The following is a 56,711-nucleotide window of genomic DNA, read 5'->3' as shown; positions in this document are numbered from 1 at the left end:
TTGTTAGGTGATCTATTTGAGCAACTGATTGATTGATCATATTGATACCTTCACTTTGCTCTTTGATAGATTCACTCATCTCATTTATTGATTGAGCTAATACATTTGTATTTGCTTCTATCTCACCTAGAGATTTTTGAGTACGTTCAGCTAGTTTTCTAACTTCATCAGCAACAACTGCAAATCCTCTGCCATGCTCTCCAGCTCTGGCTGCTTCAATTGCAGCATTAAGTGCTAGAAGATTTGTTTGATCTGCTATATCTCTAATGATAGTTATGATGTTTTTAATTTCATCACTTTGTCTTATGACATCAGCTGTCTTTTGAGAGATGGCATTCATTGAGCTAGACATTTGCTCAACTGCAGCTGCGGATTCTTGTAAGCTATTTGCTTGAGTGTTTGCTGAGCTTGCTACTTTTGATACTGATTCAGCTAGAAGTTTAGCTTTTTCTTCTAGTACTTGTGCTTGGTTTAGATTGTCATTTAGCATTTTAGATATTTCAATGCCAAGTGAGTTTATGCCACTTGCTATCTTACCATCATCATCAAGTCTTTTTGTAAAGTCTTGGTTTTTATAGGTGTTTAGTAGATCAAGTACATCTTTGCCGTTACTTGAGATTGCATTTTTAAGAGCAAGTTGTAGATCTTTAAATGTGCTTTTTAGTTGATTTAGAGCTGGGTTATTAGTATCTGCTTCTAAGCTTGCTTCATAGTTGCCATCTTTTATCTCATTTACAAAGGTGTTGGCTTTTTGGATGAAGATACTTTGATCTTTCATGCCATCTTCAATGGCCTTTGTATTTTTGTTTATTAGCTCTGCCATTTGACCAAATTCATCTTTAGATGTTATCTCTATAGGCTGGGCTTTGTTTGTCTTATGATTTAGTAGATCAAAGAAAGATAGTAGGCCTGTTTTTAGTTTGAGGATAATTTTTAGGAGGTAAGACGACATTAGAAGTGAAACTATCACAGAGATGATGATCGCTGCTAAGATAACGCCGATAGCTGAGTAAAATAGCGTATGCAAATCTTTTAAAAGCACATCCTCGTCCATCTCACCAAATAGGTACCAATCAAGGCTTGGGATATATTTTGAGCCAATTATCAAATTTCTCGTGCCGTTAAAGTGACGAATGACGCCGCCATTTTTATTCATCAAGACATCAAATTTCTCTTTGCCAAGGACGTCTTTTACATTTACTTTGCCGACCCTGTCGCTCTTTTCTATCTTTACGATGCCACTTGAATCAACCATTAGGAATTTACTGCCCTCACCCATGGTTTTTGAAGTGACTAAATTTACGATGTCATCAAGGTTCATGCCTATAGCACTGACGCCATAAAATTTGCCGTCTTTTTCAACCTTGCTATTTACATAAAGCGTTAGTGAGCCAGTAGCTTCTGATACTTGGATGTTTAGAGAATTTACCTCTTTGCCATTTTTAACGTCAAAGTACCAGCTATCACGTGGATTGTCCTTGCTAAGCTGTTTTAAAATTTTGTCATTTGTGTAGTAGTTTAGAGTTTTATCAGAGACAAACATCGCCGTTGAGAGGTTAAACGCCTTCATAAGGTCGGTGTTATAGTTAAAAAGCGTTGCTAATCCGTCCTTTGGCTCGCCCTCGTCGATCCACTTGAGAAGATAGTCGTTTTTAGTCATCTGATAAGAGGTGTTGATGATCTTGTCTATGGCATAGCCGATCTCACCTGCAACGTTAGAGACAGCTAGTGGTAGCTCATCTTTCACAACTTTTTCTGTATATAGGTTGCGAGCTATGTTGTAACTAATGAGGCTAACGCCGATTAGTAGCAGCACGATCACAGCTGTCAAAATAACAGAAATTTTAATCCTTAAAGACTTCATAAATCACTCCTTGATCAATATTTGCGTAATTATTCAACTTTTTATATAAAAGTAAAATTAATTTAAATAAATATGAAATTTTGTTTTAACAATGTCACTTTATGGGGTTATAATGACACAAATTTAAATCACTCCCTGCCATAAAGTGCTAAAAATTTCTAAGCAATTTTTCAAACTGCACACCATATTTTGTGCGATTATCATCTTTTAGCGTGATCTTGATGCTCTCAAGCACAAAATTTGCTGCCTTTTTGATAGCATTTTGCATGCTTTCGCCATTTATGAGTGAGCCAAAAAGCACTGAAGCGAATATATCTCCGGTGCCACTTGCGTGAAAGGGCAAATACTCGTGAAAATACTCCACTTTTTCTTTCGTTTTTGCATCGTAAGCTATGATGCCGCACTCGTTTTGCCTATACCTAATGCCCTTTAAAACGATCTTTTGCACGCCAAAACTAGCCAAACTCTCAAGCAGCTCCAAAATGTAATCCTCGCCATATCCCTCGCTTAAAAATGACTTTTCACACATAAAACTTGCCTCGGTTATGTTTGGCGTGATGACGTGTGCCTTTGTGCAAAGCTCTCTCATCTTTGCGACAAATTTCTCATCAAAGCCGTGATAGAGCTTGCCATTATCGCCCATGCAAGGATCCACAAGCCTTAGCAAAGAGCCGCTATCAAACTCAGCAAAGACCTTTTCTATAAGCTCAAGCTGCCTAAAACTACCTAAAAATCCAGTGTAAATTCCATCAAAGCTGATACCCTCTTTGTGCCAAACCTGCGTTATAGCGTCAAATTCGTCAGTTAGATCACGAAAAGTGAAATTTTTAAAGCCAGTGTGAGTTGAGAGCAGTGCCGTTGGCAAGATGCACGCCTCGATGCCTTTGGCGCTGATTATGGGAAGTGCGACGGTGAGCGAGCATTTGCCCACGCATGAGATATCTTGTATAGTTAAAATTCGCTTCATCTATCATCTCAATTTATAAAATTTAACGCCAGCAACGTCAGTTTGATAAACCACACCGTCTTGCAAAAGGCTGTTTAAAATTTGCTTTGAGTGCTCTGAGAAATTTTCTTCGACATTTGCCGTAGTTTGCGGACGGCGCTCTAGCATGGCTAAAATTTCACTCTTACTAAATTCATACTTTTGCTCTATCTTGTGAGCCCTAGCTATGGTGACTGGCACGCCATTTATCTTGCTTGCAAGCTCTTCAAGCCTACTAGCATCAACGCCTTTTACGTTGTAAGCTGGCGGGCGATCTATCGTACCCACATCCACTCGGTGCGGAGCTATCTCATTTATAGCCTCATTAAGCGCTATAAATTCCTCTTCTTTGTCGTTAAATCCGGCCACGACCAAAATTTCAAGTACAAGCTCACCCTTAAAGTCCTTGCGAAATTTAGCCATTGCCTCTATAAGCTCACTAACTTCTATGCCACTTTTGTTGCGGTCTATCTTTTTAAATGTGCTTTGCACAGCGCTATCAAGGCTAAATTTAACTATATCAAGCCCCTGCAAGGCTTCACAAATTTTTTGATCTCTCGCGCCTGAGCCGTTGCTTAGGATAAGAGTTTTTGCCCTACCCTTTAGCTCATTTACTTTTACTACCAGCTCTTTTAAGTGCGGATAAAGAGTTGGCTCGCCATTTGCTGTAAGCGTGATGACATCGATGTTTTGATGAACTTTTAAGGCTTCTTTTAAAGCGCTTATGATTTCATTAACGCTTGGCGGATTTTCTATCTCTTCAACCGGCTTTGCGCCCTTTAGCTCGCAATAAACACAGTCAAAATTGCATGATTTTTGCTTTGGGCTTAGATCGATGCCAAGGCTCATGCCAAAACGGCGCGAATTTATCGGTCCAAAGACTGGTGTGCTATCTTGCACTTTTTCTTTGAACCTCTTTTATAAAATATTTTGCATTTTCAACTGGCACATCTGGCAAGATCCCATGACCAAGGTTGAAAATATGCGGTGCGCCTTTCATCGTGCTTAAAATTTTATCCACGCCCTCATCGATCGCCTTTTTGCTATATAGCCTTGTTGGCTCCATATTGCCCTGAAGGACGTATCTTGGGCTAAGTTTTTCTTTTGCTAGCTCGATCGGCGTGCTCCAATCAACGCCAAAAACGTCAAATTTACCTGAAATTTTATCCAGATAGCCGCTTATACCTTTTGGAAAAACGATGATCGGGATCTCTGGAAACTCAGCCTTGACGCTATCAACTATTTTGTTTATGTAGTTAAATCCAAACTCAAAATATGCCTGCTCTTCAAGTGCAGCCGCCCAGCTGTCAAAAATTTGCACCGCATTGACACCTGCTTTTATCTGCTCTTTGACGTAAAGGATGAGCGCTTGCGTCACTTTTTCTAAAATTTGATGTAAAAATTCTGGATTTTCATAGAGCATCTTTTTGCAGACCGCATAGTTTTTGCTGCCACCACCCTCTATCATATATGTAGCTATCGTCCATGGCGCACCACAAAAGCCAATGAGCGCCTTATCTTTGGCTAAATTTTCTCTTGTAAGCTTGATCGTATCATAGACGTATGCTAAGCCTTTAACCGATCTTTCGATACTAAGCGCATCAAGTGCGGCCTCATCACGCAAAGGCTTTGTAAAAACTGGCCCCTCGCCCTTTTCAAAGCGCAGATCCATGCCCATTTCAAGAGGTACGACAAGGATATCGCTAAACAAAATCGCCGCATCAACACCTAGGATTTCAACTGGCTGAAGCGTGACCTCGCTAGCCTTTTTATAGTCTTTGCAAAGTGACAAAAAATCCCCTGCTTTAGCTCTTACAGCCATATATTCTGGCAGATATCTACCAGCTTGGCGCATCATCCAAACAGGCGTATATGTGGTCGGTTTTTTAAGGCAAGCGTCTATGAAAATCATCAAATTTCCTTTAAATTTTTAAATGGATATTATCCAAAAATAGCTAAAGAAAAGATGTAGGAGAAATTTTAAGCGTAAAAACGCTTAAAATTTTAGTGATCTCCCTTGTGAAGGAAGTAAAGTCCAAGGCAAAGCGCTAGGATAGAAGCCGCAAGATAGGCCATCTCAAGCGGAGTTGTGAAGTTTGCATGAAGCACTCTTTGGAAGAAATTTACGATTAAGACCATGACGATCACTTTGCCAAGCTTGTCTTTTAGCTCATCAAGTGAATGCACTTCAAGCACTTTGCTTTGCTTTGACTGCTTTAACTGTGTGATCTCTGAGATGAAAAGCTCGTAAATTCCGAAGCTAAATATATAAAGAACAAGCGCCATCAAGTATAGATCGATCGCTCCAACTATCTCACCAACGACCTCTGAGTGGAAATTTTCAACGTGAAAATCTGCAGCGAAGAAATATTTATAAACCTCTAAAAGCACCTTGCCGACATCATAACTTGCGATGATGAAAAGCACGATCGCACCTAAAAGTCCAAAGACTATTGGAAAAAGCGTGAAACTGTTGCTTGCAAGCAAAATTCTCTCGAATATTTTACGCAATAAAAACCCTTTTTGTGAAATTTAAAAAGGGGGTATTTTATAGTTTTTTCCTTAAAATTTAGGTGCAAAATCGCAATTAATTTTAGCGCAAACTACTCCTGCATCGTGATCCATTTTTGCGCGATCCTCACGGCATTTGTCGCAGCTCCGACGCGGATCTGATCGGCACTGCATCTTAATTACAGCTTATTTAAATTTTAGTAGCTAGTATGTAGAAATTTAGCGGCGAGATTTCATTGTAATTTTTGTTTATTTGGCTTTAAATTTAGGCTCGCCACAAGCAGGATTTTAAGTCTTTTGGGCTAGAAATTTAACCCAAAAGATAAATATCAATTAGCCAAAATGGATAAATTTAGTAGGCTAGAGATCCAGCCTGCAATGGTTACTAAAACAAGCTATTTACGCTTTCGTTGTGATAAACACGGCGTATCACTTCGCCAAAGAGTGAAGCTGTGCTTAGCACTTTTATACAAGGGAGTTCTTCTTTTAACGGGATCGTATCAGTCACCACTAGCTCGTCTAAAAAGCCAAGTTTTAGCCTATCATAGGCTGGTCCGCTAAGCACTGGGTGCGTGCAAAACGCCATTACGCTAGTTGCGCCACGCTCTTTGAAAATCTCAGCCGCTTTTACGATGGTGCCAGCGGTGTCAATCATATCATCGACCAAGATCACATCTTTGCCCTTAACATCGCCGATCACGTTCATCACTTCGCTCTCGTTTGCTTTCTCGCGGCGTTTATCAACGATGACCATATCTAATAAATTTAGATTTTTTGCCAAGGCTCTAGCACGAGCCACACCGCCTACATCTGGGCTTGCAACGACTGGATTTGGTAAATTTTTAGCTTTTACATAGTCGTTAAAAATGATGCTACCATAAAGGTTATCTACTGGGATATCGAAAAATCCTTGAATTTGTCCTGCGTGAAGGTCCATAGTAACGACCCTGTCGATGCCTGCTGTTTGCATCATATTTGCCACAAGTTTTGCAGTGATAGGAACTCTAGGAGCTGCTTTTCTGTCTTGTCTAGCATAGCCAAAATACGGCACGATCGCTGTTATAGAGCTTGCACTGCTGCGCTTTAAAGCGTCAGTTAAGATAAGAAGCTCCATTAAATTTATATTTGCTGGGGCACATGTTGGCTGGATGACAAAAACATCTTTCCCACGCACGCTTTCGCCGATCTGCACGCTGATCTCACCATCGCTAAATCTTTTAATGCTAGCTTCACTCAGTGGAAGCGACAAATATTGCGAAATTTTCTTCGAAAGCTCGATGTTTGCGGTGCCTGAGAAAATTTTATAGCCTCTCATAATAGTAACCTTTTTTAGTGATTTTTATGTTGTGATTTTATCAAAATGAGCTTTAAATTTAAATTTATCTACCAACTATTTTTAGTCAAATTTTCTACTCCAAAAGCCAAAATTTACACCAAATTTTTAAACCATTTTACATTTGTAAATTTATGAGGACTAAGATAACAAACATGTTTAAGATATGTAGAATTTACGACTTTATTAAAAGCGACGACGAGAAATTTAAAGGTGTCTTTATCGATAGACTTTATCCTAGGGGCGTGAAAAAAGAGATATTTTCTAGCTTTATCTGGCTAAAATCAGTCACTCCATCAAACGAGCTAAGGTCATGGTTTCATGAAGATAAAGAGGCTAGGTTTGATGAGTTTTGCAAAAGATTTAGACAAGAGCTAAATGGCAAAGAGGAGCAAGAGGGGCTAAAAGAGCTTAAAAAGCTAGAAAAAGAGTATAAAAACGTGGCGCTTCTGACCGCTGTCAAAGAGCCAGAATTTAGCCACGTTAAGGTGATAAAAGAGGCGCTTAGTTCTTTATAAAGCCACTTGCGATGACGCGATCACCCTCATACATCACGCAAAGCTGACCTTGAGCCACGCCAAGTGCGTTTTGATTTAGCGTTAGTTTTGCGGTTTTGCTAGCTTTATCAACCTCAGCAAAAGCCTCAAGTTTAGGGCTTCTATATCTTATCTTGGTTTCGCACTCAAATTTATCTTCATCTATAAATAAATTTACATTTTCAAGCTCGACCACCTTTTGAGCAAGGTCGTCCTTCGTGCCGACAACGATCTCGTTTTTTTCGGCATTTATCTTGATGACAAAGTGTGGCTCGTGAGCGCCAAAAACCTCAAAGCCACGGCGTTTGCCGATAGTATAGTGCATGTAGCCTTGGTGGCGGCCGATAATATTGCCGTCTTTACCCACCACATTGCCTGGTAAATTTGTGTTGTAGTGCTTGTTTAAAACCTCGATGTAGGTATTTTCCACAAAGCAAATTTCACTGCTTTCTGCCTGCGTAGCGAACTCTTCAAGCACTTTTACGCCTCTTGCTAGCTCTTTTATATCTTTTTTAAATTTATCTCCAAGCGGGAAAATGATATCTTTTAGCACCTCTTTTGGCACCTGAGCTAAAAAGTAGCTTTGATCTTTGCTAGGGTCTTTTGCGCAGGTTATAAAACCATCAACCACCTGCACGTAATGCCCAGTAGCAAGCTTCTCGCAGCCATTTGCCTTTGCAAAGTCAAGCAATGCACCAAGCTTTATAAATTTATTACACAAGGCGCAAGGATTGGGCGTCTTACCCTCTTTGTAGAGCCTGACAAATGGGTCATAGACATATTCGTTAAATTTATCCTGCAGATCGAGTATATGCACCTTGATGCCAAGATACTCGCCCACTTTTTTGACTTTTCTGATGTTTTCTTCGTGATATCCTGGCTTTTGATGAAGCATCATGTAGCAGCCTTGCACCTCATGTCCAGCCTCTTGCAGAAATTTAGCCGTCATCGTGCTATCTACACCGCCGCTCATTGCAACCATTATTTTCATATTTTTACCTTTTTTAAATTTAAAGGCGATATTTTATATCTTATTTTTAAATAGCCAAAATTTCGCTTACGATAAGCTCCAGATCATCGGTGATTTTATATAAGCTTAAATCTTCTTCATTTATCGTTTTTTGAGGGATCAGCGTCTTTCGTATAAACTCATCAAGCCCTTGCCAAAACTCGCATCCGTAAAGAAAAATTTTCACTTTTTTGCTACCAACATGAGCAAGCACTAAAATTTCAAATAGCTCATCAAGCGTGCCAAAGCCGCCAGGAAAGACGACAAATGCGATAGAGCTGTCAGTTAGGGCAAATTTTCTTGGGCTTAAATTTGAAAAGAGATATTTTGCGGTGACGTATGGATTTGTATTTTGCTCAAACGGAAGCCTCACGTTTAGTGCAACACTAGGGGACTTTGCGCTGTCAAATGCACCCTTATTTGCCGCTCTCATTATGCCATCTCCTCCGCCAGTTAAGATGGCAAAACCTAGCTCATTTAGCTTGTAAGCTAGCTCGTATGCCTTTTTGCAGTAGAAATTTTCTTCATCAAATCTAGCCGAGCCAAAGAAGGTTACATTTTTGTTTTTATACTTTAAAACGCTTGGAAATTTTAAGAGATCATTTACTAATTCATTCATTATTTTAACTGCTGAAGCCTCTCGCGTTTTGAGCCTATCTGTGTGATCTGGATGCCAAAGTTTCCGTCTATTATGACAACTTCGCCAAGAGCTATCACCTTATCTCCTATCAAAATTTCAAGCGGGTCGTTTGCTAGCTGATTTAGCTCGATGACTGAGCCTATATCCATAGTGAGCACATCTTTTAAGAGCATCCTTTTTGAGCCGATACGAACACGCATTGGTAGCCTTACGTCCATGATAAGGCCGATATTTCTCATCTCTTCTGCGCTAAATTCGCCCTTTAGTGCATGAGGAGCGGCTGCAGCTTTTGCAGCATCTACTGGCTCACTTTTAGCAGGCTCGAAAAATCTCATAAGCGTATGATCGCAGACAAAAGCCACATGCTCATTTAGATCCTCGATCTTTATGTTAAACAAAAAAAGCTTTTCAAAAACGCTAAAATCAAGCGATGAGTTTTCATCTAAGAAATTTACATTTATCACCTCAAAGCTGATCTTTGGCATGCCTTTTTGTGCTCCAAGAGAGGTGCTAAATGCGCTAAAAAGGTTTGAAAATATCTCTTTTGCAGCGTCAAGCTCGTCGCTACCGAGGTTTTCATTCTTTGAAATTTCCTCTTCGCCCATCATCCACTCGCTAACTGCACTTATGAGCACCGGCGTGCAGGCGATCTCAGCTTTTGCATTGATGTCGCCACTTAATGTCACGCTAGCCATGACAACTGGCGGTTTTATGCCATTTTGCGCTGGCGCGTCAAATTCGTTTCTCTCGCCGATCTCTGGCGCTCTGCCAGTTAGCCCTTCGATGGTCGCTTTTAGTTCATTTGAAAAGATGTTAAAAAATTCATTCGTCATTATCTTCGCTCTCTTCTTCATTGTTGTGTTCGTTGGCCTCGTCGTATGCCATTAGTTTTGCTTTTCGCTCTTCTTCGTATTTTTCTAGGATGTGTTTGATCTCGTCTTTGTCAGAGCGGATTAGCTGCTCGATCTTGATAGACTTTCTAAATCTATGAAGCCCAACTTCAGCCAAAAATACCTCTTTTTTGTCGATGCAAACGATCGCCTTATCATCAGCGCCTCTATCAAGCCTTAAGATATCGCCCTCTTTTAAATTTAAAAACTCATTTACGCTAACGATTGATTTACCAAGTATCGCCTCATAAAGCACCTCGGCACGACCTATTAGAGTTTTTAGCTCTTTGTTTCTACTCTTTTTAGCGCTAGTTTCGCCAAGCATGATGTCTCTGTTTGCAAGGCGCGAAAGGATCGGCTCTAGGTAGATGACTGGATAGCATAAATTTATCATGCCGCTTGAGCCACCAACGATGATCTCCATGACGACCATGATGACGATCTCGTTTTGAGATACGATCTGAACGACGTTTGGACTACTCTCTTTTGCCTCGACGTTTGGATACATATCAGTTATCATCGACCAGCTCTCTTTTAGGCGCTGCATGATCATCCTAAGCACCGCATCGAGTAAATTTACCTCGATGTCAGTTAGCTCTCTGTTTGCCTCGAAATTTTCGCCAGTTCCGCCAAGCAAGCGGTCTATCATAGGAAATGCTATGCTTGGGTTTATCTCTAAGATGCAGTTTCCATCAAGTGGCTTGATAGAAAAGACGTTAAAGCTAGTTGGGCTTGGCAAACTCATCAAAAACTCGCCGTATGTCATCTGATCTACGCTGTGAAGCCTAAGCTCGACGATACTTCTCATGACACTTGAAATTTGACTAGCTAAATTTCTAGCAAGCTTGTCGTGGATACCTTTTATCGCACGGAGCTGCTCTTTACTGACGCGGTTTGGACGCTTGAAGTCATAGATAATGATCTGCTTTTGCTCGCCTTGTGGGCTCTCTTCTATCTCGATATTGCTCGTATCGCCGTCTTCATCGACGACTTCAAGTAGCGCGTCTATCTCTTCTTGACTTAAAATATCAGCCATTAAACCCCCAAGCTGCGTCTGATGCGATCAAGCAAACGTTTATGAATTTGCGAAATTCTACTCTCGCTGATGTTCATTATCTCGCTGATCTCTTTTAAATTTAGCTCTTCGTAGTAGTAAAGCTGAACGATCATCTGATCACGCTCATCAAAGTCTTTTAGCGCACTTTCGATCTTTAAGATAAGATCCTCTTTTTCTACGCTTTTTTCAACATCGCTTTGACCGATTAGCTCCATTTGCTCGTCTATTGGCAAAATGGTGATGATGCCACTAACACCCCTTGCCTCTCTTATCTTTTCGATATCTTCATTTAGCTTTTCGGCCAGATACTCGTCGCTTGGCTCTTCTTCGTGTGTGTTAAAGTAGTTATCTATCTCGGTATTTATGCTCTTTACTAGCTTTCTATCGCTTCTACTAACGACATCAAGCGCTCTTAGGTAGTCAAGCATCGAGCCATAAATTCTCTTTTTGCCATATCCCCAAAATGAGTCGTTTTGCTCTTTATCATACTTCCTGCTAAGCTTTATCATCTCTTCAACGCCAACGCTTATAAGGTCGTTTACGTCGATACTTGAAGGCAAGCGCTCCTTTAGCCTAAACGCCATCGCGCGCAGAGCTGGCATATATTTTAAGACGATCTCGTCTTGCTCTTTTTTAATGGTGCTTTTATAAGCGTTAAGCTGCTTTTGCTTTAGTTCGTACATTTTGCTTACCAGAGTCTAAATTTTCGGTGGTTACTTTTAGCATGATATTTTCCATCCGTTTTTCCCTAACGTTTAGCTCAGAGATGAGATAGTCTGCGATCTCCTCATGTCTTTGCTTGTCAAAAAATTTCTTCAAAGTCCTTTTTACATCGACATAGTTCATTATCACTATGTGAATTATAAGGTAGAAAAATAAGGTAATAACTAGCGTATAAACGAGCATTTCGATAGGCTCGCTTACCTTTAGCAAGGTAAAAACTATGCCTATGAAAAATCCACAAACCGTAAAAAATGCTATAAAATTTTCTGCACGCAAAGCTCAATCTCCATTAAAATTGTTCTATCAAACGCTTAAAGAAGCCCCCGAAGCTCCTGCTTTGCTCATCCTTAAGCACTTTTCGTTCCAACCTATAAAGCAAATTCGAAGCTATCTGCTTAATCTGCACGCTAGCAGAGCCGTAAGCTTCGTCATCTGTAAAGAGCGTCCTTTGCTTTATGCTCCTTGCCACGCTCTTATCAGAAGCCACGTAGCCAATTAGCTCTAAATTTAAATTTGGTCCGATATTTGCATTTGCCACTCGCTTTACATTTTCATAAATTCTAGTGGCCTCAGCCTCGTTTTTTACCATATTTAAAAGTAAAAGCTCGTTATTTTTAAACCTTGAAACGATCTTTATGACCGCGTATGCATCGGTTATCGCCGCAGGGTCAGGCACGGTTACCACGACAACCTCGTCAGCTGCCTCTAAAAAGAGCTGCGTACTGCCACCTATGCCAGCACCGGTATCAATGATCAAAAAGTCAAGCTGATCAAGCTCGCTCGCCTCATCTAAAAATCTCTCAAATAAAAATTGATTATTAAATTTCAAAATTTCATCGCCGCTCTCACCAGGGATGAGGATGAGATTTTTATTTATAGGTATCAAGATATCTTTTAAGCTGCACTCGCCCTTTAGCACGTGAAGTAAGTTTTTGCCCATTTTAACGTTTAAGATAACATCAAGGTTTGCAAGGCCGATATCAGCGTCAAAAAGCCCTACTTTATAGCCATTTTGCGACAAGACATTTGCTAAATTTGCACTTATCGTGCTCTTGCCAACGCCGCCTTTGCCGCTTGTAATCGCTATAAAATGCGTATTTTTAGCCTTATTTTGAGACTGGACTAAATTTTGTAGTTTTTGCGCTTGGTTATTCATCGCTAGCCTTTTGCTTTGTAAAGCCGTCAAACACGCACTCTACTAAAAATTCGCTCCTTGCCTCCACAAGATCATCAGGCACCTCTTGACCCACGCTAAAGTAGCTAACTGGCGTATTTGTCTCATATATCAGTGAAAAGACGTTGCCAAAAATTTTGGTCTCGTCAAATTTGGTGATTATCAGCGTATCGATCTCTAAAAATGAAAATCCATTATAAATTTCTATCAGATCCTCGACCTTTGAGCCAGCCGAAAGGACTAAATTTACATCGATCTTTGCACCACTATGCTTTAGAAATTTATCAAGTCTTTCAAGCTTTTCTTTGTCATACTGCGAATTTCCAGTGGTGTCGATTAAGATCACGTCGCAGTAGCTAAGCTGCTTTATGGCGTTTTGAAAGTCCTCGACCTCTATGACATCAAGGATCGGCAACTTCATCATCTTAGCGTATTGAAATAGCTGCTCGACCGCTCCGATACGGTACGTATCAAGCGTGATGATGCCCGTTTTATAGCGCTTTTCGTTACCGTATGCAAAACGAGCCGCAAGCTTTGCAAGAGTTGTCGTCTTGCCAACTCCAGTTGGACCAACTAGCATCATTATGCGCTGTTTTTTATCACTTATCTCTTTTCTGCAAGGCAGCATATTTCGCAAAAGCGAGTAAAAATATCTTTTTACCGCGGTTGGGTTGCTTTTCATCGAAACTGGCAAATTTTCAAGCGTCGTTTGCATGATCGCTTCTAAATGCTCCTCTTTCATGCCACTTTGTTTTGCGAGCTTGTAGATAGTAGCAAACTCTGGCGGGATCGAGAGATTGTTGCGATTTGGGGCTTTTTCGTCCCAGATCATGTCAGTTATCAGCCCTATTTTCTCGCTTAGCACGCTTACTTGCTTTGCCACGTCGTCTATTTTTTTATTCATGCCATTTGTATTTGGCTCTTTTATCTCGTTCATATCGACATTTGCGATCGCGCTTATCTCTTTTGCGACGTCTGAGATATTTAAAAGCACGCTCTCATTTGGATCGTAAGGCTCAGGCGACGTCGTCTTTGCTTCAAATTTAGCAGGCTCCTCTTTTATCTCAAATTTTGGCTTTGGTGGCTCGTAGTTTTTGCTAAATTTAGAGTAGGCATTTTCATAGTTTATTGCTTTTACATTTGGCTTTGGTGGCTGTTTTACCTCGTCCTCTTCGACGCTTACTAAAATTTCATAAAGCGGCTTTTTGTTTATCGTTTTGGCTTGAATTTGCTTTGTGGTAACGAGTATGGCCTTCTCGCCGCACGTTTCTTGAGCCTTTTTCAAAGCTTCGATAGTGCTCTCGCCTGTAAAAGTATGAAATTTTGTAGCCATTTATATCCTTTAACCTCTCATAAGCCCTAGTGGCACGATCACGCTAAGCCTCTTACTAGCCCCTGGGTGCGGGACGATAAGGCGTGGCGTCTTATAGACTTTTTTACTAAAATACAAAATATCCAGATCAAGCGTGCGTGGCGCATTTTTAAACGTCCTTACGCGCTTAAATTTACTCTCATAATGCCCCAAAATTTTTAGCAAATTTCTAGGGCTCATAGATGTTTGTAAATTTATAACAGCGTTACTAAAATCATCCTGCGCTTCGTAGCCAAACGCCGCATTTATAAGGATCGGCGAGACTTCAACCACGTGAAAACGCCTATCTTCACTAATCGCTCTTATAAATTTATCAAACCTCTTTGCGCTATCGCCGATGTTGCCACCCATGCCAACTAGCGCCTCATACTTAAACTCATCTCTTTTTTGAAAAAAACTAGGGCAAAAACGGCTTTTTACGATCTTTCTTGCTCCAGCTAGCCTCATAAAATTTCGCACCCACCTTCTCTTGCGACCACCACGTCCTCGATGCGCACGCCAAATTCATTTTCTAGATAAATTCCAGGCTCCACACTAAAGACCATGCCCTCTTTTATGAGCGTTTCGCTCCTTGCTGAGATGACTGGAAGCTCGTGTATATCGACACCCACGCCGTGTCCTGTCGAATGAAAAAAGGCCTTTTCATATCCAGCCTTTGCTATCACGCTTCTTGCTGCAAGGTCTATATCGCACGCCCTGACGCCAGCTCTTGCGACCTTTATCGCAGCAGCCTGAGCCTCTTTTACGATCTCGTAAATTTCTTGCATCTTAGCGTTTTTAAATTTTTGCTCCTTTGAAAAGTTAAAATTTTCATCAAAGCAAGCAGTTCTGGTGCGATCAGAACAGTAGCGCTTAAATTTAACCCCAGCGTCAAGTAGCAGCAAATCGCCCTTTTTTAAAATTTTATCCCCAGGCAGCGCATGCGCCTTTGCGGCATTTTCGTTTATAGCTACGATCGGATCGAAGCTAAGACCTAGCTCGTTTTTTTGCCTAAAGATGAGCGAGGCGTTAAAGTGAAGCTCTTTTTCGCTCATCCCTTCGCCATTTTCACGCACAAATTTAGCAAATTCATCAAAGCATTTCGCTCCAAATTCGCTAGCCTTTTTTAAAATTTTTATCTCATCTTCGCTCTTGCAAATTCTCTTTAGTCTAGAGAAATTTGCCTTTGGCTTGAAATTTATCTTAAAGCCCTTGCTAAGCGCGTTATACTCGCTTAGACTTAGCTCATCAGGGTTAAAAACGAGGCTACTTGGCTTCATCTTTCTTAAAAATGCCCTAACCTCGTTTATTAAATTTCTCTGCGCTAAAAGAACGACCACGCCTGCATTTACGCAGCTTTTTGCCTCGAAATAATACCTCGCGTCTGTAAAAAAGTATTTCACACCATCAACGCATAGCAAAAACTCATTGTCGCAGCTGTAGCCGCACTCATAAAATACGGCGTTTTCGTCCTTTAAGATGAAATTCATTGTGCTTTTTGATTTGCTCTTACAGCTTTGATTTGCTCAAAAATTTGAAGCATGCCTATCATCGCTAAGTGATAGCCAACTGGTCCAAAGCCCACGATCTGGCCTGCTGCAACTGGTGCGATGAGGCTTTTGTGGCGGAATTCTTCTCTTCTATAAACGTTGCTGATATGCACCTCGATAACTGGCAGCGCAACCGCACTTAGCGCATCGCGGATAGCGATAGAGGTGTGAGTGTAAGCAGCTGGATTTATGATGATGCCGTCAGCATCGCCCAAGCACTCTTGGATCTTATCGACTAGCTCGCCCTCAAGGTTGCTTTGAAAAAACTCGATCTCAACGTCATTTTGATCGGCAACGATCTTCATTTGAGAGTGGATATCCTCCATCTTCATAACGCCGTAAATTCCTGGCTCTCTAGCGCCAAGCATATTGATATTTGGGCCTTGGATAACCATTATTTTTAGCTTCTTATCCATGTCACTCCTTTTTGATTAAATAGCCCAAATTATACATTTTCGTTCCTAAATTTTCGCTACAATAACAAAAATTTAAGGCTAGAAATGGAAATTTTAAAAGCAAAAAAGATCATCACTGGCGGAGAAAATCCAAAAATTTTAAGAAATTCTTGTGTTGTCATAGAGAGTGATAAAATTTTAGAAATTACAAGCGAAAAAGAGGCGCAAAAGAAATTTAAAGAGGCCAAAATTTGCGACTTTGGTGAGAGCGTGATCGCCCCAGCTTTTATAAATTCACACGTTCATTTGGAGTTTAGCTCAAACGTTAGCACTCTAAAATATGGCGACTTTATAAAATGGCTTGGCTCTATCGTCGATAAAGGCGGCGAGCTAGCTAAAATGGACGCTAAAAAAGCGATGAATGAAGCCATAAATTCGCTGTTAAAAAGCGGAGTTTGTGCCATTGGCGAGATATCTAGCTTTGGCTCGGAGCTTGAAATTTTAGCCGCTAGTCCGCTAAAAGTCGTGCTTTTTAGTGAAATTTTAGGCTCAAATGAGCAGATGAGTGAGCAAAATTTGCAAAATTTCTTAGCCAAATTTGAAAAAACAAAAGGCTACAAAAGCCAAAATTTCACCCCAGCCATCTCGCTGCACTCGCCCTACTCTGTGCACCCAAAGCTCGCCAAAGCTGCCCTTGAGATAGCTAAAAAGGATGGTCTTCTTGTAAGCACGCACTTTTTAGAGAGCAAGGCTGAAAAGCAGTGGCTAGAGCACGGCAGCGGTGGCTTTAAAAAGCATCTTTTAAGATTTAGCCAAGATCCAAAGCCAATGTATGACGCAAATGGCTACTTTGAGATGTTTCGTGAGATAAATACCCTCTTTACACACTGCGTTTATGTGAGCGATTTTACTAAATTTAAGCCTCATCACAGCGTGACGCACTGCGCCGTTTCAAACAGGCTACTTGGCAAAAAGGCGCTAAATTTAAAAGAAATTTTCAAAAATAACGTCAGTCTAAACATCGGCACAGACGGCCTTAGCTCAAATATCAGCCTAAATTTCTGGCATGAACTAAGAGCCGCCCTATTTACCCACGCTAGCCTTGATCTAAACGAGCTTGCCACTAGGCTTTTTGTCGCTGCAACGCATGGGGGCGCAAAGGCACTTAGGACAAATAACGGCGAGATAAAAGCAGGACGCGCGGCTGATCTTGCCGTCTATAACGACCTAGAGTGCGATGATAGCGAGCTAATACTTCAGCTCATACTTCATACAAACGAGGCTAAAAAACTATATATCGGAGGCAAAATTTGCAAATTTTAAGGCTTATTTTTAGAGGATTTTTGGGAATTTTTAAATTTATCAATAACTACTTTAAGGCGCTCATATTTTTACTCATCTTATTTTTTATTTTCGCTCCAGATGGCAAGATGAAAGAGCCAAATTTAGCCCGCATAGACATCACCGGCACGATAATGGACACAAGCGAAATTTTAGATGCGCTAGAAAAAGCAAGGAGTGATAGCAACATCAAAGGCGTGCTACTCTACATCGACAGCCCAGGAGGCGCGCTAAGCCCTAGCGTGGAGCTAGCCATGGCGGTCAAGCGGCTAAAAGAGAGCAAAAAAGTGCTCGCATACGCAGCTGGCAACATGGCAAGCGGCAGCTACTACGCTGGCGTAAATGCTGATACTATCGTCGCAAACCCGGGCGCTTTCATAGGCTCGATCGGCGTCATCATGCAAGGGGCAAACATCGAAAATTTAGCCAAAAATTTAGGCGTGAGTGAGCAGGTGGTAAAGGCTGGCGAGTTTAAAGAGGCTGGCACCTTTATGAGGAGCTGGAGCAAGCAGGAGCGTGAGAGCTTGCAAGGGCTCGTAAATGACGCTTACATGCTCTTTGTAAGCGACGTGGCAGAGGCTAGAAATTTAGACATCAACAAAAAAGACGAGTGGGCAAACGCAAGGGTCTTTTTGGCGCACAATGCCCTAAAAATGGGGCTAATAGACAGCCTTGGCAGCTACATAGACGCTCAAAATGAGCTAGCAAAAATAAGCCTCGTAGATGAGCCCGTCTGGCAAGAAAAACCGCAGCTCGAAAAGATAATGGAGAAATTTACAAAGCAAGGCATAAACTCACTTTTTAATGCATTTTTCGAGACAAAGCTTAGATAATGAAAAACCAGCCAAGTTAAATTTAACTGGCTGGCAGAGCTTTTTATGTCTAGCTTATTTTAAAATCCCCTCGCTATCCACTAAAATATCTTGCCCTGCTATTTTTATCAAAAAAGTAGTTTCATTTATCCTTTGAAGCACCTCAAATTTACCATAAATGCTATTTTTGACAACGACATTAAAGTTTTCATCCAAAAGTCCAAATTTATCACCTAGTAGTAATCAATAGAAAAAGTCGCTAGCAAAATCAAAATTCATTTTACATATCATTTTTCTTTTTATAGGTCATGATTATTTTGATTTATGCTATTTAAAAAGTGAGTAAATTTGAGAGAAATTTAAAATAGATGGTGGAAGCGAGGGGGATCGAACCCCTGTCCAAAAACAAAATCCGTACAGCCTCTACACGCTTAGCAAAAGTGAAAATTTCATCTAAAAAGGCTCACTTTCCAAAACCAAAATTTAGACTAAGACTAAAATTTCAGCTAGCAAGCAGTCACTTTGCTGGCCTACTCTAGCTAAATTACTCGCTTACATCCTAGCTAGAATAAGATAAAGCGAGGCTCAACTGAACTTACGCAGCTTTAGCGTAGGCAGGAGCGAAATTAACGTTGTTTGCGTTTAAATTTAATTTGAGCTTTTTACGCTTTGCTCAAAGCGACGTGCCACCGTACACACTCTGCTCCTGTCGAAGCCAAGTCGCTCCCATAAAAAATGAAATGGTTTAGTTGGATTGTTTAGTCAAGCTTTGCAGGTACGTCAATGATCTTTGGCTCAAGGACGCTAAAATACTCTAGGTCTTTCTCGACGTCGCCTTTGTATTTATGAAACTGATCGCTAATGAGTAGCAACCAATCTATAAATTTATCATTTGCTGGACCTTTTAAGCTTCTAGCCTCTTGAGTGACCTCTTCAGCTAAAGTAGTGAGCTTTAAGATCTGGTCAAGATGCATAAAACCTGCTGCTGATTTGATATTGTGAAAGATCCTAGAAAGCTCTAAAATGCTCTCTTTATACTTGTCAGCTCTTCCTAAATTTATTATCAAAGGCTCTAGCAAATCGCACATCAAAGTGTAGTGAGAGAGAAACTCCTCAACTATATCATAAGAATAATCGACTTCAAGCCTTTTTAATATACCCATTTTCATGTCCTTAAGAAATTGGCGTAATTGTAGCAAAATTTTGATAAAATTGTTAGCATTATCACAAAATTTACCGGACTTAGCCATGAAAGATGAAACAATCGCAAAGAAAAAACTCACTATAAATGATATAAAAAACAAAAAAGGCGTCGAGCCTATCGTGATGATAACCGCCTACGATGCGCTATTTGCGAAGATTTTTGATGATTACGCTGATATTATCCTTGTTGGCGATAGCTTAAACATGAGCTTTAACATGCAAGAGAGCACGCTAAGTGCCGATATGAGCACCATGCTTTATCACACAAAGGCCGTTTGCGCCGGGGCTAAAAAGACTTTTATCCTAGCTGATATGCCATTTGGCAGCTATACAAATGAAAAACAAGCGATCAAAAATGCGATGAAATTTTTTAAGCAGACAAATGCCGATGCGGTGAAGCTTGAAGTTGGCATGCATCAGGTAAATTTAGTAAAACGCCTCTGCGAAGAGGGTATAAACGTGATGGCTCACATCGGACTAAAGCCGCAGTTTTTTAAATTTGAGGGCGGATATAAGATAAAAGGTAGAAGCGAGCTTGAGGCAAAAAGGCTAGTTGATGAGGCTTTGGCATTTGAGCAAGCTGGTGCGTTTGGCATACTGCTTGAGGGCACACTTAGCAAGGTAGCAAGCGAGATAACAAGGCAGGTTCGTGTGCCAGTTGTGGGCATAGGCTCTGGGGCGGATGTCGATGGGCAGGTGCTTGTTTGGTCTGATATGTTGGGATTTTTCGAGGACTTTAAACCTAAATTTGTTAAGCGCTATCTTGACGGAGCCGCTCTTGTGCGAAAAGGCGTGCAAAGCTACGCTAACGAAGTAAAAAACAAAATTTTCCCAAGCGAAGAGTTTTCGTATCAGGGTTAAATTTATACTCCAAATTTAAAAGTAGCCCATAAAAACTCTGCAAAAAGCTCTATCAACACCAAAGCGCTAGAGCATACTTTTTAAATTTAAAAAAGCTCTTCTGATTCAAGATAGTTTTGCGAGATATTTCGCTCTTTTTCGTCGGCATTTACATGAAGGACGTAGTAGCCTATCTGCGTGTTGCTAGCATCAAGTAGCGGCACAACACAAAAATAGTGTGTCTTATATACGTAAAATTCATACTTTTTAAGGTCTATGTCACGCAAAATTCCAACTATATTTAAATTTGCACTGCTTAAATTTTCGATGTAATAATCACTCAAAATTTGATCACTTGGCACACTTTTATGTGCTGGCATCTTATCTTTTGATAGGAGCACAAAGAGGTCGATGCCTTGCGTTTTATAGAAATTTCCAAGCGAGTCGTAGTTTAGTAAAACCTCGATGCTACCGATGTTTTTACCCTCATGCATCACATTTGAAACAGCCCTTATATGCACTCCAGCATACCACGCCTCGATGCCAACCATGGGCCTATCTTGACGCCTTGACTCTTGGACTAAAAACCTACCGTTAGCGATCATATCGCCATATCTGTTTAGATCCCAGCTTCTTACATAGCTTTTTAGATCCTTGTCGTAAAGATGAAGCTTGATGTTGTTATACATCGATGCTGCGCCAAGAGTTTTGGTCAAATTTTCGATATTTTTTACGCATTCGTCGCGGTCTTGACCTAGCAAACACATCTGTATAGACTCATTTTGAGCAAGCAAGATCGAGATCGCCATTGATGAAAATTTCTCATCATCGATGCTTTTGTTTAGCTGCTTTACGTGGTAGTCAAAAAAGACGCGCATATTGTTTTGCTTTTTTTCAGCCATGTATGAGCTATAAAGAAAGTAAAATAGGCTACCAAGCAGCGCAAAAACGACTAAAACGATATAGATATTAAAATATTTTTTGTATTTACTCAAAATTATGCCTTAGTTTTTTTTCTAAAAATTTAGCAAACTCATCAAATTTAGGCAGCGAAAGCTCGCTTTTTCTCTTTTCATTAGCCCAAACGCTATCTGGAAAAAATGCATCGTTTTCAAATCTCGCAATGACGTGAATATGCACGTGTGGCACGTAGTTTCCAAAGCTTGCGATGTTTATCTTAGTCGGTTTATAAAACTCAAGCATAGCCTTTTCAGCCACCAGCATCGCCTCAAAAAGCCTAGCTCTACTCGCTTCGTCACAATCACTTAGCTCGCGGTAGGGCTTAGCTGTAAAAATTTTCACCCACGGAAGCTCGTTCTCTTCGCGCTCAACTCTTATAAATTTATCTTCATATATCATATTTTGCCCCTATTTTATACGAAATTTCTCTCTCGCAAAATCGTGTAAAGCTTGATGGTTGAGATAAAAAATGTCACGATCGCAGGTCCGAGGATCACGCCCCAGAAGCCAAACGTCGTTATACCAGCGATCATCGCAAAAAAGATGAGTAGCTCGTTTATCTTTGTTGGTATCTTGACTAATTTTGAGTTTATAAATTTAATGACAAGCGGCTTTAGCAGCGTATCAGCGCCAAATGAGATCACGATGATGGTGTAAAGTGCAATCGTGATAGCGGCTGCTGTGTTGCCATTTGCAAACTCATAAATACTAATAGGCGCCCACGCCAAAAAGCCGCCAACGACTGGGATGAGTGAGGCGAAGCTAAAAAAGATGCCAGTTAGCACGCCGTCATAGCCGTAAAAACTGGTGATAATGGCAAATAAAAAGCCCTGGATGATCATATTTGCGATGGTTGAGTAAAAAACGACGCCCATCACGTTGCCAACCTCGCTTAGTATCGACTCAGTATCCTCTTTTTTAAGCGGAAGCGCCTCTTTTAGGTAGTTTATAAGCTCGTTGCCGTAAAGGTTGCAAAAGAAGAAAAAGACCAGAATGATGATCATATCAACGCCAAATTTAAGGCTTAGCTTGCCTAAATTTGCAAGATTAGCAGCGACTTGCGAAAATAGCATCTTAATATCAAGTCCGCCTATAAATTCCTTGATCTTTGGCTCTAAGAAATTTATCGACTCTGGCAGGCTAAAGTCGTAGTTTTTGATAAATTCAATGGTCTTTGTGACGTTGTTTATATCAAAGCCAGCTGCGTATTTTGCGATCTCTACGACTGCGTAAAGAAGTGGCGCGATAAATAAACAAAGAAGCGCAAATGTCGTAAGACCTGACGAGAGCGTTTTGCGGTTTTTAGTAAGCGTTAAAAATGCGATCTGCACGTTTGCAACAGCCACCGCGAGCAGCGCTGCGATAAAAATGTCAAGTAAAAATGGTTTAAAAAGATAGACCACCAAAGCCAAAGCACAAAACGCAAAAATTCCAAAAAACAGCCTATTATTCATCTCGCTCCCTTAAAATGGGGTAATTATAGCAGATTTATCAAAGCTACTCATTTGCTTGATAAATTTACTAAAACGCTTTGGCTCCAAATTTGCAAAGAGTGGGCTTTTGGCATTTTAGCGTGGCACTGATGCTTAGCAAATTCAGATAAATTTATGCCTTACGTAAATTTTCTAGCTCAAAAGCTTCTATAAATTCAGCCTTTTACGTGCACTGAAAATTTGCTCCGACAACCTCGCACTCATCGCAAATTTGCATATAGATCGTTCCCTCGCCGTCTATCAAGCCACCAAAAGGAATTTGCGCTAGATATTTCATCGTTTTACCGCATTTTGGGCATGCTAGATGCTCGGTGTCTTGCAGCCACTGCGGATATCCGCCAAGTAAAATTTCACTATCTATCATATGCGAGTAGTGAGCGCAAACCTCGCTGGCGAGCTCGAAATTTTGCCCATCAAGCACCGCCACGGCCTCTCTTACATAGTCCTCACTCTCGCCCTCGCCTACCACTTCTGTTTGAACACTTTTGCCGTCATTTTGGCAAAAGTACTGCACAAAGCCCACGCATGTCGGGCAAAATTTAAGCACAGCGTCGTTTTTAAGCTCTAAGCCAAGTCGCTTTAGGCTCTCTTTTTTGATTGTAAATTCCAGCATCTCGCCGTTACAAAATTTACATTTTTCATCATTTGCAGCTTTAAATTTAACGCTTGCCTCTGTGCTTTGGCATGGCTCGCAGGTAAAGCACCTATCAAAAACTAGGCTTCTTCTCTTGCCGCTGCTATCAAAGCTCCAGCCTGCAACCTGCGCGTATCCATCCATATCAACGTGAAGCTTTGCTTTCCAAGGCTTTGGCGCATTATAAAGCTTAAAAAATAGCTCCCTCACCACCTCATCGCCCTGCCACGCAAGCGCGCAAAGAATGTGATTTGTTTTTACGGTGTTTTCGGCGCCATTTAGGCTATTTATAAGCTCGTCTCTCACGTCATTTGGAGCGTTTTTGTAAATTTCAAATGGATAGTACTCGCCCTGCTTGGTCACTTCTCTTATGATCTGCTCGTCGCAAATGCCGTGTAGGTAGAAAATATAGACAAGATCGCTGTAAATTTCACCATATTTGCCTATCTCGTCTGTATGTGCTAAGACATTTTTTAGCTTTTGTTTGATCTCGTCTTTGTTTAAATTTTCATAAAACTCCAGCTTCTCTTTTTGTCTGCACCAGTAGCAGATCCCGTCAAAGTAAATCGTCCTTTGCTTGCACTTAGGACAAAGATGTGGCTCGCTCATTTTTGCTCCAAATTTAAATTTCGCTACTCAAAAAGCCCTTTTTCGATGTCGATCTTGACGTTAAAGGTCTCAAAACACTTCGCACTAGCGATCCTGCCCTTTGCGGTGCGCTCGATAAAGCCATTTGCAAGCAGATATGGCTCGATGACGTCCTCCACCGTGCCCTCATCCTCGCTAAGTGCCGCTGCGATCGTGCTAAGCCCCATAGGACGGCGCCTTGCTTGCATCAAAATTTCTAAATACCTAATATCCATCTCGTCAAATCCAAGCGAATTTACACCAAGTGCGTTAAGTCCCTCTTTCGCACGCTCGTGGCTGATGATTTGCTCGTCATTTACCTCGGCAAAGTCGCGAATTCGCTTTAATAGCCTAAGCGCGATCCTTGGCGTGGCACGTGAGCGTTTAGCGATCTCAAGCGAGGCGTTTTTATCGCACTCTTTGCCAAGCTTGGCAGAGGCTATCTGCACGATACGACTTAGCTCGCTGCTTGTGTAAAACTGCAGCCTAAAGTCCATCCCAAAGCGGTCCCTTAAAGGCGCTGAGATCATGCCAGCACGCGTCGTTGCGCCAATAAGCGTAAATTTTGGCAGGTCTATCTTGATGGTCTGAGCAGCTGGCCCTGAGCCTATAATGATATCAAGCCTAAAATCCTCCATCGCAGGATAGAGCACCTCCTCGATAGCTGGGCTTAGGCGGTGGATCTCGTCGATAAAAAGCACGTCACCCTCTTGTAAATTTGTAAGGATCGCAGCAAGATCGCCACTCTTTTCTATCATGGGAGCCGCAGTCATTTTGATACTTACGCCCATTTCGTTTGCGATGATGTGAGCTAAGGTCGTCTTACCAAGCCCTGGAGGGCCGTAAAATAGCACGTGATCTAGGCACTCGTTTCGCTTTTTGGCTGCTTTTATAAAGACGTCTAAATTTTGTTTTATCTTTTCTTGTCCGATGTAGTCTTCAAATTTTGTCGGTCTAAGCGAGACTTCAAAGTCATTTTCAAAGCTTACTTTTTCGATTTCAACGATTCTATCCAAAGTTTTTCCTTCTAAATTTAAGGCTTCATTTTACGCTTTTATGCTTAATCTAAGCTCGTTTAAATTTATAGTAAAAGGTGCTGCCTTCATTATAAACGCTATCGACGCCATATAAAATGTCATGTTTTTGGCAAATTTCGCTGACGATATTTAGCCCAAGTCCAAAGCCGCCTTGGATTTCATCCTCTCTGACGTAGCGCTTCCAGACCCTTTTGACGTCCTTTATCCCCTTGCCAAAGTCCTGCACGCTAAGATTTATGCGCTCATCTTCAAGCTCTAAATTTACTATTATCTCGCTCTCTTTTGGGCTGTATTTTATGGCGTTTGTGATGGTGTTATCGATGATGCGCTGAGCTTCGACCTTGCTTAGCATAGTAAATGCCTCGCTTGCTAAATTTGTCTTTACCACGATGTGCTTGACATCAGCCACGCTTGAGAGAAATTTCACTCGCTCTTTAACGTATTCGCCTAAATTTAGCCTCTCAAGTGGAAATTTGATGTAGCCTCGCTTTATGAAGTATTCGACATCTTCGTAGGTTATTTGCATCTGTTTTAGAGCGTTTTTGATGCGAGTTATATACTTGTTTTCAAGCCCTAGCATCTCAAGGTTCATACCAGCCACGCCAAGTGGAGTCTTTAGCTCGTGCATAGCGTCGTTAAAAAAGTTGTTCATATACTTTTGAAACTCTTTGTAAGGCTTGACGCTGCTTAGATATAAAAAATAGACGATAAAAAGCACCGCCACAAGGATGACAAGCAGCATGATAGCCGTTAAAAAGATGTTCTTTTTGTTATCAAGCTCCTTTTCTACGACGATGTAGTAAGGGGTCTTATCTTTTATAAAAAAGCTCTTGTAAAAGAGATAGCCACCCTCTTCTAGCGTTACAAATTTAAAGCTGCTTGGCTCTTTGCTAAGCGTTGAGATGACTGGTTTAAAATTTACGTCATAAATCGCAAATTTATACTTTAATGAGCTAGCTATATTTTCGTTTTTGAGAAATGCATTTTTGATGATGGTTTCATGCTTCATAGCGCCAAAGAGAGCCTTTGAGCTGCTATTTTTCTGACTTAAATTTAAGATCACAAAGCTTTGAAAGCAAAAGAGCGACATTATGACAAATGTCGCTATGATCTGGATCTTAAAGCTCTTGTGCATCTATCTTGTAGCCTATGCGCCTCTTTGAGATGATAAAGTTATTGTTTGTCTTGTTTCTTATCTTTAAAACGTGCATCCTTATATCAGCGCCCTCGATCTCTTTGTCGTTCCAGACAAGATCTCTAAGCTCCTCCATGCTGACGTAAGAATTTAAGTGTGAGACCAAACACTCGACCAAAGCGACCTCTTTTGCGCTAAGATCAACCATCTTGCCATCTTTAAGTAGCACACGTTTATTTAGGTTGAAGCTAAACTCGTCATTTATCTTTACTATGTTTTTATCGTCAGTGCCATAGTACTTTCTCATAAGCTCAGCAACTCTAAATTTTAGCTCAGCTAGCTCAAATGGCTTTTTTAGATACTCGTTACAGCCAAGCTCGTAGCCAATCGCCATATCATCTATATCAACTAAAGATGTCGTTATCATGATAGGGGCGTTTGGATTTAGACTTCTTATATACTTGATGACCTCGTGACCATTTACTCCGGGCACTTTTATGTCAAGTATAAAAAGGTGATAGAAATTTTTTTCTATCAAGTCGCAAGCCTCTTGACCGTCGCTCACCGCTGTAACTTCATAACCAAGCGTCTGCAAAAACTCACAGACGCTCTCTTGAAACCCCAAATCATCTTCTAAAAGCAAAATCTTCAAAATGCTCTCCTAAAAAACAAACTTTAATAAGATTTTTATCTATTGTAATACTTAATAGGTAAATTTCAAATTAAAATTCTTTTTTAAGTATTAAATAAAAATTTGTCCTGCATAGACTATGTAATATCTTAGCAAAAAGACACCGCAAATGACTAAAATAGCGTTAAGCACGGCAAATTCGCGTTTGAAATCATGTACCTTTAAAACGCTTAAGTCCAAGATGATAGGCACAGCCATGCCAAGACCTATGACGCCGATATAAAACATCAGCCCAAGAGAATTTGCGCTAAGTGCGTTTGCTACGCTCTGCGCACCACTTGCACTTGCACCTTTTACAACCATAAAAAGAGCAACTATTAGCAAAAACTCGACTATTATCGCAAAAAAGTCAAATTTTAATAAAAAGTGTGCAGTTTGATTTTGCTCTCTTGTTTCATCTTTTAGCACTCCAATAAGCAGCGTAAATGCACCAGCACAGCTTAAGCCAGAGACTAAGAATAATAGTGGCAAAACTGGCGTGTTCCAAAGTGCGATCTTGTGAGCTGCGCTTAGCAAAAAGCCTGTATATGCACCAACGCCGATGCCTAAGATGAAAAGTAAAACTCCAAGCAAACCTGAAAGCTTGCTAGCTAAATTTGCAAGCGCGTCAAAAAGAGAAATTTTAAGCATTGCGATCTCGTTTTTAAATGTACCAAGCGCGTATATAACGCTAAGAGGCGTATAAACTAGAAGCAGCGCAACGCCTATTGACATGACTGAGTCAAAGTTGTAAAGCAAAAGTATCCAGTAAAAGCTAAGCGGTTTGCCAAGATCAAGCACTAAAAGAGCAAGTCCAAGAATGATCGCTAATGGAGCGATAAGAGCAGCTGCTTTAAAGTAATAATTCTCTTTGCCATATTTTTTTGAAATAAGCACAGCAACGATGCTAGCACCCGCACTAAGTCCTGCTAAAAATAGATAAACGGCTATCGGCCAACCCCAGTAAATTTCAGAGTATTGAGCTAGGCTTCCTGACATGTTATTCATGGTGTGCTCCTTTTGTATTTGCGATCATCGCAAGTGAAGGTTTTGTATTTAGCTCCGCTTTTGGCAAATAGTATTTGCTCTCTTTTAATTTCTTTGAAATTTTAGAATTTTCATCATTTACATCGCCAAAAGTTAGGGCATTTGTAGGGCAGACGCTAACGCAAGCTGGCTCTTTACCCTCTTCTAGCCTGCTCTCATAGCAAAATGTACATTTGCCTATCTCGCCATCTGGCATGACGTAGCGAGCGTCGTATGGACAGGCTAGGATGCAGTACTTACAGCTAACGCAAATTCTATGATCAAGCAGCGTCACGCCATCAGCAGTTTTAAAGCTAGCTCCAGTTGGGCAAACCTCAACACAAGGGGCATCTTCGCACATAACGCAGCTTTGACGTAAAAAGTCAGTCTTTAAATTTGGAAATGTCCCACTCATCTTTGCATGCACCTGTAAGCGGTAAAGTCCCCTTGGCACGTTGTTTGCACTTCTGCAAGCTACCGAGCAGCCTTGACAGCCGATGCATAAATTTTCATCATGTATCATCATATATTTTTTCATTTTCTATCCTTACGCTTTACTTATGCTAACGCCAACATTTGTAACCATAGTCGCAGCCACCGGACCCTCAGCTGGATCAAGAAGCACGCTTGTGTTAAGCCCTACGTGATCTATGCTCTTAAGACCTGGCGTGATGTGTCCAAAGCCGTGATAGATAAAGAGCGTATCTTCTCTAATGCCCTCGGTCACCATAAGCTTGCCCTTTTGCTCGCCAAATTTATTTTTGACTAAGACCGTGTCGCCGTCACGTAAATTTTGCTTTTTAGCTGTGTTTGGATTGATCCAGATAGGGCTATCGCTCATAAGGTCATTTAAAAATGGCACTGTCTGAGTGTGACCGTTGGTATGGATAGGTGTTTTGCCGCAAGTTAGGCAAAGCTCGTGTCCGTCAAATGTGTCCATATCTTTGTCATTTAGCGCGCCATATCCTGCAAACTGTGCCTCGACATCAGGCAAAAATAGCTCTATCTTGCCACTTTTTGTTTTAAGCTTAGCCATATCGTCCATTAGGCCATTTTCACCTACAAATTTAGATGCTACTGGATATTTAGCGATAAATTTATCGATCATGCCTTTTTCTCTAAACAAAATTCCTGGCTCATCCCAAGTGATAAAGCCATCTTTTTCAAGAGCGGCAAGTAAATTTACATCTCCACCAGCTTGTTGCATTCTAAACTCGCGTATGTCGTTCCAAGTGTAAAGCTCATCTATCTTCATGCGGCGTGCTAGCTCCCTAAAGATAAACGCCCCATCTTTCGTGTCGCCAACTGGATCAACGACTTTATTTCTTATCATATAAGCTGGCTTTAGACCTGACTTGTCCTCTATGCCCTCGTCACGCTCTAGGTAGCTACTCTCAGGCAAGATGACATCAGCAAAGGTCGCCATATCGTTTAGATAGACATCGCTCACTACGATGAGCTCAAGCTTCTTCATCGCCTCTATGCTCTTCATCGTCTCAGCTACGTTTATGAGGTGGTTAAAGCGGATGTTAAACCACCCTTTTATGGCGTAAGGCTTCTCGTTTAAGATAGCGTTATCTATATCCATCAAAACGCCATGTTTTCTGCTTACAAATTTATGCGCTCCAGCCTCGCCAGCAAAGTCTAGTCTAGTGACTTTTGGCACTTTAAATTTCTCATCTGGATTTTTAAGAACTGGAAATTTATCCTCGCCGACTAGTTTGTTAAAGGTTTTTGCATTTTTGCCACCAAAAAGACCGCCCTTGACCTCCCAGTTGCCCATCATCGCATTTGCAACCATGATGGCTTTTGTCCTCATGTATTCAGCTCTTGTGGTAGTTGTCTTATGCCCAAAATCAAAAATAACTCTTGGAGCAGCTTTATAAATTTCATCAGCGATGCGTCTAACATCACTTGCTTTTATGCCTGTGATGCTTTCTTGCCACTCAGGTGTTTTGCCCTCGACGCTCTTTACGATCTCATCAAAGCCGGTTGTAAATTTCTCAATAAATTCTTTATCATAAGTGCCATTTTGTATCCAAGTGTTGATAAGCGCTAGCACAAAAGCAAGGTCAGTGCCAGGTTTGACTGGTAGCCACTCATCAGCTTTTGCAGCTACAACGCTAAATCTTGGATCAAGCACAAGTAGCTTTGTATCCTTGCTAGCTGCAAATTTAGCAAGCTTTTTTGCATCAGCTATGACGATACCCTCAAAGAGGTTGTGACCAAAATTTACAACGTATTTTGCATTTGCAAAGTCTCTTTTTAGCTTAGCAATGCCATACATCTGCTCGCAGACCATTTGATAGGTGATCGGACAGCATGAAAAGTGTGAAAAGCAGTTTGGCGAGCCATAAGCTGAGGCAAAATTTACCATTAGCTTGTGCGTTTGCGAGCTTTTACAGGTAAAGACAAAGCTTTCAGGGCCATACTTTTGCTTGATATCAAGCATCTTTGAGGCGACATAGTCAAGCGCCTCGTCCCAGCTAACCTCACGCCATTTATTTTCGCCTCGCTCGCCAGCTCTGATTAATGGCTTTTTGATCCTATTTTCATCATAGAGCTGGCTAAGTCCTGAGCCACCTCTTGCACAAAGAGAGGTTGCCGTGCCGCCAGCTTTTGGATTGCCACTTAAAAAGCGAACTTTGCCATCAACGACTTTTGCTTCGATAGGACACCTTGAAGAGCACATCTCACAAAAGCTATGAACGTGCTTTTCGCCTCCATTTGCAGCACCTTGCAAAGCACCACCTGACAGAGATGATGCAGCTGCGCTAACTCCTGCACTGAATTTTAAAAATTCTCTTCTATTTAAGCTCATCTTTCTCCCTTTAAAAGAAATTTTACTTTTTGTTATTTTATTATTTAAAGTTGAAACTAAAATTAAATTTTATTTAATAATTTTTTTTAGTTTTTATTTTTTATGATATGTGAGATTAAATATCAAAATAGAGTAGATTTTAAAAATAATGAATTAAGATGGATTAAATTTTAGCGCGATTTTTGCGTGATTTATAAAAATGAAAAAATTAAATTTAAAAAGAGATATTATTTAAGAATTTGATATAAAAAATTGAAAATTTAAAGCGTATTAAAAAAGCCGAGAGAAGATCTCGGCTTAAGTTTTATATAAGAACTGGAGCTACTATAAATCCAAGGATAACTGATAATGCAACCATTATAGTTCCTGGGATGAAGAATGAGTGGTTAAATACAAATTTACCAACTCTTGTAGTTCCTGTATCGTCCATCGCTATCGCACCTAGTGTTGTAGGATATGTTGGCAATACAAATAGACCAGAAACTGCAGCAAATGAAGCTACAAGGATCCAAATTTGACCTGAATTTTCAGGGCTAGTCATACCAAGAGCAGCAGCAACAGCAGGCATCATAACCTTTGTTGTAGCAGCTTGAGAGTATAGTAAGCAGCTTAAGAAATAAAGCGCAACAGCTAAGATAAATGGATACTGAGTAACGAAGTCTTTTGCAACCTCTTTGATAGCGTCAAGGTGTCCATTAACAAATGTTGTACCAAGCCATGCGATACCAACAACGCAGATGCACGCATTCATACCGCTTTGGAAAGTGCTAGTTGATAGAAGTTTGCCTGTCTCAACCTTGCAAGCTACTGCTATTGTAAAGCCGATAGTTAGCATAAAGCTAATGATAGCTGCATCTCTTGAAAGGATAGGTTTTTCTACTAAATTTAAGCTCTTTGAAATGCATAGCGCATAACAAACAACGATCAAAACACCAACTGCAAAGATAGCGACTGATCTTTTTGCGTATGGTTTTGGCTCGTGATACTCGACATCCTTAACCTCTGCAACCAAACCTTTTGCAAGTCTTTCTTGATAGATAGGATCTTTTGAAAGGTCAAGATCGTAAAATTTGTTGATAATAAACGCAGTGATAATCATCGCTACAAATGTAGTTGATATACAAATAAATAGCAACACTGGATAGCTAACACCTAGCTTCTCGCATAGACCGCTCATAGCAACAAATGCAGCTGAGATCGGGCTTGCAGTGATCGCTACTTGAGAAGAGACAACTGAAAGCGCAAGTGGAGCTGAAGGTTTGATGTTTTGAGTTTTTGCAACCTCAACGATAACAGGGATCATAGAAAACGCAGTGTGTCCAGTTCCTGCAAGGATAGTTAAAAAGTAAGTAACTATCGGAGCAAGAAAGTTGATTTGTTTTGGATTCTTGCGTAAAATTTTTGTTGCTACTTGAACTAAATAGTCAAGTCCGCCAGCAACTTGCAAAGCTGTGATCGCTGAGATAACTGAAGCGATGATCAAGATAACATCCATAGGGATGTCTTTCATATCGACTTTCATACCAAGTAAAGCAAGCACAACAACGCCTAGACCACCTGCGTAGCCAACGCCCATACCACCTAGTTTGACACCAAGATAGATGCCGCCAAATAGGACTATAATCTGTAAGATCAGCATTATATCCATCGAAAACTCCTTTATTAAATTTTATTACTAAAATCACCACTTAAGCGTGCCAGAATTCTGGCACGCTTTTAATAATACTTTGCTTAAATTTTTACTTAACCATGCTCGGATTTAGCATATTTTTAGGCTCTAAAATCTTATCAATCTCCTCTTTGCTTAGATAGCCTCTCTCTAGGCAGATATCGCCAACTGCTTTACCAGTTTGAAGGGCTTCTTTAGCGATGCTTGCTGATTTTTCGTAACCGATATATGGGTTAAAAGCTGTTACGATACCAACTGAGCCAAGAACTGATTTTAAGCAAGCCTCAGGGTTTGCTGTAAGTTTTTTGATAGCTTTTTCAGCTAGTGTTTTCATAGCATTTTCAAGGATGAATATAGAGTTAAATAGCGCATAAGCTATGCCTGGCTCAAACGCATTTAGCTCAAATTCGCCTCTTTCAGAGCAAAGCATAATAGTTACGTCGTTGCCGATAACCTCATAGCACGCTTCTCCAACAACCTCAGCGATAACTGGATTTACCTTACCTGGCATGATTGAGCTGCCTGGTTGCATTTGAGGTAAATTTATCTCACCAATTCCGCATCTTGGGCCTGAGTTCATTAGCCTTAAGTCATTTGCGATTTTTGAAAGTCTAACAGCTGCGGTTTTAAGCGCACCACTTACATGCACGAAGTCTGCAGTATCTTGCGTAGCTGCGATGAAGTCATCAGCCTTTTTAAAATCAACTCCAGTGATCTCTTTTAGTTTTTTAACAACTACATTTTTATACTCTGGGTGGCAGTTGATGCCTGTGCCTATCGCAGTTGCACCCATGTTTAGATGTGTCATTGACTCACGAGCAGCTGTGATCTTTTCGATGTCACTTTTGATGTAGCTTGCAAATGCGTTAAAAGTGTTGCCAAGTGTTGTAGGGACGGCATCTTCAAGCTCTGTTCTACCCATTTTAATGATATCTTTAAATTCTTTTGCTTTTTTCTCAAGCTCATCTTTTAGTAAATTCATAGCAGCAAGCAAGTCAGTAAGTTTTGCATAAGTTGCTACTTTAATAGAGCTTGGATAAGTATCATTTGTGCTTTGTCCAAGGTTTGTGTGATCATTTGGATGGATGTATTGATACTCGCCTTTTTTGTGGCCAAGGCTCTCAAGTGCAATGTTTGTGATGACCTCGTTTGAGTTCATATTTGTACTTGTTCCTGCGCCACCTTGAACCATATCAACGACAAATTGATCTAAAAACTCGCCAGCTATTACTCTATCAGCAGCTTTCGCCAAAGCATCAGCTATCTTTGGATCTAAAACGCCAACCTCTTTATTTGCAAGTGCAGCAGCTTTTTTGATCTGTGCAAACGCCTTTACGAAGTATGGATACTCTTTTAATGTCCTACCGCTCATGTGAAAATTCTCAGTAGCCCTAAATGTTTGGATACCATAGTAAAATTCGTCAGAAATTTCCAACTCGCCAATAAAATCATGTTCTCTTCTGGTTGCCATAACAGCTTCTCCTTAGTAAAAATTTGTTACCGAGTGAAATTATATAGGTATTTGAGATTTTAAATATTAATGACTACTTATTTTTTTTAAGCTTTAAGTTTTTGACTTGATATGGCGCTCTTTGAAAGAAAATTATATTTCATATTTAAGCTAATTTTTAGGAATTTGCTTGTCTAAATTGTTATATTACTAATAATATCACTTTTTTATCATATAAAAAGGGTCAAATTAGCTCAGATTTGTCCTACACTTTAAGTTTAAAAGCCATTTTTGAGAAAATTTAATATAAAATAAATATAAATTTACAAAATTTATAACAGCCAGGCTAAAATTTAATAGTTAAAAAATTTTTAAAATAACATTTTGTTTAGCAGTAAGTAAGGTAAAAAATTAAATTTTATTAAATTTGCTATCATCTTTTAAAACAGCTCCTAAAAAGGCAACCACAAGAATAATAATTGATTAAAAATTTATCATTTGTCCTTATTTATTTTAAATATAACTTAAACTAAGTTTTTATTAAGCGTAAAAAATACTTATCTTATACATTAATATATTTTGCAAAAATAAGTCAAAAAACATAATTATTTTAATGTAAATGCTATCGGAAAACGAAGATATCGAGCTTCTTTTGGCTTTGGAAACTCAGAGCTTGCTTTTTTGACATTTTCTAAAGCACCATTGTCAAGCGACTCAAAGCCTGAACTTTTAGTAACCTTTAGCTCGTCTATGCTGCCGTCTGTTTTAAGCAAAAATCTAACTTCAACAACGCCTTGATGCTTCATCCTTCTAGCGTTATTTGGGTAGTTTTTATGCTTTTTCACAGCCGCTATGACCTTGCTAAAGTCCTCATCGCTTTGCGCGTTTGATAAATTTAGCTCTTGGGCTACTTTTTGAGCTGGAGCTGCGGCGATAGACTTGTTATTTGCTGGTAAATTTGAATTTACAACAGGTGCTGGGGTCGCGGTAGGAGCTGGCGCAGTGATAGCAGGTTTTGGCTCCACCTTTGGCTCGATTTTTGGCTCAGGGCGAGGCTCAGGCTTTGGCAGTGGTTTTTTCTCCACTTTTTTAGGTTCAGCTTTAGGCTTTTCTATCTTTTTTGGCTCTGGTTTTGGCAGTGGTTTTGGATTGACCTTTGGCTCCGGCTTAGGTTCAGGTTTTGGCGGCTCTGGCGGTGGTGGTGGAGCTGGAGGTGTTGGCTCTGGTATCATCACTTGTTCGCTTATCTGCGGAGCCGAAGTTTGCGGCACTGGAGTGAATGAATTTAGAGCTATTTTTATAGGTTTTTGCTCGTCTATCTTTATCTCACTAAAGTTATGTGAAAGCAAAAAATAAGCCGCTGCTACATGCACTATCGCCGATAATGCTAAGCCACTATAGTTTGAAATTTTACTCAGAGACTGTTTGGATTGCAAAGTTTTCGTGTCCCTTTTCTTTTAGTATATCTATGACCTTCACAAAGCTCTCAAATTTAGCGTTTTTGTCGCTTTTTAGTTCGATTAAGGTTTTTATATCCACAGCATTTAGCTTATCTTTTAGCTCATCTTCTGAAATTTCTGCGTCATCTATAAAAAATTTATTATCTTTATCGATAACGACGCTCACTTTTTTCTCATCCTCTTTATCCTGCTGTGCGCTTTTGGCGCTTGGTAGATCGACTGCGATCTTGCCCTGGGCGATGAAGGTCGAGATGCTTAGCACGATAGCTAGCAAAACGAGCATGATATCGATAAATGGGACGATATTTAGCCCATCTTTTTTATTTAGACGCATTTTGAGCCTTGTATCTGTTTATCATGACATCGACTTTTCTAACAAAGCCATTGTAGATCATGAGCGTCGGGATCGCCACAAGTAGGCCAAATGCGGTCGCTTTTAGCGCCAAAGATAGGCCGATCATGATACTTTTTGTATCGATGCCGCCAGCCATACCCATGTCGTAAAATGTGATCATAATGCCAGCAACTGTACCAAGAAGCCCGATATATGGGGCATTTGAGTAGATGATGTAAAGCGTGGTTAAATTTTTTGTCAGCGCCTCATCGAGCTCTTTGATGTTTTTGTAGCCATTTATATCAACACGTGAGTAAAAAATGATACGCTCGATCGTATACCAAAGCACAAAAAAGCTCATAACGCCCAAAATACCGATGATTATATAGTCAATGTTGTGTTTTAAAAGTTCCATAATGCCTCTTATTTTTAAAATTTGAGTGTGATTATAACTATATTGATAATTAATGTCAAATATATTGTAAAAATGTAACCTAAAAATATTTTACTAAGAAAAGAAATTTAAATAAATAGATCTAAAGATTAGCGCAAATCTGCGTTATTAACTATATTAATACGATAGATAAGCGCTAACTTTTATAATTTGATAATTGTTTTTAATGTAAATATATGGTTAAAATTCTAGCTCTTTAACCACACGTGCATTTAGTGCCATTTGCATGTGGTGTAAAAATACATTTTGATAAAAATCACCACTATGCCCTGGTGCGTCGTAGGTTTGGACTAAATTTACAGGCACGATGATCTCTCTTTTTAAATTTTGCTCATTTGCGCTAAGTCTTAGGTGAGAGACAAGCTGATATATGCACATATCGGTGCAGTCGCCCATGATGACAAAGCTATTAAATTTACTTATAAATTTATTAAACTCCTGCGAATAAGCGATGCTAAGTGAGTTTTTGTAAAAAATTTTCATCTCATCAAAAAAGTCTAAATTTCGTAGCTCATCAACTGCCTGTGCTTCATTTTGCCCTTTTATAGCGTGCGCTGGGAAGCTCGCAAACTCAGCTGAATTTGGCTCGTGAGCATCTTGGATTAGGATGTAGTTTTTAAGGTTAAATTTATCCCTTGCGACCTTAAAAGTATCTGCTATATGGCTTGCTAGCTCACCCACACGCTTGCTAGCTAGTGCGCCTTCACAACAAAAGCCATTTATCATATCAACGCTTATAAAGACCACTTTTTCGCTGCCATTTTTAAAAATTTCACTAAATTTAAGCGCTTTTAGGCCATTTTGCCACGCATTTAGCTCATTTAAAATTTCTCTCATTACTTCTCCTTTATAGGTAAATTTATACAAAATGTCTTTGGCTCAAGGGTTATCTCTATGCTGCCCTTGTGCGCTTCTATTATCTGCAGACAAAGGTGCAGTCCTAGGCCATTGCCCTTTAGTTTGCTCGTCTTAAATGGCTCAAAGACGATGTTTTCATTTTTTATAGAAACTCCGCTGTCATAGACTATAAATTTATGTTCATTTGGCGTCTTTTCGTAGCTTAGCCTCACTACACCTTCGTCGTTTTCGTCCTCTTCGATAGCGTCTATGGCGTTAAATAAAATGTTTTGAAAGACCATCGCGATGAGGTCAAAGTCGCCACTATAAAGGGCGTCAGGGAAATTTAGCTCAAAATTTATCTCTTTTGAATATTCATAAAATTTAAGCGCCTCCTCGCACTCGCTTTTGATATCTAAAAAGTTAAATTCCTTTGGCGTGATGCTAAGCCCTTTTGTAAAAAGAAGTGTGGCTTTGATGATGCGCTCAACACGCCAGATCCCCTTTTGTATCTGCTCGACGATAGGCAAAATTTTTGGCTCAGCCCTTTTTAAAAGCGTCGAGTTTAAAAGCGAGATAGAGCCTATGGGGTTTCTTATTTCGTGAGCTAGGTGCGCTGCTACTTGACCCATCGAGGCTAGGCGCTCGGTGCGTTTTTCCTGCGTTATGTCGGTAGCTGAGATGATCTTTTTATCATCTTTGACCACCTTTTTTACAAGATAAATTTGCGAGCCAAAGTTTAGCTCGCCCTCATCTTTTGGGACGAAATTTAGCGCTTTGCCAAGCTTTTGCGCCTCTGAGTTTTGCAAGAAAATTTCATCATTTTCATCAAGCACCCAAATGGCATTTGGCAAAATTTCCACGATATCTTTTATAAAACCTTGCAAGCTCATATAAGAAGCGGTCAAATTTTTATACTCACGCTCTATCAGATAGGTCTGCTCTATTAGGCTTTTTAGGCCATTTTGTATATCGATATCACTCACAGCAACTCCTCATAATCTTTTATCTCGTAAAGCCTAAGCCGCTCATCTTTTAAGCCCAAAAGCTCGTTGCTAAAGCCACTTTTTGAAAAAAGTGCGATGATATCAGGCTTTATGCCTAGCCTTTCGCACTTGTGAAGCACTAAATTTAAGACATTTTTGCAAATTTTTCGCTCTTTGTACTTTGCTTCGCCAACTATTATCTTGCCATTTATGCTAAAAAGCATGTCTAACTCTATATTTTTGCTCCAAAACGAGCTTAGTAAAATGCCGTTAAATCCAAGCTTTTTAGCCATTAGCTCGCCGCTTAAAAGCTCAAAGCCAAGGCTCGCGTACTCGTCAAATTCTCTTTTTATAAGCTCTAAAATTTCCTCACTCCTGCCCTCTTTTAAAAGGCTTAAATTTGGCTCGATAAATCTAAACCAAAACCTTGAAAAATGGCTGTTAAAGTGAATTTTATCCTCTATCTTATAAGCTCGCTCGCTCTTTTTTAAAATTTGACGTTTATTTTTTACCCGTGGCTTTTCTTGGCTCTTTTCAAGCACTAAAAAATCCTTACTAAAAAGCTTTGCATAGACCCTATTTGTCATGCTTTGGGGCAAAATTTTATTTACGCTAAATTTCTTCCTGTCGCTTCTAGCAAGCTTAATGAGAGCCATTTTGATGGCCTCGTCGCTGTCCTCGTCAAAGTAAAACCTAGCCATCAAATTTTTATAATCATCTAAAATTTCAGCCCTAATCGCCTCAAAAACATCGTAGTATGAGCCCTTTAATAAAAAGTCATCAAAAACAAGATGAAATTTTATAACTTCAGCAATACCAAGGTGCTTCATCCGCTCAAATGTCGATTTTATGGCTAAAATTTCGTATCCTTTGTGTGGCGGATTGTAGCATATTTTTAGAAAATTTTAATTATAATCACGCAAAAACTAAAAGGCTAAAGTTGGTAAATTTAGAGCACATTAGAAGAGATATTATTTTAAAAAAAGGGATACACTATTTCGACTACACCGCCTCAGGACTTGCGTATAAGCCTATCGAGGACGAGGTCGCTGATATCTTAAAAACCTACGCCAACACTCACTCGCTAACATCCTCAAATGCCTATAAAACGCAGCTTTTGTATGATAGCGCTAGAAGCGAACTAAAGCGATTTTTAGGGCTTGATGATAGCTTTTATCTCATAGCTACAGGATATGGCGCCACTGGTGCGATCAAGAAATTTCAAGAGCTTTTGGGGCTTTACGTGCCCCCAGCTGCTAAAAGAAGGTTTGATCTAAAGCCAAACAACGACTCGCCGCTAGTCATCCTTGGCCCTTATGAGCACCACTCAAATGAGATCAGCTTTAAAGAGGCACTTTGCGAGGTTGAGCGTATAAGGCTTGCAAAAGACGGCAGCATCGACCTATCTCACTTGGAGCAAATTTTAAAGATAAATCAAGGACGTGAGATCATCGCTAGCTTTAGCGCAGCCTCAAACGTCACAGGCGTCATAAGCGACTATAAGCAAATTTACACGATGGTTAAGAAATTTGGCGGCATCGTGGCATTTGACGTGGCGAGCCTTAGTGCCTATGCAAATTTAGACTGCGACTACTTTGACGCGCTCTTTATCTCGCCACACAAGCTTCTTGGCGGAGTTGGTAGCTGTGGGCTACTGGCAATCAAAAAAGTGCTAGCAAATGACGATGTGCCAAGCTTTGCAGGTGGTGGCACGGTAAGCTATGTGAGTAAAAATTACCATATATTTTTAAAGGATCAAGAGGCACTTGAAGAGGCTGGCACACCGCCTATTTTGGGGCTTATACGGGCAAATTTAGCTTACAAGCTAAGAGAAGAGATAGGGCTTGCGACTATCTACGAAAACGAGAGCGAGCTTAGCGAATACTTTTGTCAAAGGTTAAGAGAAATTCCAGAGCTAGTTAGCTACTGCCCGGCAAATTTAAAGCGCCTTGCGATATTTTCATTTAATGTAAAAAACGTAGCTCCATACGAGCTTTCAAAAATTTTAAGCAAAGAGTATGGCATACAAACGCGCGCTGGCTGCTCGTGCGCAGGCTCATACGGACACGATCTTTTGGGGCTAAAAGAGGATCCAAATTTCACCCACAAGCCAGGCTGGGTGAGGGTTAGCCTGCACTATACACATACCTTTGAGGATATTGATTATTTGGTAAGTGCGATCAAGAAAAGTATCGAGAAATACGCACTTTCATGGCAGGTCAAAGACCCTTTTGACGTAAAAGAGATAAGTGGGTGTGTGGGTGAGTAAAAAAAATGTTTTGATAGTTGCTGGAAGCGACAGCGTCGGCGGTGCAGGCGTTCAGGCGGATATAAAAAGTTGCGAGGCATTTGGCTGTTTTAGCGCAAGCGTCATCACAGCCGTGACCGCGCAAAATACAAATGGCGTTAGCAGCGTGCTTGCGATGCCAGCAAAGATGGTGAAAGCTCAGTTTGAGATGGTGCTAGCCGAGCTTGATATAGACGCTGTGAAGGTTGGCATGCTCTTTAACGAGGAGATAATAGCCGTTGTAAGCGCGTTTTTAAAGGATTTAAGAGCTAAAAATGTGCCAGTTGTGATTGATCCTGTTTGCGTGGCAAAATCAGGCGCAAAACTGCTAGAAGATGGTGCGATCGAGGCGCTAAAAGAGCTTTTAAAGCTCGCAAGTGTCGCCACGCCAAATGTAGATGAGGCTAGGATTTTGGGGATTGACTTTGCAAATTTGCCTTGCGATATGGTGCTAAAGCGAACGAAGGTTGATGAAATTTGCGAGGATACGCTCTATCTAAAAAATGGTGGCGTCATGAAATTTAGCGAGGAGCTTTTTGAGCCTAGAGTGATGCACGGGGCTGGTTGTAGCTTCTCAAGCTCGCTAGCGGCCATTTTAGCGCAGCAAAGTGATCTAGTAAACGCCATAAAAATGGCTAAAAAATTTGTGGCAAATGGGATAAAAAATGCTCATAAAAGTAAATTTGGCGCAAGACTTATAGACCATAAAGAGGGGCTTGATGGCTGAAATTTACGCTATTAGCGATGATATTTTAATGCCTGAAAATTTGGCTTTGGAGTACGTAAGAGAGATTTTGGAGTGTGGGGTTAAATTTTTTCAGTTTAGGTCAAAAAAAGCGGTCAAAAACGAGAATCTTGCAAGTGAAATTTTAAATTTATGCGAGAAATTTGGCGCGAAATTTATCGTAAATGACGATGTCAAATTTGCTAAAAAGATAGGCGCAAAGGCTGTTCATCTAGGCAAAGACGATGAGGGCATAAAAGAGGCGTTTGAGATTTTAGGCAAGGACGCATATGTTGGCATTAGCTGCTATAACGATATAAATTTAGCCATAAATGCCGCTAAAAATGGTGCTAGCTACGTTGCTTTTGGCTCTGTTTTTACAAGTCCTACAAAGCCAAATGCTCCAAAATGTGGGCTTGAAGTGGCTAAAGAAGCAAAGCAAATTTTAAACCCACCTGTTTGTGTGATAGGTGGCATAAATGAGACAAATATCGGCTCACTCTCTCTTGCCAAACCCGATCTCATCGCCGTCATCTCAGCGATCTATAAAGATGGCAACATTAAAGAAAATATCAAAAATTTACAAAATATAATCGAGCTAAATTTCTAAGCCTAAGCTAGTTTTAGCAAAAATTCCTTTTAAAATTTAGCAAAACACATATCGCATAGGTAAAATTAAATTATAAATCTATGTTTTGCAAATTTAAAACTCTCACTGCTAGCAAGAATCGACCACTAGAATTATTCATTTATAAAATTTATTTTTTCTTAATTTTTCTAAAATTATTTTAATAAATTATATTTATATAATTTATTTTAACAAAATCATAATAATTTAAACTTTAGTTTGGTACTATTTTGTCAAATTTACAAAAAGGTAAAATGATGAAAAAGGCTCTATTTCTAGGATTTAGCGCACTTTTATTATTAGTGGGCTGCAAGGAAAGCAACATAGGTATTGTTAAAAACTATATTTTAAAAGGTAACAAATCAATAACAATAGGCTCAGCGATAGATAGCTTTAAAGGCTGTACAAGCACCCAGTGGCAAGACATCAGTAGTGACGATAAAAAAGTGGTTAAAGTAAGCTGCGTGGTAGGGAAAAATGTGCTTGAAGATGAGTTTGAAAGAAAAAATAGCGGCTACATAAAAGCTCTAAATAATGCAAAAGCTGCACAGCAAAAAAGAGTTGATAACAGCCTTGAGCTAGCACTTGATAGCGCAAATAGTATATTAAAAAGTGGTAAAAGCATAGATAAAGAGACTATTTTATCCATCGCGAACAAGCACTGCAAATTTGATCCGACGAAAGAAAGTGCTGGCTACCTAGCCTCTGTTAGCTGTGACCTTGAGTTTAAAAATGAGCTCGCTCAAAATTTGGATATCAAACAAAAATGGGTCTTTGACAACGTCGTAGCCCAAAGCAAATATGCCACCTACTACTCGCAAAAAGAGCCTGAAGTGATCTATTTTGGTGAAAATGTTAGAAAAGTAAATGAGAGAGTTATTGAGCTTACTTTCACGATAAATAGCGATAAAAGTGTGAGTATCTCAAAGGTCACGAAAATAGATGATGGCAATACGAAAGATATAAACCGCGGTTTGGTTGCGATGTTTTATGCAAGATAAATTTTGCTACTAAAATAAATATCTTTAAGTTTAAAAGTATTACATTTTAAAAGCATGCTCTAGCTCATTTGGATAAGAGCAAATTCGCTAATTTGCAAGCTAAAGCTGTATTTTACTTGCAACCAAAACTCGGTGCTTTTTTGATACTATTTTTGTATCTGTGCGAAGTTTTCTTATATCTTTTTGCTTGAGCGCCATCCTCATTTTTTGATAGCTTCATAAGTAAAAATTTAATAAAATCCCAAAATATCAATGAAAAGAGTCTTTATGGATGAGTTTTTAAAACAGGCTTGGCGTGCAAATAAAATTTATACAAATGCTGCTGCTAGCGTGCCATTTTACCCAGATCTGCTAGCTCTTCTTATAGTTTGCGACGAGAGAAATTTAGATCAGTTTATGGCGCTTGATGAGTTTAGGCTGGTGCTAAAAAGGCTTAAGGTTGAGCTTGATATATTTAGCATACAAAGTGCGCAGCTTGCGACTCTTAAAGCTTTAAACGAGGCTAAAATTTCAAGTGATGAGATAGTAAAATACCTAGAAATATTACGTGATGAAAAGATCATAGATGATGAGAAATTTGCCTTTTTAGAAAAGATCATAAGCAAAAACAAAGGCGCTAATGAGGCTAAAATTTCTCATACCAAGCCAAAAGATCACTTCCATAAAAACCTAGACTTTTTAAATGAGATAAACGAAAAAGCAAGCTTACTTGATAGCGATAAAACATTTTTAGAGGCACTTGCGGCAGCCAAAAAAAGATCAAACGAAACGCTTTTTAACATAGCTGCAAGTGGCGTCATAAACTCTGGCAAATCAACCCTTTTAAACGCTCTTTTAAATAAATCCATCCTTGGCGCTTCAAACGTGCCAGAGACGATAAATTTAACCATTTTAAAGCACGATAAAAATAGCCATGCAAAGGTAAATTTTTACACCTTAGATGAGCTTTTAGCACTTGGCGTACCAAGCGAAAATTTACCAAGCAAAAGCGTAGATATCGGCATAGATGAGATAAAAAACTACACCTCTTCAAGCTCAAAAACAGCAAATCTCGTAAAAAGCGTCGAGCTTTATGACGATTTGGAGCTTTTAAAGGACAATGTCTGCATCATCGACACGCCAGGCATCGATGACGCGGTGGTTTTAAGAGAGCAGATCACTACAAATTTTATGAGAGAGTGCGACCTTTTGGCTCACCTCATGAACGCCTCACAAAGTGCCACGCAAAAGGATGCGCTATTTTTGAAAAAATGCCTTGAAAAATCGCATATCGTAAGGCTTGCCGTGGTGCTAACTCACGCTGATGAGCTAAGTGCCAAAGAGCTAAGCGAGACGCTAAACTACACTAAAAAAGCGATCGGCGAGCAGATAAATGGCGTGGAGATTGATTATTTTGCGCTTAGTGCAAAAAGCTACTTAGAAGGCTCTGCAAATAGCGGCGTAGAGGAGTTTAAAGACTATCTTTACGAGGTGCTCTTTGGCAAAAACTCTAAAAAATCAGCCCTTATCTTAAGCTCGTATCAAAAGGAGCTAAAAAATATCCTAAATAGCAAGCTTGAAGCCACTAAGGCTGAAATTTTGTCGCTCAAAGCTTATGAAGTGGAGCTTAAAAAGCTTCAAAATGAGCAGGCAAGCGTTAAGAACGCACTTAGTGAAAATTTTTCTAAACTTGAAAGTCTAACTCAAAATGAGCTTGCAAAACTTGAAAGTAGCAACACCAAAAACATCTATAAAATGGGGCTTGAGACGCTTTTGCAAAATCTAAACGACAAGGCAAAAAGTGAGATAGCCTACTGCAAAAGTAAAAAGCAAAGCTTAAATTTAGAGCGCCTAGAGCAAATAGCAAAAACGACGCTTCGTGACGGTGTGATAGCGCTTATGAGAGAGGCTAGAAACGAAACTTTGGTGCAAACAAGATCATGCGAGCAAAATATCGCTTTAAATTTTGATGATTATGTGATGAGCAAAGACGAGGTTTTTAACATCAATGACTTTTTAGAGCAAATGGGCGTAAAGCTTGAATTTAAGGAGCTTTTAGCTGCATTTAGAGCTAAAATTTCAAGTGACGCAAGTGAAGCACTTTTAGGCTTAAAAGAGGGCTTGCTAAAAGATAAAAATATCTCTCAATTTTGTGAAATTTTAACTGACCATGAAAAAAATCGCCTTTTAAACCTCATAAAAACCTATGAAAGCGCTCAAAAAGCCACGCTTGATAAGAGGCTAAAAGAGCTAGATCGTGAGCTAGAAAAGCTTAGCTCGCAAAATCAAAACTCACTTTTAAAACTAAAAGAACAAAACGCCTTGCAAGATGAAATTTGCTCGCTTTTAGGGGAGCTAGAAAATGTTTAATGAGTTCATAAATGCCTATAAGGCGAGATATTTTAAGGTTTTTACAAGCGACTTTATGGGCGAGCTAGCAAGGCTGGTAAATGAGCTAAATGATCCAAGCCTGCACGCAAGCGATGAGATAAAAGAGAGCCTAAATTTACTAATCGACACTCTAAATGAGCCGCCTCTCATCGCCGTCATCGGGCAGTTTTCAAGTGGCAAATCAACATTTTTAAACGCTCTGCTTGGGCAAAACATCTTGCCATCAGGTCTAACGCCTGTCACGGCAAAGGCTGTGCGGCTAAAATTTGCAAAGATGCCACTTCTTAGCGTGAAATTTACAAATGGCAGCGAGAGTTTGCTAGCTAGCAGTGAGCTTGCAGAGCTAAACGCCATGAGCGAGCAGATAAAGAGCATGACACTTTATGCGCCAAGCGAAATTTTAAAAGAGGTAAATTTCATCGACACGCCCGGCCTAAACTCACTACGAGATGCCGACACAAAAGAGACCAAAAACACACTAAAAAAGGTCTGTGGCGCGATCTGGCTAAGCCTCGCAAACAACGCAGCAAAGGCTAGCGAGCTTGAAAGCGTAGAAGAAATTTTAAAGACAAACGACCTAAAGGCGCTTTGTTTAATAAACCAAAAGGATAAGCTAAGCAAGGACGAGCTTGAAAGCTTGCTAAAGCACGCTAGGCAAACTTATGGCGAGCTTTTTGACGATATCATCGCCATCTCATCAAAGCAAGCACTCAATGGCATCACAAATGAAAACAAGAGCGAGCTAGAAAGCTCAAATTTTGCTAAAGCACTAAGCGCGGTAAAAGAGGCGTTTTTAAACGCGAACTTTAAAGAAAATTTCATAAAAGCAAGGGCGAAAAAGATAGTAAATTTTTTGATTAGCGAGCAAGAAAATCGCCTAAAAGTTTATAGCGCAGCTGGTGAAATTTTGGATAAATTTAATGCCACGCTTGAAGAAAAACTGGAGGCTATAAAAGAGGAGTTTAAGCCTAAAATCGCCCTACGATACAGCGATATGAGCGAGGCTATCAAGCTTGCAAGTGATGAAGTTTTTAAGCTGCTTAAGCCATTTTCTAGGACAAAATTTAACCCAGCAAAGACGCTTTTAAACAAAGAAATTTATAAGCGAGAAAATTTTGAAATGATAAGCCTTGATACGGACGAAGTCTTTTCAAAGCTCATCTATGAAGATTTCATCTTTTCTAAATTTTTTAAACGCTATAAAAGAGATCTAAAAGAGCTTGAAAATGAGATCATATCGGCTTTTGATGAGCTTTATAAAAGCTTAGAAGATGAGCTTTTCGTTTATAAATCTCGCTATGAGAGCTTTAATCCATTTGATGAGTTTGCCTCAAACTACGAGACAAAATCGATAAATACCTATGCTGGCAGGACCTATGAGAATTTCTTAAGAGAGTATGAAAATGCCAAATTTAAGGCAACGCAAAAGATATCGCTCTTTTTTGAAAAGCTTGACGTAAAGGTTGCGTCAAACTACGAAAATGCGCTTAAACTTGCGGTTTATTTTCTAAAGCAAAAGATCGAAAACTCGCTAAATTCGCACCTGCAAATGGGTACGCCACTTTACATCCCAAGCGCAAAAGAGGTTTATGAGCGCATGCTAAATGCCTTTAGCTTGTATGAATTTGACGATCTTATGTGCTCAAACAACTCTTTTTTAAATAAAACTTTGCTTGATATAAAGACCGAATTTAATGAAATTTACGCCCAAAAAATAGCGATGCTTGAACGCCTAAAAGCAAAGCCAAAAGAGCAAATTTTAAAGCTAGAAAAACTTCAAAAGAGTTCGGTGATATTAAAGTAAAATTTGACTTCAAACTGCGCGTGCAAGTGTCTTGCAAATTTTAAAATTTCATGAGCGAGTAATTTCGGCTCTGATTTTAGTGGTAAGCTTTGCGAGACCTAAAATCAGTAGTCAATTCTTGCGAGTGAATGAAAGTTTAAAATTTGAAAAAAAGATTTTTAGAAATTTAAAGTTTTGCTTCTTTGTTAAGGGGGAAGAGGCTTGAATTACGGTCTGCTTGCAGTTGCGAGCTTGCGAAGCAAAGAAGCTCCCTTCCCCCTTAACAATCCCCTAACCCCGACGACGTTAGATGTGGCATGCGTCAGTGCTAGAGCACTACATGCGTTTTACTCCAAAAAAATAAAGCAAATTTAAAATTTTATGAGCGAGCATATCATGGCTCTAAATTTAGTGCTAAACGAAGTGCAGCCTAAATTTAGTAGTCTGCTAAGGCGAGTGAGTAATATTTTAAAATTTGTAAATTTGCTTCGTCAATTTATATAAGAGTCAAGTAAATTTTAAAATTTCATGAGCGAGTAATTTCGGCTCTAAAATTTGAGCTAAGCGGTAAGCGAAGCCAAATTTTAGTAGTCAATTCTTGCGAGTGAATGAAGTTTTAAAATTTACCAAAAAGCATAAATTTACTACAATCCATGCAGTGGTTTAAATTTGTTTAGTGCAGATTTTATCTGCCATATCCCTACTCTATCTTACCTCTTGCCAAAACTGGTACCTTTTCGCAGACCTCATCGTCACTTACGAGATAGGCGTAGTCATACAAATTTACCACCGGACAGATGTGATTTGGATAAATCCGCACGAGATCACCCACGCTCACGTTTTTTGCAAATTTTTCGTTTAAGATGATCGCATGCTCGTCAAATAGGCTGTCTATCCACACTTCATGCTCCGCGATGAGCCCCATGCCAGGCGTCGTGCAAAAACCTTCACTGCGTCTCTCTTTGGTTAGCGCCTTTGCTCCAACATCAAGGATCGTGCGGGTGGCAGTCGGCCTTGAGATCACGACGCTAAGCACGCTAGCAGCGTTCATATCAAAGCTGCCATAGGCATTTGCCTGCGACGCATCCATAAATATATATGTGCCAGGTCGCAGCTCCGTGACACCTTTTGGTATCTCAAAATCGTTTATCAGTGAGGGCGTAGAGCCGATGCTAACGGTAAAATTTTCATATCCAAACTCTCGCGCGATACCAGCAAATTTTAGCGTTCTCTCGGTTGCCACCCTAAAAATTTGCTCGCACTCACGCTTATCTTTTGCCTTGTACGAGTGGCCATCATGCGAGAAAACACCGCAAAATTCCACATTGTTACACTCTTTAAAAGCGCCCATCAAAGCTCTAAAATCGCTCTCTTCTATGACGCCTGAGCGGTTTTCGCCAACCTCTATCTCGACAAGCAGCCTAGCTATCTCGCCAGCCTCGCCAAAGACCTCGTTAATTAGCCTTAAAACGCCCACGCTATCGACGCCAAAGCTCACTTTAACGCCAGATCTTACAAGGGCTATAATGCGAGCAAATTTCTGCCTTGTTACGATCTCATTTGCGATAAAAATGTCGCTTAGCCCCTCTTTTGCCATCACCTCAGCCTCGCCCACCTTTGCCACCGTGATGCCCTTTGCGCCGCACTCTACTTGCAGTTTTGCAAAGTATGGCATCTTGTGCGTTTTGGTATGTGGTCTTAAGCTTACGTTAAATTTATCAGCATATTTTTGCATTTTTTCTAAGTTTTTTAGCACTATCTCTCTGTCTATGAGCAGTGCTGGAGTGTCTATTTCGGCTATTTTCATGAGCTATCCTTTCTTTTTTCTTAGATTTTAACTCTAATTATTTAAAAAAGGATAGCTTTTAGCACTTTAAATTTTCAAAGTGTTACTTTTAGGCATTTCTTGCGCCGATCTTTGGTGCATCAAACGCCCTGACACGTTTTGGCGTGCCCTTAAATTTCTCGACCTCGACAAGGCTCGTATGGGCGGTGTTGCTCTGGCTCATCTTGCTTGATGGCACGTCTTTTGTGAGCACGTTTAAATTTCCATGCAAGCAAAGGCTCTTCTCGCCTGGCACATCTGGGTCGTACCAAGCGCCCTCGCTCACGATGACGACGTTTTGTGGCACGTCCTCGGTCACAAAGGCACCGCACAAAATTTCGCCCCTGTCGTTGTAAATTTTTACCACATCGCCCATTTTTATCCCTCTAGCCTCGGCTGTTTTTGGGTTTATGAGCACTGGTTCGCGCTCTGCGATCTCGTTAAAATGGCGAAGCACAGAGTTATTTAGCTGCGAGTGAAGTCTAAATTTAGAGTGTGCGCCGCTGATGGCGATAGGATACTTTTTGTTTTTCGCACCCAGCCACTCAAATGGCTCAAGCCAAGTCGCATGCGGTGGGCAGTCATCATATCCAAAGCCAGCGACCGTTCCAGAGTAAATTTCTATCTTGCCAGATGGCGTTTTTAGCGGATTTGCCGCTGGATCATCACGGAATTTCTTGTAGTTTGTAAAGTAGCGTTTTTTCTCATCGACCTTGTCAAATCTAAAATATCCCTTCTGCCAAAACTCATCAAAGCTTGGCATGCTCTCATATCCAAGTCCAGTAGCCTTTTTAACGGCATCTTCGTAAATTTCTTTTACCCACTCTAGCTCGCTTTTGCCCTCACTAAACGCCTCTTCCCTGCCCCACTCTTTTGCGATCAGCCTTGCGATCTCGAAGTCGCTCTTGCTCTCGCCAAATGGAGCAACAAGTGGCTTAATGGCAAAGAGATACTCGTTAGTCGAGTTTGCCATCTCGATGTCCGTTCGCTCGCACTCAAGCGCAGCTGGCAGGACGATGTCGCTAAATTTAGCCGTGCTCGTCCAAAATGGCTCGCAAGTGATGATCGCTTGCACTTTTTGCATAGCTTTTATCGCTCTATTAGTCTCTGGATGCCTTGTAAATGTCGAGCCGTTGGCATTAAACATCACTCTGATCTTTGGTAGCTTGTAGCTCTTGCCATTTCTAGTTATCTCTTTGCCAGGGCTTAAAAGCGCGTCTATGAGCCTTGAGTTTGGCAGCTCATAGCCCTTAGTCTTTGGCACAAGGCCGCTATCAATGAATTTTTGTGGCACCTTCGTCTCAAAAGCCGCTAGTTTAGGCGCTATGAAGCTCTCATCAGCGTTTTTGTGCATGCCGTCATTTGTGACAAAGCCACAACCCTCTTTGCCGATGTGTCCAAGCATCGCATTTAGCGTCACTAGCGCCCAATACGCCATCTCGCCGTGATCTTGCCTTTGGATGGCGTAGCCACTAACTATGACTGAGTCGTTTTTAGCTAGATCCTCGCTAAATTTCGCCAGCTCTTGCTCGCTCACGCCACAAATTTTGCTTGCCCAAGCTAGGTTTTTATTGACCCCGTCTTTTGTGCCAAGCATATACTCTTTAAATTTATCAAAGCCAACGGTGTATTTTTCTATAAATTCTTTGCTGTAAAGCCCCTTTTCAAAAAGGTAGTTGCACATACCTATCATCATCGCTGTATCGGTGCAAGGCACGACTTCAAGGTACTTTGCGCCAAAATATCTTGCGCTTTCGTTGTGATAAACATCGACGCTATAAATTTTCATCTCGCCGCTCTCGCCTTTTTTTCTGATCTCATCGTAGTATTTATATGAGTTGTGTAGCGGTACGCCAATGGCGATCTTGTTTGAAACGACTGGGTTTGTGCCCCAAAATACGATCGTTTTGGCATTTTTTAAGATAGCCTCCCACTTTGTTGGCGCTAGTGTTGGATCGATCGAGCCAGTGACGTGAGGCAAAATGACAGTTGCTGCGCCGTATGAGTAGCCACCAAGCTCATTTACATAGCCGCCAAGCACGTTAAGTAGCCTCTTTGCGGTCTTTTGGCTGTGGCCGACTTTACCAAGGCTACCCCACTGATAAACCTGTCCGTAGATAGCTTCAGCGCCGTATTTATCAAAGTTTTCTTTTAAAATTTTCGCACTTAGTTTTATCGCCTCATCCCAGCTAACGCGCACAAACTCCTCTTTGCCACGAAGCTCTGGCTTTGGGTTGTTTGGGTCAGCCAGAAAGCTCTTTCTAACAAATGGATATTTTACACGGCTTTCGTTTTGGATGTGATCAAGAAGTGCGTTGTTTAGCTCATTTGGGCACGCATCACCCTCAAACGGCTCAGTCTCTACAACGCGGCCTGCGATAGTTCTTACATAAAATGGGCCAAATTTGTTTGCACTTAGGCCACTTTGCTTGTCAAAAAGCGCCTGAGCTGCTCCGTCAAGCTCTTTTGCTTGAAGGCTTGCTGCGCTTAAGGCACCAAGCTTTAAAAAGTCTCGTCTTTTCATTTTCTCTCCGATTTTGGTTAAATTTATTGTTTTTGGTTAGTTTTATGAGTTATAAATTTAGTATTTTGTATCATCTAGTCATGAAAAGGCCTTGTAATGTAATACGCAAACTTGCGTCTAAATTGCGTTATTTTAGCCAAAAAAATATTAAAGGATAGGCAAATGGTAGGATTTTATGTAAATGTAAAATTAAAAGCTGGATGTGAGGCGAAATTTGAAGAAATTTTAAAAGAGATCGTGCCAGCTTCAAGAAAAGATAAAGGCTGCATAAGCTACGAGTGTGGCGTGGTTGCGGGCACCAAAAGCGAGTACTGCTTTATGGAGAGCTGGGAAAATTTAGAGAGCCAAAAAGAGCACATGAAGAGCGCTCACATGGTGAAAAATGCGGCTGCACTGGAGGCTTGCAAAGAGAGCCAAGAGGTGAAAATAATAAATTTTGTAAGCGTAAAGGAATAATATTTGCTTAAAAAGGAGCAAAATTTAGAAAAATGAGCGAAGAAAAGATGCTTGAGATGATAAACGCGACTGCCGATATTATGTTTATGGCTATACTTAGAGGGCGTGTGAGCCTTGAAGCCTGCAAAAAGGATAAGGAGTTCATCGACGCTTTAAGAGAAGAGCTGCTTAGCAAAAACCCAAACAAGCTCAAAGTCGCGCAAGACTCGCACCAGATGATCGCCATTTTCGAAAAATACCGCAATAAAAAATAATTAAAATTTAAATCCATTTGCCGATATAGTGTTAAAGGATTTGACATGATAAACGCACTAAATGGACTTAATCAAAGCTTTAACTACCAAGACACTTTTAGTAAGCAGCCAACGACTATCGCAAATTTAGGCAAGGTAAAAATTTCTCCCAATGCCCTAGACATCAAGCATCTATCGCTTTCTGGCTACTCGTCAAATGATAAAATTTCTATCTGGGGCAAGATGAACGGGCTTGATAGCTCTATGGGTAAAGATGAAGTTGCTAGCCTTAAAAATTTCGTTGATAGCACGAAGCTTTGGCGAGCAAGCTCCATTCTAACCAGCGAGAAAAACGGCTTTAGCGTAGATGAGTTTAACAAAACTTACAATATATATGCTATTGCCACCGACAACCTGAAAATTCTAATCAACCACGCCAATGGCACACTTTATCTAAACCGCGAAGCTACAAATTTACTAGACTCTGATCTAAGCATAGATAAATTTAAAGACAAATGGCTGGAATTTACCGCCGAAAGGATACTTGGCGAGCATGCAAATGTGAAAATTTCTTTTAAAGACGGTGCCTTGCACTACGAGCAAACATCGGCTAAAAAGCGCATAGAAATCCTAGGTCAAGCGATGGCGCATCGTGTAAGCTACGCTGATAAAAATAGCAAAGATGAGTTTTTGAAATTTCTAAAAACAAGCTATGAAAAGGGCGAAAATATCGCTGATGTGCTGCAAAATATCGCTCTTACGCCAGTTAGAGAAGATGGCGGTGAAGAGATAGAAGAAGAGAAATTTAAGCCTATGCAAGTTACCAAAAAGAGCGTAACCTACACGGATAAAGACATAAAACGTGAGTTTTTTGAGGAATTTATCAGGCGCGAGGTCGAAAATGGCGCGAGCTTTGACGATCTGGTGCAAAAGCTAAACAAGCTAAAGCCAAAGGACATACTGGCTTAGCTTTAGGTTTAAATTTTGGGGCTGGCATGGTTCTTAAAATTTCTACTCAGGTTTAAATTTCTGGAGGCTATTAGCTCTTTAAATTTCTATTTAGATTTGAATTTAAAGAGTTAGTTTAGCTCCAAATTTTCTAATCAAGTTTAAATTTAAAGAGCTAGCTTGACTTCTCAAATTTCTGCTTAATCTTAAATTTTAAAGAGCCAGCTTTGCTCCATAAATTTATATTCAGGTTTAAAATTTAAAAACCAGCCAGCCAGCCCAGCCCCAAAAAATTTCTACTTTGGATTATTTATGCTTATCACCATATTTTTCTCATCAAGATATAGCCTAGCAGCCTCTTTGATGTCGTCATTTGTGAGCGCTTTGACCGCATCTATATACTCATCAGCCGTGTAAAGTGGCGTGTTGAAAATTTTATTTGAGATGATGAGATTTTGCCAAAACTCAGGCTTTTCGTAATCTTTTTTTATAGAAATTTCACTCTGCGCCTTAAAATCCTCCAAATGTTTTGGCAAGAGCGCGCCATCACGCTTGATGCTAGCTATTATCTCCTTTATCTCGGCGATGATCTTGTCTGTGTTTGCAGGGTCGCAAGTAAAGCCGATCACCGCCTTTGAGTGCTCATACGGATAGCGAGCGAGCCTAGCATTTAGACTAAAGCCGTATGTTTGGCCTTTGTCTTCTCTGATCTTTTCACGAAGCGCCGTTTTTAAGACCGAGCTTAGCGCTCTTAGCTTGACCACCTCTTTGAAGCTATATTTTGTATCTAAATTTATTATATCCACGCTCACGTCGCTTCTTTTTGTGCTTTGATACTCCCTTTTAAAGGTGTGCTGTCCTTTGATGCTTCGCACGCCATCGTCTTTAAAATTTTCAGCCTCGCCAAGCTTTGGCAACGTAGCGATATACTTTTTAACAAGTGGCAAAAGCCTCTGCTCGTCGGTGTCGCCGATGATTACGAAGGTGTATGAGGCTGCGTTTGTAAATTTATCTTTGATGATCTCTTTTAGCTCATTTAGCTTTAGCGCGTCGATCTGCGCCATCTCGATGGGCGCTACACGCTTATTGTTTTCGTAAAAAAACTTGCTAAATTCGGTACTAAATTTATATTCAGGTAAATTTTGCTCTTTAGCTAGCTCATCTTTTGCTCTTTGTTTTATCCTCTCAAGCACGTTTGCATCGGCTCTTGGTGAGCTAAACTCTAAATTTATAACAGCTAGCAGCGAGCTAAGATCGCCACTGCTTGAAGAGCCGTAAATGCCCTGTGTAAGCGCCTCTATGCTCTTTTCGTAGCTTACTATCTTGTCGTTTAGCACCTTTGAAAGCTCGTAGTTGTTAAATTTGCCAACGCCACTTTCATTTGTGAGCGCAACCGCAAAGCCGCCAAGCTTAGGATCGGCTAGATCTGAAGTGCCACCCTTGCTAATGGCTGCAAACAAGATGCTATCTTTTTTGGTAGCTAGTGGCTTAAAGATGACTTGCGAGCCATTTGGCAGCTTATAAGTGTAGATGCCATGCTTTTGGTCAAATTCGCTAGAGACTATATCTTTTGGCTCTAAATTTTCATTGCCAAAGCTCTTATTTAGGCTCTGGCTAGCCAAATTTGTATCGTAAGGTTTTGCTTCATCTTTTAGCTTTAAAAAAGCATCTTTGCTAAGCTTAAAGCCATCTTTGCTAAAGACCCTCACGCGCTCATCAGGTATGGCTAAAATTTGCCTAAATCTAGCATTTACATCTTCAAGCGTGATCTCGTTTAAGAGCTTTAGGCTAAGGTTTTTGCTATCTTCATCGCTTAGCACAAAGCCGCCATTTTCGATCATATTTAAAATTTCACTTGCATAAACGCTTGATTTTTTAGTTTTTGAGCGTTTAAATTTAGCCTCTACGTTTGCCACAAACGCCTTTTTCACATCGCTAAAATCGCCTTTATTAAAGCCAAATTTCTCAATGCCCTTTAAAACGCTTAACATATCTTTAAGGCTAGCGTTAAAATCATCTCCGATCACATTTGCCTCAAAGCTATAAATTTTTTGCTTTGCTTGAAGCGTTTGCGCCATAAAATCAACACTTAAATTTGATGAATTATTTGCATTTTTTTGCTCATAAAGCATATTTATAAGGCTTGCTATTAGCGCATCTTTTAAATTTCGCTTCACATCAGCCTCGTCTGAGACTGGCTTAAATTTATCAAAAAAGCTAAGTCTTACAAACTGAGCAGCCGTCTCGTTTGCGTCGTAGTTAAAGACATTTAGCCCATCTTTAAAAGCGATGCTTTTATCTGGATGAACGTATGAGTTGCTATTTTTTGCTGCGCTAAAGTTTTTCTCTATCAGAGCTTTTATCTCGTTTTTATCAAAGTCGCCAACTGCTACAAAGCTCATAAATCTTGGCTGATATAGCCTCTCATAAAACTCTTGCATGTGCTTAGCATCTACGCTTTTTATCACGTTCATATCGCCTATAGGCACTCTTTTTTGATAGATGCTGCCAGCAAAGATGTCCTTGCTTTGAGCAAGATAGAGCCTATATGCTGGCGTATTTCGCTGGCGCTCCTCCTCCATTATGACGCCTCGCTCCTTATCAAGCTCGCCTGCGTCGATCTTTACGCCATCGATCCAGTTTGAAAAGACCTTAAAAACATCCTTTAAATTTTTCTCATTTACATTTATGCTTAGCGTGTAGCTCGTTTGATCGTAGCTTGTTTGTGCGTTTAGATCAGCGCCAAATTTAACCCCAAGGCTCTCAAGCTGTTTAATGAGCTCATTTTTGCTAAAGTCACGGCTACCGTTAAACGCCATGTGCTCCAAAAAGTGCGCAAGCCCTTGCTCGCCGTCTTTCTCATCAGTCGAGCCTGAGTTTACGACTAGGTAAAAGATGGCCGTTTTTTGTGGGAGTTTATTCTCTTTTATATAGTATTTAAGCCCGTTTTTTAGCTCGCCACTTAGCATATCTTTGTCATTTTGCAAGGCAAAGAGGCTAAGCGCTAGGCACAAAAGTAGCAGAATTTTTCTCATAATCCGTCCTTTAAATTTCTATGTAAAAGCGGATTTTAGTATAAATTTTAAAATGCAAGATAAAGCTAGCCTGCTAAATTTGCAGGCTAGTTGAGAGGTGTTATTTTAGTTCGTATTTTTTAAGCAGTGCGTCGTAGCTGCCGTCTTTTTTCATCTCATCTAAAATTTGATTTATCTTAGCGATAAGCTCGCTCTCTTTATTTTTGTCAAAAGCGATTGAAAAGCCCTCGCTACCATCAACCTCTTTGAAAAATGCCTCTACTTCAGGGTTTTTCTTGATAAAGCCATAGCCGATCGAGCTATCAAGGATGACTGCGTCAAATTTGCCAACTTTTAGTCCCATGATGAGTGGCACAGTATCTTCTGAAGGCACTACTTTTGCGCCATTTATCGCATTTGCAGCTAGCTCTTGGATGGTGCCTTGTTGCACGCCTACTTTTTTGCCAGCTAGCTCTTCTTTATCCTTTAAAGCGTCGTTGCCTTTTTTCTTTAGGTAGATGTTTTCAGTTAGATAGTATGGCTTTGTAAAGTCAATCGACTTTAGTCTGTCTGGAGTCGCGCTCATCGCACTTATGATGCCATTTATCTTGCCAGCTTTAAGCGCTGGGATAAGGCCATCAAAGCTCATATTTATGATCTTATATGAAAAGCCAGCACGCTTTGAAATTTCATCTATCAAATCGATGTCAAAGCCTGTTATTTTGTTGTTTTCATCGATGTATTCAAATGGCGGGTAGTTTGCCGCTGTACCAAATTTTAGCTCGTTTGCACAAAGAGCAACAAAAGCTGTCAGTAAAAGAGCAAAGATCTTTTTCATGTCTATCCTTTAAGGTGATTTAAAGCCCTAATTATCGGCATTTATCTATTAAAATTTGTTTAAATTTAGCACAATGACAGAAATTTACACAAGCTTGTAAAGTGTATAGACAAGTGCTCTAAAAGAAGTCGGGCAAATTTAAAATTTATCATATCACCAAATTTTAAACTTGCTAGAGCTTTTAAAATGCATGCAGTGCGAAGCACCATTGCATGCCACCTTTAACGTGCGAGGGGGTTAGGGGATTTAAAAAGGGGGATAAGGGGACGGCTT

54 protein-coding genes, 1 other RNA gene and 3 pseudogenes are annotated in these 56,711 nt (G+C 40.2%); 14 read left to right on the top strand and 44 right to left on the bottom strand.

The features are described from left to right. The 8 genes and pseudogenes from CVS86_RS10315 to CVS86_RS09410 all read right to left on the bottom strand — a co-directional run. A pseudogene (locus tag CVS86_RS10315) lies at window positions 1–406 on the bottom strand (methyl-accepting chemotaxis protein); the annotation flags it as partial. Between the two features lie 711 nt (window positions 407–1,117). Further along, window positions 1,118–1,864, bottom strand: a pseudogene (locus tag CVS86_RS10310) (cache domain-containing protein); the annotation flags it as partial. Window positions 1,865–2,012: 148 nt separating this feature from the next. Further along, window positions 2,013–2,831, bottom strand: a complete 819-nt coding sequence (locus CVS86_RS09430) for a pyridoxamine kinase (protein WP_107791718.1) — start codon at window positions 2,829–2,831, stop codon at window positions 2,013–2,015. Window positions 2,832–2,834: 3 nt separating this feature from the next. Continuing rightward, entirely contained in the window at window positions 2,835–3,749 is a 915-nt protein-coding gene (locus CVS86_RS09425; RefSeq protein WP_107791717.1) for a radical SAM protein, read from the bottom strand. Beyond that, window positions 3,739–4,761, bottom strand: coding sequence for a uroporphyrinogen decarboxylase (gene hemE, locus CVS86_RS09420; RefSeq protein WP_107791716.1), 1,023 nt, complete (start codon window positions 4,759–4,761; stop codon window positions 3,739–3,741). The genes CVS86_RS09425 and hemE overlap by 11 nt, the downstream gene beginning before the upstream one ends. Before the next feature lie 92 nt (window positions 4,762–4,853). After that, on the bottom strand, window positions 4,854–5,360 hold the full coding sequence (locus CVS86_RS09415) for a YqhA family protein (protein ID WP_002939835.1): 507 nt from the start codon (window positions 5,358–5,360) through the stop codon (window positions 4,854–4,856). Between the two features lie 92 nt (window positions 5,361–5,452). Continuing rightward, a pseudogene (locus tag CVS86_RS10080) lies at window positions 5,453–5,539 on the bottom strand (hypothetical protein); the annotation flags it as partial. A gap of 206 nt (window positions 5,540–5,745) precedes the next feature. Continuing rightward, entirely contained in the window at window positions 5,746–6,675 is a 930-nt protein-coding gene (locus tag CVS86_RS09410; protein ID WP_004317514.1) for a ribose-phosphate pyrophosphokinase, read from the bottom strand. Window positions 6,676–6,848: 173 nt separating this feature from the next. On the opposite strand from CVS86_RS09410, the gene CVS86_RS09405 reads away from it, so the two are divergent. After that, complete coding sequence (locus CVS86_RS09405; RefSeq protein WP_004317578.1) at window positions 6,849–7,211, top strand: DUF488 domain-containing protein; 363 nt, start codon at window positions 6,849–6,851, stop codon at window positions 7,209–7,211. Here CVS86_RS09405 and mnmA read toward each other — a convergent pair. The 11 genes from mnmA to aroQ are packed head-to-tail and all read right to left on the bottom strand — an operon-like array spanning window position 7,198 to window position 16,039. Then, complete coding sequence (mnmA, locus tag CVS86_RS09400) at window positions 7,198–8,250, bottom strand: tRNA 2-thiouridine(34) synthase MnmA (RefSeq protein ID WP_265094627.1); 1,053 nt, start codon at window positions 8,248–8,250, stop codon at window positions 7,198–7,200. The genes CVS86_RS09405 and mnmA overlap by 14 nt on opposite strands. A gap of 16 nt (window positions 8,251–8,266) precedes the next feature. Beyond that, window positions 8,267–8,857 (bottom strand): TIGR00730 family Rossman fold protein, encoded by a 591-nt coding sequence (locus tag CVS86_RS09395; protein WP_021090074.1) that lies wholly within the window; start codon window positions 8,855–8,857, stop codon window positions 8,267–8,269. Then, complete coding sequence (gene fliY, locus CVS86_RS09390; protein ID WP_103630624.1) at window positions 8,857–9,711, bottom strand: flagellar motor switch protein FliY; 855 nt, start codon at window positions 9,709–9,711, stop codon at window positions 8,857–8,859. Before fliY ends, CVS86_RS09395 begins: the two co-directional genes overlap by 1 nt. Next, window positions 9,701–10,804: a flagellar motor switch protein FliM gene (gene fliM, locus CVS86_RS09385; RefSeq protein WP_012140115.1), complete on the bottom strand. Its 1,104-nt coding sequence runs from the start codon at window positions 10,802–10,804 to the stop codon at window positions 9,701–9,703. The genes fliY and fliM overlap by 11 nt, the downstream gene beginning before the upstream one ends. Next, window positions 10,804–11,508, bottom strand: a complete 705-nt coding sequence (locus tag CVS86_RS09380) for an RNA polymerase sigma factor FliA (RefSeq protein ID WP_004317527.1) — start codon at window positions 11,506–11,508, stop codon at window positions 10,804–10,806. The genes fliM and CVS86_RS09380 overlap by 1 nt, the downstream gene beginning before the upstream one ends. Then, a complete protein-coding gene (locus CVS86_RS09375) occupies window positions 11,480–11,824 on the bottom strand; it encodes a hypothetical protein (RefSeq protein ID WP_012140116.1) in 345 nt (114 codons plus the stop codon). Before CVS86_RS09375 ends, CVS86_RS09380 begins: the two co-directional genes overlap by 29 nt. 13 nt (window positions 11,825–11,837) lie before the next feature. Further along, window positions 11,838–12,704, bottom strand: a complete 867-nt coding sequence (locus CVS86_RS09370) for a P-loop NTPase (RefSeq protein WP_004317632.1) — start codon at window positions 12,702–12,704, stop codon at window positions 11,838–11,840. Then, window positions 12,697–14,055 (bottom strand): flagellar biosynthesis protein FlhF, encoded by a 1,359-nt coding sequence (gene flhF / locus CVS86_RS09365; protein ID WP_107791714.1) that lies wholly within the window; start codon window positions 14,053–14,055, stop codon window positions 12,697–12,699. The genes CVS86_RS09370 and flhF overlap by 8 nt, the downstream gene beginning before the upstream one ends. A 9-nt stretch (window positions 14,056–14,064) precedes the next feature. After that, a complete protein-coding gene (gene folK, locus CVS86_RS09360; RefSeq protein ID WP_004317550.1) occupies window positions 14,065–14,541 on the bottom strand; it encodes a 2-amino-4-hydroxy-6-hydroxymethyldihydropteridine diphosphokinase in 477 nt (158 codons plus the stop codon). After that, entirely contained in the window at window positions 14,538–15,563 is a 1,026-nt protein-coding gene (locus tag CVS86_RS09355; RefSeq protein ID WP_107791713.1) for a M24 family metallopeptidase, read from the bottom strand. The genes folK and CVS86_RS09355 overlap by 4 nt, the downstream gene beginning before the upstream one ends. Then, complete coding sequence (gene aroQ / locus CVS86_RS09350; protein ID WP_004317604.1) at window positions 15,560–16,039, bottom strand: type II 3-dehydroquinate dehydratase; 480 nt, start codon at window positions 16,037–16,039, stop codon at window positions 15,560–15,562. Before aroQ ends, CVS86_RS09355 begins: the two co-directional genes overlap by 4 nt. Window positions 16,040–16,123: 84 nt before the next feature. Here aroQ and CVS86_RS09345 point away from each other — a divergent pair, with 84 nt between their 5' ends. Both CVS86_RS09345 and sppA read left to right on the top strand, forming a co-directional pair. After that, a complete protein-coding gene (locus CVS86_RS09345) occupies window positions 16,124–17,341 on the top strand; it encodes a metal-dependent hydrolase (protein WP_107791712.1) in 1,218 nt (405 codons plus the stop codon). Beyond that, complete coding sequence (gene sppA, locus CVS86_RS09340) at window positions 17,329–18,192, top strand: signal peptide peptidase SppA (protein WP_107791711.1); 864 nt, start codon at window positions 17,329–17,331, stop codon at window positions 18,190–18,192. Before CVS86_RS09345 ends, sppA begins: the two co-directional genes overlap by 13 nt. 54 nt (window positions 18,193–18,246) lie before the next feature. On the opposite strand, the gene CVS86_RS09335 is transcribed toward sppA, so the two are convergent. From CVS86_RS09335 to CVS86_RS09325, 3 genes are all read right to left on the bottom strand, one after another. Further along, the gene (locus CVS86_RS09335) at window positions 18,247–18,387 is read right to left on the bottom strand and encodes a hypothetical protein (RefSeq protein ID WP_199906535.1); all 141 of its coding nucleotides are present in this window, start codon (window positions 18,385–18,387) and stop codon (window positions 18,247–18,249) included. A gap of 153 nt (window positions 18,388–18,540) precedes the next feature. Further along, window positions 18,541–18,899: a transfer-messenger RNA gene (gene ssrA, locus CVS86_RS09330) on the bottom strand. Window positions 18,900–18,929: 30 nt separating this feature from the next. Beyond that, a complete protein-coding gene (locus CVS86_RS09325; RefSeq protein ID WP_107791710.1) occupies window positions 18,930–19,334 on the bottom strand; it encodes a phosphorelay protein in 405 nt (134 codons plus the stop codon). An 85-nt stretch (window positions 19,335–19,419) separates the two neighbouring features. On the opposite strand from CVS86_RS09325, the gene panB reads away from it, so the two are divergent. Then, window positions 19,420–20,235, top strand: a complete 816-nt coding sequence (panB, locus tag CVS86_RS09320) for a 3-methyl-2-oxobutanoate hydroxymethyltransferase (RefSeq protein ID WP_107791709.1) — start codon at window positions 19,420–19,422, stop codon at window positions 20,233–20,235. An 86-nt stretch (window positions 20,236–20,321) separates the two neighbouring features. Here panB and CVS86_RS09315 read toward each other — a convergent pair whose 3' ends face one another. From CVS86_RS09315 to CVS86_RS09230, 18 genes are all read right to left on the bottom strand, one after another. Next, window positions 20,322–21,209: a cache domain-containing protein gene (locus tag CVS86_RS09315; protein WP_107791708.1), complete on the bottom strand. Its 888-nt coding sequence runs from the start codon at window positions 21,207–21,209 to the stop codon at window positions 20,322–20,324. Continuing rightward, window positions 21,202–21,573: an HIT family protein gene (locus tag CVS86_RS09310; RefSeq protein WP_107791707.1), complete on the bottom strand. Its 372-nt coding sequence runs from the start codon at window positions 21,571–21,573 to the stop codon at window positions 21,202–21,204. The genes CVS86_RS09315 and CVS86_RS09310 overlap by 8 nt, the downstream gene beginning before the upstream one ends. Before the next feature lie 14 nt (window positions 21,574–21,587). Further along, a complete protein-coding gene (locus CVS86_RS09305) occupies window positions 21,588–22,628 on the bottom strand; it encodes an AI-2E family transporter (protein ID WP_107791706.1) in 1,041 nt (346 codons plus the stop codon). Between the two features lie 202 nt (window positions 22,629–22,830). Beyond that, the gene (locus CVS86_RS09300) at window positions 22,831–23,910 is read right to left on the bottom strand and encodes a cytochrome C (protein ID WP_107791705.1); all 1,080 of its coding nucleotides are present in this window, start codon (window positions 23,908–23,910) and stop codon (window positions 22,831–22,833) included. 23 nt (window positions 23,911–23,933) lie between these two features. Further along, entirely contained in the window at window positions 23,934–24,944 is a 1,011-nt protein-coding gene (ruvB, locus tag CVS86_RS09295) for a Holliday junction branch migration DNA helicase RuvB (protein WP_021090089.1), read from the bottom strand. A gap of 49 nt (window positions 24,945–24,993) precedes the next feature. Next, window positions 24,994–26,100: a sensor histidine kinase gene (locus tag CVS86_RS09290; protein ID WP_107791704.1), complete on the bottom strand. Its 1,107-nt coding sequence runs from the start codon at window positions 26,098–26,100 to the stop codon at window positions 24,994–24,996. Then, on the bottom strand, window positions 26,084–26,752 hold the full coding sequence (locus tag CVS86_RS09285) for a response regulator transcription factor (RefSeq protein WP_009294240.1): 669 nt from the start codon (window positions 26,750–26,752) through the stop codon (window positions 26,084–26,086). The genes CVS86_RS09290 and CVS86_RS09285 overlap by 17 nt, the downstream gene beginning before the upstream one ends. A 90-nt stretch (window positions 26,753–26,842) precedes the next feature. Next, window positions 26,843–27,778, bottom strand: coding sequence for an NrfD/PsrC family molybdoenzyme membrane anchor subunit (gene nrfD / locus CVS86_RS09280; protein ID WP_107791703.1), 936 nt, complete (start codon window positions 27,776–27,778; stop codon window positions 26,843–26,845). After that, window positions 27,771–28,334, bottom strand: coding sequence for a 4Fe-4S dicluster domain-containing protein (locus CVS86_RS09275; RefSeq protein ID WP_087577645.1), 564 nt, complete (start codon window positions 28,332–28,334; stop codon window positions 27,771–27,773). Before CVS86_RS09275 ends, nrfD begins: the two co-directional genes overlap by 8 nt. A 9-nt stretch (window positions 28,335–28,343) precedes the next feature. Beyond that, a complete protein-coding gene (gene phsA, locus CVS86_RS09270; protein ID WP_107791702.1) occupies window positions 28,344–30,617 on the bottom strand; it encodes a thiosulfate reductase PhsA in 2,274 nt (757 codons plus the stop codon). Window positions 30,618–30,921: 304 nt separating this feature from the next. Continuing rightward, window positions 30,922–32,265 carry an anaerobic C4-dicarboxylate transporter gene (locus CVS86_RS09265; protein ID WP_107791701.1) on the bottom strand — a complete coding sequence of 448 codons (1,344 nt, stop codon included), beginning with the start codon at window positions 32,263–32,265 and terminating at the stop codon, window positions 30,922–30,924. Between the two features lie 91 nt (window positions 32,266–32,356). After that, window positions 32,357–33,757: an aspartate ammonia-lyase gene (locus tag CVS86_RS09260; RefSeq protein ID WP_103580811.1), complete on the bottom strand. Its 1,401-nt coding sequence runs from the start codon at window positions 33,755–33,757 to the stop codon at window positions 32,357–32,359. Between the two features lie 584 nt (window positions 33,758–34,341). Then, window positions 34,342–35,085: an energy transducer TonB gene (locus tag CVS86_RS09255; RefSeq protein WP_234399265.1), complete on the bottom strand. Its 744-nt coding sequence runs from the start codon at window positions 35,083–35,085 to the stop codon at window positions 34,342–34,344. 61 nt (window positions 35,086–35,146) lie between these two features. Next, window positions 35,147–35,530 carry a TonB system transport protein ExbD gene (gene exbD / locus CVS86_RS09250; RefSeq protein ID WP_107791699.1) on the bottom strand — a complete coding sequence of 128 codons (384 nt, stop codon included), beginning with the start codon at window positions 35,528–35,530 and terminating at the stop codon, window positions 35,147–35,149. Then, window positions 35,517–35,945, bottom strand: a complete 429-nt coding sequence (gene exbB, locus CVS86_RS09245; RefSeq protein WP_107791698.1) for a TonB-system energizer ExbB — start codon at window positions 35,943–35,945, stop codon at window positions 35,517–35,519. The genes exbD and exbB overlap by 14 nt, the downstream gene beginning before the upstream one ends. A gap of 219 nt (window positions 35,946–36,164) precedes the next feature. Continuing rightward, complete coding sequence (locus CVS86_RS09240) at window positions 36,165–36,821, bottom strand: cysteine hydrolase family protein (protein ID WP_107791697.1); 657 nt, start codon at window positions 36,819–36,821, stop codon at window positions 36,165–36,167. After that, window positions 36,821–37,807, bottom strand: a complete 987-nt coding sequence (locus CVS86_RS09235) for a sensor histidine kinase (RefSeq protein WP_107791696.1) — start codon at window positions 37,805–37,807, stop codon at window positions 36,821–36,823. The genes CVS86_RS09240 and CVS86_RS09235 overlap by 1 nt, the downstream gene beginning before the upstream one ends. After that, window positions 37,804–38,637 (bottom strand): DUF234 domain-containing protein, encoded by an 834-nt coding sequence (locus CVS86_RS09230; protein ID WP_021092061.1) that lies wholly within the window; start codon window positions 38,635–38,637, stop codon window positions 37,804–37,806. Before CVS86_RS09230 ends, CVS86_RS09235 begins: the two co-directional genes overlap by 4 nt. A gap of 110 nt (window positions 38,638–38,747) precedes the next feature. Here CVS86_RS09230 and CVS86_RS09225 point away from each other — a divergent pair, with 110 nt between their 5' ends. The 7 genes from CVS86_RS09225 to CVS86_RS10140 all read left to right on the top strand — a co-directional run bounded on the left by CVS86_RS09225 (window position 38,748) and on the right by CVS86_RS10140 (window position 47,104). Further along, complete coding sequence (locus CVS86_RS09225) at window positions 38,748–40,076, top strand: aminotransferase class V-fold PLP-dependent enzyme (protein ID WP_107791720.1); 1,329 nt, start codon at window positions 38,748–38,750, stop codon at window positions 40,074–40,076. Then, window positions 40,069–40,821 carry a bifunctional hydroxymethylpyrimidine kinase/phosphomethylpyrimidine kinase gene (gene thiD / locus CVS86_RS09220; RefSeq protein WP_413784227.1) on the top strand — a complete coding sequence of 251 codons (753 nt, stop codon included), beginning with the start codon at window positions 40,069–40,071 and terminating at the stop codon, window positions 40,819–40,821. The genes CVS86_RS09225 and thiD overlap by 8 nt, the downstream gene beginning before the upstream one ends. Beyond that, window positions 40,814–41,428 (top strand): thiamine phosphate synthase, encoded by a 615-nt coding sequence (gene thiE / locus CVS86_RS09215; protein ID WP_107791695.1) that lies wholly within the window; start codon window positions 40,814–40,816, stop codon window positions 41,426–41,428. The genes thiD and thiE overlap by 8 nt, the downstream gene beginning before the upstream one ends. A 275-nt stretch (window positions 41,429–41,703) precedes the next feature. Beyond that, window positions 41,704–42,447, top strand: a complete 744-nt coding sequence (locus CVS86_RS09210) for a hypothetical protein (protein ID WP_107791694.1) — start codon at window positions 41,704–41,706, stop codon at window positions 42,445–42,447. Window positions 42,448–42,714: 267 nt separating this feature from the next. Continuing rightward, window positions 42,715–44,796 (top strand): dynamin family protein, encoded by a 2,082-nt coding sequence (locus tag CVS86_RS09205; protein ID WP_107791693.1) that lies wholly within the window; start codon window positions 42,715–42,717, stop codon window positions 44,794–44,796. Then, window positions 44,789–46,621, top strand: a complete 1,833-nt coding sequence (locus CVS86_RS09200; RefSeq protein ID WP_107791692.1) for a dynamin family protein — start codon at window positions 44,789–44,791, stop codon at window positions 46,619–46,621. The genes CVS86_RS09205 and CVS86_RS09200 overlap by 8 nt, the downstream gene beginning before the upstream one ends. A 360-nt stretch (window positions 46,622–46,981) precedes the next feature. After that, window positions 46,982–47,104: a hypothetical protein gene (locus tag CVS86_RS10140; RefSeq protein ID WP_258033763.1), complete on the top strand. Its 123-nt coding sequence runs from the start codon at window positions 46,982–46,984 to the stop codon at window positions 47,102–47,104. 196 nt (window positions 47,105–47,300) lie between these two features. Here CVS86_RS10140 and CVS86_RS09195 read toward each other — a convergent pair whose 3' ends face one another. Both CVS86_RS09195 and CVS86_RS09190 read right to left on the bottom strand, forming a co-directional pair. Next, complete coding sequence (locus CVS86_RS09195; RefSeq protein ID WP_107791691.1) at window positions 47,301–48,407, bottom strand: D-TA family PLP-dependent enzyme; 1,107 nt, start codon at window positions 48,405–48,407, stop codon at window positions 47,301–47,303. 88 nt (window positions 48,408–48,495) lie between these two features. Then, the gene (locus tag CVS86_RS09190; RefSeq protein ID WP_107791690.1) at window positions 48,496–50,949 is read right to left on the bottom strand and encodes a molybdopterin-dependent oxidoreductase; all 2,454 of its coding nucleotides are present in this window, start codon (window positions 50,947–50,949) and stop codon (window positions 48,496–48,498) included. A gap of 162 nt (window positions 50,950–51,111) precedes the next feature. Here CVS86_RS09190 and CVS86_RS09185 point away from each other — a divergent pair, with 162 nt between their 5' ends. Genes CVS86_RS09185 through CVS86_RS09175 form a run of 3 tightly spaced genes read left to right on the top strand, consistent with a single transcriptional unit; the run spans window position 51,112 to window position 52,607 of the window. Further along, complete coding sequence (locus tag CVS86_RS09185) at window positions 51,112–51,405, top strand: putative quinol monooxygenase (RefSeq protein WP_012140151.1); 294 nt, start codon at window positions 51,112–51,114, stop codon at window positions 51,403–51,405. 32 nt (window positions 51,406–51,437) lie between these two features. Further along, on the top strand, window positions 51,438–51,659 hold the full coding sequence (locus tag CVS86_RS09180; protein ID WP_002941152.1) for a hypothetical protein: 222 nt from the start codon (window positions 51,438–51,440) through the stop codon (window positions 51,657–51,659). Between the two features lie 45 nt (window positions 51,660–51,704). Continuing rightward, window positions 51,705–52,607, top strand: coding sequence for a hypothetical protein (locus CVS86_RS09175; protein WP_107791689.1), 903 nt, complete (start codon window positions 51,705–51,707; stop codon window positions 52,605–52,607). 275 nt (window positions 52,608–52,882) lie between these two features. On the opposite strand, the gene CVS86_RS09170 is transcribed toward CVS86_RS09175, so the two are convergent. Next, complete coding sequence (locus tag CVS86_RS09170; protein ID WP_107791688.1) at window positions 52,883–55,621, bottom strand: M16 family metallopeptidase; 2,739 nt, start codon at window positions 55,619–55,621, stop codon at window positions 52,883–52,885. A gap of 100 nt (window positions 55,622–55,721) precedes the next feature. Further along, complete coding sequence (locus CVS86_RS09165; protein WP_107791687.1) at window positions 55,722–56,438, bottom strand: basic amino acid ABC transporter substrate-binding protein; 717 nt, start codon at window positions 56,436–56,438, stop codon at window positions 55,722–55,724. Window positions 56,439–56,711 lie beyond the last annotated feature (273 nt).

It is taken from the genome of Campylobacter concisus (genome assembly GCF_003048605.1).
In the GTDB taxonomy this organism is placed as follows: Bacteria; Campylobacterota; Campylobacteria; order Campylobacterales; family Campylobacteraceae; genus Campylobacter_A; species Campylobacter_A concisus_BM.
The sequence above is the reverse complement of the archived record's forward strand: the minus strand, read 5'-3'. Positions and strand labels throughout refer to the sequence as shown.

Bases quoted from the DNA above. Each gene is read 5' to 3' on its own strand.
- CVS86_RS09430 (WP_107791718.1), bottom strand. From the start codon at position 2,831: ATGAAGCGAATTTTAACTATACAAGATATCTCATGCGTGGGCAAATGC.
- hemE (WP_107791716.1), bottom strand. From the start codon at position 4,761: ATGATTTTCATAGACGCTTGCCTTAAAAAACCGACCACATATACGCCT.
- CVS86_RS09410 (WP_004317514.1), bottom strand. From the start codon at position 6,675: ATGAGAGGCTATAAAATTTTCTCAGGCACCGCAAACATCGAGCTTTCG.
- CVS86_RS09405 (WP_004317578.1), top strand. From the start codon at position 6,849: ATGTTTAAGATATGTAGAATTTACGACTTTATTAAAAGCGACGACGAG.
- CVS86_RS09395 (WP_021090074.1), bottom strand. From the start codon at position 8,857: ATGAATGAATTAGTAAATGATCTCTTAAAATTTCCAAGCGTTTTAAAG.
- fliY (WP_103630624.1), bottom strand. From the start codon at position 9,711: ATGACGAATGAATTTTTTAACATCTTTTCAAATGAACTAAAAGCGACC.
- fliM (WP_012140115.1), bottom strand. From the start codon at position 10,804: ATGGCTGATATTTTAAGTCAAGAAGAGATAGACGCGCTACTTGAAGTC.
- CVS86_RS09380 (WP_004317527.1), bottom strand. From the start codon at position 11,508: ATGTACGAACTAAAGCAAAAGCAGCTTAACGCTTATAAAAGCACCATT.
- CVS86_RS09370 (WP_004317632.1), bottom strand. From the start codon at position 12,704: ATGAATAACCAAGCGCAAAAACTACAAAATTTAGTCCAGTCTCAAAAT.
- flhF (WP_107791714.1), bottom strand. From the start codon at position 14,055: ATGGCTACAAAATTTCATACTTTTACAGGCGAGAGCACTATCGAAGCT.
- folK (WP_004317550.1), bottom strand. From the start codon at position 14,541: ATGAGGCTAGCTGGAGCAAGAAAGATCGTAAAAAGCCGTTTTTGCCCT.
- CVS86_RS09355 (WP_107791713.1), bottom strand. From the start codon at position 15,563: ATGAATTTCATCTTAAAGGACGAAAACGCCGTATTTTATGAGTGCGGC.
- aroQ (WP_004317604.1), bottom strand. From the start codon at position 16,039: ATGGATAAGAAGCTAAAAATAATGGTTATCCAAGGCCCAAATATCAAT.
- CVS86_RS09345 (WP_107791712.1), top strand. From the start codon at position 16,124: ATGGAAATTTTAAAAGCAAAAAAGATCATCACTGGCGGAGAAAATCCA.
- CVS86_RS09325 (WP_107791710.1), bottom strand. From the start codon at position 19,334: ATGGGTATATTAAAAAGGCTTGAAGTCGATTATTCTTATGATATAGTT.
- panB (WP_107791709.1), top strand. From the start codon at position 19,420: ATGAAAGATGAAACAATCGCAAAGAAAAAACTCACTATAAATGATATA.
- CVS86_RS09310 (WP_107791707.1), bottom strand. From the start codon at position 21,573: ATGATATATGAAGATAAATTTATAAGAGTTGAGCGCGAAGAGAACGAG.
- CVS86_RS09305 (WP_107791706.1), bottom strand. From the start codon at position 22,628: ATGAATAATAGGCTGTTTTTTGGAATTTTTGCGTTTTGTGCTTTGGCT.
- CVS86_RS09300 (WP_107791705.1), bottom strand. From the start codon at position 23,910: ATGAGCGAGCCACATCTTTGTCCTAAGTGCAAGCAAAGGACGATTTAC.
- CVS86_RS09290 (WP_107791704.1), bottom strand. From the start codon at position 26,100: ATGCACAAGAGCTTTAAGATCCAGATCATAGCGACATTTGTCATAATG.
- nrfD (WP_107791703.1), bottom strand. From the start codon at position 27,778: ATGAATAACATGTCAGGAAGCCTAGCTCAATACTCTGAAATTTACTGG.
- CVS86_RS09275 (WP_087577645.1), bottom strand. From the start codon at position 28,334: ATGAAAAAATATATGATGATACATGATGAAAATTTATGCATCGGCTGT.
- phsA (WP_107791702.1), bottom strand. From the start codon at position 30,617: ATGAGCTTAAATAGAAGAGAATTTTTAAAATTCAGTGCAGGAGTTAGC.
- CVS86_RS09265 (WP_107791701.1), bottom strand. From the start codon at position 32,265: ATGGATATAATGCTGATCTTACAGATTATAGTCCTATTTGGCGGCATC.
- CVS86_RS09260 (WP_103580811.1), bottom strand. From the start codon at position 33,757: ATGGCAACCAGAAGAGAACATGATTTTATTGGCGAGTTGGAAATTTCT.
- exbD (WP_107791699.1), bottom strand. From the start codon at position 35,530: ATGCGTCTAAATAAAAAAGATGGGCTAAATATCGTCCCATTTATCGAT.
- exbB (WP_107791698.1), bottom strand. From the start codon at position 35,945: ATGGAACTTTTAAAACACAACATTGACTATATAATCATCGGTATTTTG.
- CVS86_RS09240 (WP_107791697.1), bottom strand. From the start codon at position 36,821: ATGAGAGAAATTTTAAATGAGCTAAATGCGTGGCAAAATGGCCTAAAA.
- CVS86_RS09230 (WP_021092061.1), bottom strand. From the start codon at position 38,637: ATGAAGCACCTTGGTATTGCTGAAGTTATAAAATTTCATCTTGTTTTT.
- thiE (WP_107791695.1), top strand. From the start codon at position 40,814: ATGGCTGAAATTTACGCTATTAGCGATGATATTTTAATGCCTGAAAAT.
- CVS86_RS09210 (WP_107791694.1), top strand. From the start codon at position 41,704: ATGAAAAAGGCTCTATTTCTAGGATTTAGCGCACTTTTATTATTAGTG.
- CVS86_RS09205 (WP_107791693.1), top strand. From the start codon at position 42,715: ATGGATGAGTTTTTAAAACAGGCTTGGCGTGCAAATAAAATTTATACA.
- CVS86_RS09200 (WP_107791692.1), top strand. From the start codon at position 44,789: ATGTTTAATGAGTTCATAAATGCCTATAAGGCGAGATATTTTAAGGTT.
- CVS86_RS10140 (WP_258033763.1), top strand. From the start codon at position 46,982: ATGAGCGAGCATATCATGGCTCTAAATTTAGTGCTAAACGAAGTGCAG.
- CVS86_RS09195 (WP_107791691.1), bottom strand. From the start codon at position 48,407: ATGAAAATAGCCGAAATAGACACTCCAGCACTGCTCATAGACAGAGAG.
- CVS86_RS09190 (WP_107791690.1), bottom strand. From the start codon at position 50,949: ATGAAAAGACGAGACTTTTTAAAGCTTGGTGCCTTAAGCGCAGCAAGC.
- CVS86_RS09185 (WP_012140151.1), top strand. From the start codon at position 51,112: ATGGTAGGATTTTATGTAAATGTAAAATTAAAAGCTGGATGTGAGGCG.
- CVS86_RS09180 (WP_002941152.1), top strand. From the start codon at position 51,438: ATGAGCGAAGAAAAGATGCTTGAGATGATAAACGCGACTGCCGATATT.
- CVS86_RS09175 (WP_107791689.1), top strand. From the start codon at position 51,705: ATGATAAACGCACTAAATGGACTTAATCAAAGCTTTAACTACCAAGAC.
- CVS86_RS09170 (WP_107791688.1), bottom strand. From the start codon at position 55,621: ATGAGAAAAATTCTGCTACTTTTGTGCCTAGCGCTTAGCCTCTTTGCC.
- CVS86_RS09165 (WP_107791687.1), bottom strand. From the start codon at position 56,438: ATGAAAAAGATCTTTGCTCTTTTACTGACAGCTTTTGTTGCTCTTTGT.